This is a genomic window from Amycolatopsis sp. NPDC033938 (assembly GCF_055575975.1).
The window spans coordinates 1-55,416 of the sequence record NZ_JBVIRO010000028.1; the positions used below are offsets into that span (position 1 = coordinate 1).

Annotated in this window: 59 protein-coding genes and 2 pseudogenes (1 of these 61 only partly in view); 30 read left to right on the forward strand and 31 right to left on the reverse strand. The window is 66.3% G+C overall.

Going from position 1 to position 55,416, the window contains the following annotated elements:
- Positions 1–208 precede the first annotated feature (208 nt).
- From ACZ5ZX_RS38790 to ACZ5ZX_RS38840, 11 genes are all read right to left on the reverse strand, one after another.
- Complete coding sequence (locus ACZ5ZX_RS38790) at positions 209–1,822, reverse strand: DHA2 family efflux MFS transporter permease subunit (protein WP_465506981.1); 1,614 nt, start codon at positions 1,820–1,822, stop codon at positions 209–211.
- The gene (locus tag ACZ5ZX_RS38795; protein WP_465506982.1) at positions 1,803–2,429 is read right to left on the reverse strand and encodes a PadR family transcriptional regulator; all 627 of its coding nucleotides are present in this window, start codon (positions 2,427–2,429) and stop codon (positions 1,803–1,805) included. Before ACZ5ZX_RS38795 ends, ACZ5ZX_RS38790 begins: the two co-directional genes overlap by 20 nt.
- 206 nt (positions 2,430–2,635) lie before the next feature.
- Complete coding sequence (locus tag ACZ5ZX_RS38800) at positions 2,636–2,956, reverse strand: hypothetical protein (RefSeq protein WP_465506983.1); 321 nt, start codon at positions 2,954–2,956, stop codon at positions 2,636–2,638.
- The gene (locus ACZ5ZX_RS38805) at positions 2,953–3,159 is read right to left on the reverse strand and encodes a DUF397 domain-containing protein (RefSeq protein ID WP_465506984.1); all 207 of its coding nucleotides are present in this window, start codon (positions 3,157–3,159) and stop codon (positions 2,953–2,955) included. The genes ACZ5ZX_RS38800 and ACZ5ZX_RS38805 overlap by 4 nt, the downstream gene beginning before the upstream one ends.
- 220 nt (positions 3,160–3,379) lie before the next feature.
- Positions 3,380–4,201 (reverse strand): helix-turn-helix domain-containing protein, encoded by an 822-nt coding sequence (locus ACZ5ZX_RS38810; RefSeq protein ID WP_465506985.1) that lies wholly within the window; start codon positions 4,199–4,201, stop codon positions 3,380–3,382.
- An 85-nt stretch (positions 4,202–4,286) separates the two neighbouring features.
- On the reverse strand, positions 4,287–4,505 hold the full coding sequence (locus tag ACZ5ZX_RS38815; protein ID WP_465506986.1) for an acyl-CoA carboxylase subunit epsilon: 219 nt from the start codon (positions 4,503–4,505) through the stop codon (positions 4,287–4,289).
- Entirely contained in the window at positions 4,502–6,139 is a 1,638-nt protein-coding gene (locus ACZ5ZX_RS38820; protein ID WP_465506987.1) for an acyl-CoA carboxylase subunit beta, read from the reverse strand. Before ACZ5ZX_RS38820 ends, ACZ5ZX_RS38815 begins: the two co-directional genes overlap by 4 nt.
- A 59-nt stretch (positions 6,140–6,198) precedes the next feature.
- Complete coding sequence (locus ACZ5ZX_RS38825) at positions 6,199–6,861, reverse strand: response regulator (protein WP_465506988.1); 663 nt, start codon at positions 6,859–6,861, stop codon at positions 6,199–6,201.
- On the reverse strand, positions 6,858–8,009 hold the full coding sequence (locus ACZ5ZX_RS38830; RefSeq protein WP_465506989.1) for a sensor histidine kinase: 1,152 nt from the start codon (positions 8,007–8,009) through the stop codon (positions 6,858–6,860). The genes ACZ5ZX_RS38825 and ACZ5ZX_RS38830 overlap by 4 nt, the downstream gene beginning before the upstream one ends.
- Before the next feature lie 68 nt (positions 8,010–8,077).
- Positions 8,078–8,896, reverse strand: a complete 819-nt coding sequence (locus ACZ5ZX_RS38835) for an SRPBCC family protein (RefSeq protein ID WP_465506990.1) — start codon at positions 8,894–8,896, stop codon at positions 8,078–8,080.
- 52 nt (positions 8,897–8,948) lie between these two features.
- A complete protein-coding gene (locus tag ACZ5ZX_RS38840) occupies positions 8,949–9,365 on the reverse strand; it encodes a MarR family winged helix-turn-helix transcriptional regulator (protein ID WP_465506991.1) in 417 nt (138 codons plus the stop codon).
- A 97-nt stretch (positions 9,366–9,462) separates the two neighbouring features.
- On the opposite strand from ACZ5ZX_RS38840, the gene ACZ5ZX_RS38845 reads away from it, so the two are divergent.
- Complete coding sequence (locus ACZ5ZX_RS38845; protein ID WP_465506992.1) at positions 9,463–10,032, forward strand: flavodoxin family protein; 570 nt, start codon at positions 9,463–9,465, stop codon at positions 10,030–10,032.
- Between the two features lie 3 nt (positions 10,033–10,035).
- On the opposite strand, the gene ACZ5ZX_RS38850 is transcribed toward ACZ5ZX_RS38845, so the two are convergent.
- Positions 10,036–10,803, reverse strand: coding sequence for an NAD(P)H-dependent oxidoreductase (locus ACZ5ZX_RS38850; RefSeq protein WP_465506993.1), 768 nt, complete (start codon positions 10,801–10,803; stop codon positions 10,036–10,038).
- 43 nt (positions 10,804–10,846) lie between these two features.
- Here ACZ5ZX_RS38850 and ACZ5ZX_RS38855 point away from each other — a divergent pair, with 43 nt between their 5' ends.
- The 5 genes from ACZ5ZX_RS38855 (at position 10,847) to ACZ5ZX_RS38875 (ending at position 15,731) form a co-directional block, all read left to right on the forward strand.
- On the forward strand, positions 10,847–11,857 hold the full coding sequence (locus ACZ5ZX_RS38855) for a GlxA family transcriptional regulator (RefSeq protein ID WP_465506994.1): 1,011 nt from the start codon (positions 10,847–10,849) through the stop codon (positions 11,855–11,857).
- A gap of 553 nt (positions 11,858–12,410) precedes the next feature.
- Positions 12,411–13,118 (forward strand): lysoplasmalogenase family protein, encoded by a 708-nt coding sequence (locus tag ACZ5ZX_RS38860; RefSeq protein WP_465506995.1) that lies wholly within the window; start codon positions 12,411–12,413, stop codon positions 13,116–13,118.
- Between the two features lie 52 nt (positions 13,119–13,170).
- Complete coding sequence (locus ACZ5ZX_RS38865) at positions 13,171–13,503, forward strand: ArsR/SmtB family transcription factor (protein ID WP_465506996.1); 333 nt, start codon at positions 13,171–13,173, stop codon at positions 13,501–13,503.
- The gene (locus ACZ5ZX_RS38870) at positions 13,500–13,937 is read left to right on the forward strand and encodes an SRPBCC domain-containing protein (protein ID WP_465506997.1); all 438 of its coding nucleotides are present in this window, start codon (positions 13,500–13,502) and stop codon (positions 13,935–13,937) included. Before ACZ5ZX_RS38865 ends, ACZ5ZX_RS38870 begins: the two co-directional genes overlap by 4 nt.
- Positions 13,938–13,958: 21 nt before the next feature.
- Positions 13,959–15,731 carry a S9 family peptidase gene (locus ACZ5ZX_RS38875; protein ID WP_465506998.1) on the forward strand — a complete coding sequence of 591 codons (1,773 nt, stop codon included), beginning with the start codon at positions 13,959–13,961 and terminating at the stop codon, positions 15,729–15,731.
- Here the strand turns inward: ACZ5ZX_RS38875 and ACZ5ZX_RS38880 are convergent.
- The 5 genes from ACZ5ZX_RS38880 to ACZ5ZX_RS38900 all read right to left on the reverse strand — a co-directional run bounded on the left by ACZ5ZX_RS38880 (position 15,728) and on the right by ACZ5ZX_RS38900 (position 18,274).
- Positions 15,728–16,162, reverse strand: coding sequence for a VOC family protein (locus ACZ5ZX_RS38880; RefSeq protein WP_465506999.1), 435 nt, complete (start codon positions 16,160–16,162; stop codon positions 15,728–15,730). The two genes, ACZ5ZX_RS38875 and ACZ5ZX_RS38880, sit on opposite strands and share 4 nt — an antisense overlap.
- Positions 16,163–16,228: 66 nt before the next feature.
- Entirely contained in the window at positions 16,229–16,852 is a 624-nt protein-coding gene (locus tag ACZ5ZX_RS38885; protein WP_465507000.1) for a LysE family transporter, read from the reverse strand.
- A gap of 225 nt (positions 16,853–17,077) precedes the next feature.
- Positions 17,078–17,416 carry a thioredoxin gene (gene trxA / locus ACZ5ZX_RS38890; protein WP_465507001.1) on the reverse strand — a complete coding sequence of 113 codons (339 nt, stop codon included), beginning with the start codon at positions 17,414–17,416 and terminating at the stop codon, positions 17,078–17,080.
- Position 17,417: 1 nt separating this feature from the next.
- Complete coding sequence (locus tag ACZ5ZX_RS38895) at positions 17,418–17,813, reverse strand: MerR family transcriptional regulator (protein ID WP_465463370.1); 396 nt, start codon at positions 17,811–17,813, stop codon at positions 17,418–17,420.
- A 65-nt stretch (positions 17,814–17,878) separates the two neighbouring features.
- The gene (locus tag ACZ5ZX_RS38900; RefSeq protein ID WP_465507002.1) at positions 17,879–18,274 is read right to left on the reverse strand and encodes a nitroreductase/quinone reductase family protein; all 396 of its coding nucleotides are present in this window, start codon (positions 18,272–18,274) and stop codon (positions 17,879–17,881) included.
- 97 nt (positions 18,275–18,371) lie between these two features.
- Here ACZ5ZX_RS38900 and ACZ5ZX_RS38905 point away from each other — a divergent pair, with 97 nt between their 5' ends.
- Together ACZ5ZX_RS38905 and ACZ5ZX_RS38910 are read left to right on the forward strand one after the other, a co-directional pair.
- Positions 18,372–19,217: an alpha/beta fold hydrolase gene (locus tag ACZ5ZX_RS38905; protein ID WP_465507003.1), complete on the forward strand. Its 846-nt coding sequence runs from the start codon at positions 18,372–18,374 to the stop codon at positions 19,215–19,217.
- Positions 19,214–19,855, forward strand: coding sequence for a YdcF family protein (locus ACZ5ZX_RS38910; RefSeq protein ID WP_465507004.1), 642 nt, complete (start codon positions 19,214–19,216; stop codon positions 19,853–19,855). Before ACZ5ZX_RS38905 ends, ACZ5ZX_RS38910 begins: the two co-directional genes overlap by 4 nt.
- 498 nt (positions 19,856–20,353) lie before the next feature.
- On the opposite strand, the gene ACZ5ZX_RS38915 is transcribed toward ACZ5ZX_RS38910, so the two are convergent.
- Entirely contained in the window at positions 20,354–21,478 is a 1,125-nt protein-coding gene (locus ACZ5ZX_RS38915) for a C40 family peptidase (protein WP_465507005.1), read from the reverse strand.
- A gap of 80 nt (positions 21,479–21,558) precedes the next feature.
- On the opposite strand from ACZ5ZX_RS38915, the gene ACZ5ZX_RS38920 reads away from it, so the two are divergent.
- The 5 genes from ACZ5ZX_RS38920 (at position 21,559) to ACZ5ZX_RS38940 (ending at position 25,244) form a co-directional block, all read left to right on the forward strand.
- Positions 21,559–22,383 (forward strand): biotin--[acetyl-CoA-carboxylase] ligase, encoded by an 825-nt coding sequence (locus ACZ5ZX_RS38920; protein ID WP_465507006.1) that lies wholly within the window; start codon positions 21,559–21,561, stop codon positions 22,381–22,383.
- A gap of 108 nt (positions 22,384–22,491) precedes the next feature.
- Positions 22,492–23,067, forward strand: coding sequence for a PH domain-containing protein (locus ACZ5ZX_RS38925; RefSeq protein WP_465507007.1), 576 nt, complete (start codon positions 22,492–22,494; stop codon positions 23,065–23,067).
- A complete protein-coding gene (locus ACZ5ZX_RS38930; RefSeq protein WP_465507008.1) occupies positions 23,067–23,999 on the forward strand; it encodes a hydroxymethylglutaryl-CoA lyase in 933 nt (310 codons plus the stop codon). The genes ACZ5ZX_RS38925 and ACZ5ZX_RS38930 overlap by 1 nt, the downstream gene beginning before the upstream one ends.
- 130 nt (positions 24,000–24,129) lie before the next feature.
- Positions 24,130–24,972: a TNT domain-containing protein gene (locus ACZ5ZX_RS38935; RefSeq protein ID WP_465507009.1), complete on the forward strand. Its 843-nt coding sequence runs from the start codon at positions 24,130–24,132 to the stop codon at positions 24,970–24,972.
- Positions 24,969–25,244, forward strand: coding sequence for a hypothetical protein (locus ACZ5ZX_RS38940; RefSeq protein WP_465507010.1), 276 nt, complete (start codon positions 24,969–24,971; stop codon positions 25,242–25,244). Before ACZ5ZX_RS38935 ends, ACZ5ZX_RS38940 begins: the two co-directional genes overlap by 4 nt.
- 64 nt (positions 25,245–25,308) lie before the next feature.
- Here ACZ5ZX_RS38940 and hisN read toward each other — a convergent pair whose 3' ends face one another.
- The gene (gene hisN / locus ACZ5ZX_RS38945; RefSeq protein WP_465507011.1) at positions 25,309–26,094 is read right to left on the reverse strand and encodes a histidinol-phosphatase; all 786 of its coding nucleotides are present in this window, start codon (positions 26,092–26,094) and stop codon (positions 25,309–25,311) included.
- A 42-nt stretch (positions 26,095–26,136) separates the two neighbouring features.
- On the opposite strand from hisN, the gene ACZ5ZX_RS38950 reads away from it, so the two are divergent.
- The 3 genes from ACZ5ZX_RS38950 to ACZ5ZX_RS38960 all read left to right on the forward strand — a co-directional run bounded on the left by ACZ5ZX_RS38950 (position 26,137) and on the right by ACZ5ZX_RS38960 (position 28,702).
- Positions 26,137–26,841, forward strand: a complete 705-nt coding sequence (locus ACZ5ZX_RS38950) for a response regulator transcription factor (RefSeq protein WP_465507053.1) — start codon at positions 26,137–26,139, stop codon at positions 26,839–26,841.
- 1 nt (position 26,842) lies between these two features.
- Positions 26,843–28,126: an ATP-binding protein gene (locus ACZ5ZX_RS38955; RefSeq protein WP_465507012.1), complete on the forward strand. Its 1,284-nt coding sequence runs from the start codon at positions 26,843–26,845 to the stop codon at positions 28,124–28,126.
- 63 nt (positions 28,127–28,189) lie between these two features.
- Complete coding sequence (locus ACZ5ZX_RS38960; RefSeq protein WP_465507013.1) at positions 28,190–28,702, forward strand: hypothetical protein; 513 nt, start codon at positions 28,190–28,192, stop codon at positions 28,700–28,702.
- On the opposite strand, the gene ACZ5ZX_RS38965 is transcribed toward ACZ5ZX_RS38960, so the two are convergent.
- The 8 genes from ACZ5ZX_RS38965 to ACZ5ZX_RS39000 all read right to left on the reverse strand — a co-directional run bounded on the left by ACZ5ZX_RS38965 (position 28,680) and on the right by ACZ5ZX_RS39000 (position 36,956).
- The gene (locus ACZ5ZX_RS38965) at positions 28,680–29,093 is read right to left on the reverse strand and encodes a hypothetical protein (RefSeq protein ID WP_465507014.1); all 414 of its coding nucleotides are present in this window, start codon (positions 29,091–29,093) and stop codon (positions 28,680–28,682) included. The genes ACZ5ZX_RS38960 and ACZ5ZX_RS38965 overlap by 23 nt on opposite strands.
- A gap of 4 nt (positions 29,094–29,097) precedes the next feature.
- Positions 29,098–29,730, reverse strand: coding sequence for a helix-turn-helix transcriptional regulator (locus ACZ5ZX_RS38970; RefSeq protein WP_465507015.1), 633 nt, complete (start codon positions 29,728–29,730; stop codon positions 29,098–29,100).
- 487 nt (positions 29,731–30,217) lie between these two features.
- The gene (locus tag ACZ5ZX_RS38975; RefSeq protein WP_465507016.1) at positions 30,218–30,865 is read right to left on the reverse strand and encodes a response regulator; all 648 of its coding nucleotides are present in this window, start codon (positions 30,863–30,865) and stop codon (positions 30,218–30,220) included.
- A 236-nt stretch (positions 30,866–31,101) separates the two neighbouring features.
- Positions 31,102–31,938, reverse strand: coding sequence for an NAD(P)H-binding protein (locus ACZ5ZX_RS38980; RefSeq protein ID WP_465507017.1), 837 nt, complete (start codon positions 31,936–31,938; stop codon positions 31,102–31,104).
- A 10-nt stretch (positions 31,939–31,948) separates the two neighbouring features.
- Complete coding sequence (locus ACZ5ZX_RS38985) at positions 31,949–33,307, reverse strand: MFS transporter (protein WP_465507018.1); 1,359 nt, start codon at positions 33,305–33,307, stop codon at positions 31,949–31,951.
- Positions 33,308–33,557: 250 nt separating this feature from the next.
- Positions 33,558–34,097: a GtrA family protein gene (locus ACZ5ZX_RS38990; RefSeq protein WP_465507019.1), complete on the reverse strand. Its 540-nt coding sequence runs from the start codon at positions 34,095–34,097 to the stop codon at positions 33,558–33,560.
- A 126-nt stretch (positions 34,098–34,223) separates the two neighbouring features.
- Positions 34,224–34,724: a GtrA family protein gene (locus ACZ5ZX_RS38995; protein ID WP_465507020.1), complete on the reverse strand. Its 501-nt coding sequence runs from the start codon at positions 34,722–34,724 to the stop codon at positions 34,224–34,226.
- A gap of 12 nt (positions 34,725–34,736) precedes the next feature.
- Positions 34,737–36,956 (reverse strand): sigma-70 family RNA polymerase sigma factor, encoded by a 2,220-nt coding sequence (locus tag ACZ5ZX_RS39000; RefSeq protein ID WP_465507021.1) that lies wholly within the window; start codon positions 36,954–36,956, stop codon positions 34,737–34,739.
- A gap of 257 nt (positions 36,957–37,213) precedes the next feature.
- On the opposite strand from ACZ5ZX_RS39000, the gene ACZ5ZX_RS39005 reads away from it, so the two are divergent.
- The 11 genes from ACZ5ZX_RS39005 (at position 37,214) to ACZ5ZX_RS39055 (ending at position 45,500) form a co-directional block, all read left to right on the forward strand.
- Positions 37,214–38,086, forward strand: coding sequence for a GGDEF domain-containing protein (locus tag ACZ5ZX_RS39005; protein ID WP_465507022.1), 873 nt, complete (start codon positions 37,214–37,216; stop codon positions 38,084–38,086).
- Between the two features lie 79 nt (positions 38,087–38,165).
- Entirely contained in the window at positions 38,166–39,539 is a 1,374-nt protein-coding gene (locus ACZ5ZX_RS39010) for a glycosyltransferase 87 family protein (RefSeq protein WP_465507023.1), read from the forward strand.
- On the forward strand, positions 39,514–40,719 hold the full coding sequence (locus ACZ5ZX_RS39015; protein ID WP_465507024.1) for a glycosyltransferase 87 family protein: 1,206 nt from the start codon (positions 39,514–39,516) through the stop codon (positions 40,717–40,719). The genes ACZ5ZX_RS39010 and ACZ5ZX_RS39015 overlap by 26 nt, the downstream gene beginning before the upstream one ends.
- 47 nt (positions 40,720–40,766) lie before the next feature.
- Positions 40,767–41,951, forward strand: coding sequence for a 5-(carboxyamino)imidazole ribonucleotide synthase (locus tag ACZ5ZX_RS39020; RefSeq protein ID WP_465507025.1), 1,185 nt, complete (start codon positions 40,767–40,769; stop codon positions 41,949–41,951).
- A 10-nt stretch (positions 41,952–41,961) separates the two neighbouring features.
- Positions 41,962–42,459: a 5-(carboxyamino)imidazole ribonucleotide mutase gene (gene purE, locus ACZ5ZX_RS39025; protein WP_037316097.1), complete on the forward strand. Its 498-nt coding sequence runs from the start codon at positions 41,962–41,964 to the stop codon at positions 42,457–42,459.
- Positions 42,460–42,624: 165 nt separating this feature from the next.
- Complete coding sequence (locus ACZ5ZX_RS39030; RefSeq protein ID WP_465507026.1) at positions 42,625–43,095, forward strand: YbaB/EbfC family nucleoid-associated protein; 471 nt, start codon at positions 42,625–42,627, stop codon at positions 43,093–43,095.
- On the forward strand, positions 43,092–43,400 hold the full coding sequence (locus ACZ5ZX_RS39035; RefSeq protein ID WP_465507027.1) for a YbaB/EbfC family nucleoid-associated protein: 309 nt from the start codon (positions 43,092–43,094) through the stop codon (positions 43,398–43,400). Before ACZ5ZX_RS39030 ends, ACZ5ZX_RS39035 begins: the two co-directional genes overlap by 4 nt.
- On the forward strand, positions 43,397–43,753 hold the full coding sequence (locus tag ACZ5ZX_RS39040) for a hypothetical protein (RefSeq protein ID WP_465507028.1): 357 nt from the start codon (positions 43,397–43,399) through the stop codon (positions 43,751–43,753). Before ACZ5ZX_RS39035 ends, ACZ5ZX_RS39040 begins: the two co-directional genes overlap by 4 nt.
- Complete coding sequence (locus tag ACZ5ZX_RS39045; RefSeq protein ID WP_465507029.1) at positions 43,750–44,457, forward strand: WXG100 family type VII secretion target; 708 nt, start codon at positions 43,750–43,752, stop codon at positions 44,455–44,457. Before ACZ5ZX_RS39040 ends, ACZ5ZX_RS39045 begins: the two co-directional genes overlap by 4 nt.
- A gap of 31 nt (positions 44,458–44,488) precedes the next feature.
- On the forward strand, positions 44,489–45,061 hold the full coding sequence (locus ACZ5ZX_RS39050; RefSeq protein ID WP_465507030.1) for a DUF3558 domain-containing protein: 573 nt from the start codon (positions 44,489–44,491) through the stop codon (positions 45,059–45,061).
- Between the two features lie 52 nt (positions 45,062–45,113).
- Positions 45,114–45,500: a hypothetical protein gene (locus ACZ5ZX_RS39055; RefSeq protein ID WP_465507031.1), complete on the forward strand. Its 387-nt coding sequence runs from the start codon at positions 45,114–45,116 to the stop codon at positions 45,498–45,500.
- Positions 45,501–45,662: 162 nt separating this feature from the next.
- Here the strand turns inward: ACZ5ZX_RS39055 and ACZ5ZX_RS39060 are convergent, their stop codons facing one another.
- Positions 45,663–47,312: a class I adenylate-forming enzyme family protein gene (locus ACZ5ZX_RS39060; protein WP_465507032.1), complete on the reverse strand. Its 1,650-nt coding sequence runs from the start codon at positions 47,310–47,312 to the stop codon at positions 45,663–45,665.
- Positions 47,313–47,417: 105 nt separating this feature from the next.
- Here ACZ5ZX_RS39060 and ACZ5ZX_RS39065 point away from each other — a divergent pair, with 105 nt between their 5' ends.
- Entirely contained in the window at positions 47,418–48,590 is a 1,173-nt protein-coding gene (locus tag ACZ5ZX_RS39065; RefSeq protein WP_465507033.1) for an acyl-CoA dehydrogenase family protein, read from the forward strand.
- A 162-nt stretch (positions 48,591–48,752) separates the two neighbouring features.
- Here the strand turns inward: ACZ5ZX_RS39065 and ACZ5ZX_RS39070 are convergent.
- Positions 48,753–49,103: pseudogene (locus tag ACZ5ZX_RS39070) on the reverse strand (transposase domain-containing protein); the annotation flags it as partial.
- Between the two features lie 85 nt (positions 49,104–49,188).
- A pseudogene (locus tag ACZ5ZX_RS39075) lies at positions 49,189–49,546 on the reverse strand (helix-turn-helix domain-containing protein); the annotation flags it as partial.
- Positions 49,547–49,886: 340 nt separating this feature from the next.
- On the opposite strand from ACZ5ZX_RS39075, the gene ACZ5ZX_RS39080 reads away from it, so the two are divergent.
- Positions 49,887–54,134 carry an NACHT domain-containing protein gene (locus tag ACZ5ZX_RS39080; protein ID WP_465507034.1) on the forward strand — a complete coding sequence of 1,416 codons (4,248 nt, stop codon included), beginning with the start codon at positions 49,887–49,889 and terminating at the stop codon, positions 54,132–54,134.
- A 778-nt stretch (positions 54,135–54,912) separates the two neighbouring features.
- Here the strand turns inward: ACZ5ZX_RS39080 and ACZ5ZX_RS39085 are convergent.
- A complete protein-coding gene (locus ACZ5ZX_RS39085) occupies positions 54,913–55,200 on the reverse strand; it encodes a DUF3027 domain-containing protein (RefSeq protein WP_465507035.1) in 288 nt (95 codons plus the stop codon).
- Positions 55,201–55,318: 118 nt separating this feature from the next.
- On the opposite strand from ACZ5ZX_RS39085, the gene ACZ5ZX_RS39090 reads away from it, so the two are divergent.
- Positions 55,319–55,416, forward strand: the 5' portion of a protein-coding gene (locus ACZ5ZX_RS39090; protein ID WP_465507036.1) for a hypothetical protein. The gene runs 331 nt beyond the window's last position; the window shows 98 of its 429 coding nt (coding positions 1–98); it begins with the start codon at positions 55,319–55,321; its stop codon lies beyond the right edge, outside the window.

Here is a 55,416-nt window from a genome sequence, read left to right on the forward strand (position 1 = left end):
CGCGGGGGTGTCGTGTGTGGATAATAGGGTTAGAACCCTCATTGCCACTCACGACCCCCGCCCACAACCGCACATATAGGCATCAACCGGATGTCTAGTCGCTAGGCGGTGTCCCTTGTGGACACTCAGTATCGGTCGACACTCGCAGCCAGTCCGGAACAGCTGAGCTACGCCACATTTTGATGTAGCCCGCTAAATGCGGGGCCGGTCAGGCGGTGGCGGCGGCCTCGGGGACGACGGCCGGGCGAGGGGCTCGCGGGGCCGGGCGACGCATCGTGAGCGCGGCCAGCACGCCCAGCAGGAGGACGGCCGCCGGCAGCAGCAAGGTCACCCGCGCCGCGTCCGTAAGTCCATTGTGGACGGCCCCGAGAGCGAGCCGCTGAGCCTGCTCCGCCACATCGGCGGGAAGCCCGGGAATGGCCGCCTGCCCCGAAGAGCCGAACTCGCCGGTCGATTCCGCGGCCTTCGCGATGCCTTCCGCGAACGGGGCACGGTAGGGCTCCGGCAACGCTGTCGCGGCCGAAGCCGCCTCGTCGGCGATCGACACGCTGATCCGCGCCTGCAGCAGCACGCCGACGGCGGCACTGCCGAGTACGCCGCCGACCTGGCGGGCGGTGTTGAAGATGCCCGACGCGGTCCCGGTGAGCCGCGGTTCCACCGAACTCATCGCCAGGTTGCCCATGGGGGCGAAGATGAACCCGATCCCGGCACCCGCCACCAGCAGCGCCGGGGTGAGCGCCCACGCGTTCGCGTCGGCGTGGGCGAGCAGGGCGACGAGCGCCATTCCCGCGGCGAGCGCGCTGAGGCCGATGACGAGCAGGATCTTGCCGTTGACCTTGTCCGACGCCTTGCCGACGAACGGGCCGATCAGCCCCGCCAGCAACGACATCGGCGCGAACAGCAGACCGGTCATCGTCGGGGATTCGCCGAGCACGGCCTGGAGGTAGATCACCAGCGGCAGGAACATGCCCGTCATCGCGAAACCGACGGTGACCGAGGTCAGGGTGCCCGCCGAGAAGTTGCGGTTGGCGAAGACGGTCAGCGGCAACAACGGTTCCTTGCGATTGAAGCGTTGCCACACCACGAAAGCGATCAGCAGGGCGACGCCGGCGCCGATGATCTCGAACACGGTGATCGGCCCGAACGCGCGCCCCCAGTCGTACTGCTGTCCATTTTGGACGCCGTACACCAGGCAGAACAGGCCGGCGCCGGAGAGCAGGATGCCCGGCACGTCGAACGAATGCGAGTGCTTCGGCTGCCAGTCCGGCACCTTGAGCAGCGCCAGTGCGAGCGCGACCACGCCGATCGGCAGGTTGACGAAGAAGATCCATTCCCAGCCGAGGTGGTCGACGAGCACGCCGCCGAGCAACGGTCCGGTGATCGCCGCGATCCCGGCGACACCGCTCCAGAGTCCCATGGCCGGTCCGCGTTTCGACGGCGGGAACAGGTGGCTGATGAACGCCAGGGTCTGCGGCGTCATCAAAGCGGCCCCGAGCCCCTGCACCGCGCGGGCGGCGATGAGCATCTCGACCGAGCCGGAGAGGCCGCACCACAGCGAGGCCAGCGTGAACACCACGAGGCCCACCGCGTAGACCCGCTTCGGACCGAAGCGGTCGCCGAGGCGGCTGGCGAACAACATCGGTACGGCGTAGGCCAGCAGGTAGACGCTGATCACCCAGACGATGGCGTTCAGCCCGGCGCCGAGTTCGCGCAGCATCGCGGGAATCGCGGTCGAAACGATCGTGGTGTCCAGCAGGATCATGAAGAAACCCAGGCACAGCGCGGAAAGCGCCGCCCAGGGATTAGCTTGTCGCGCGTTCATCGGGTTCGTCCTCGGTGACCAGGTTCAGATGTGGGGTGCAGTGGCCCTGGAACCGGATGCGGCCGGATTCCAGGTCTTCGATGAGTTTCTGGGTCCACTCGAGCTCGAAGGCGCGGTGCGCGGTCGTGTAGGACCAGTCGAGCCAGTAGACCTCTGGAAGGTGCTTCTCGTTGACCAGGCTGTCGAGTACGACCTGGTCCGACGCGGTGGCCGCCTGCAGTTGAAGCACGCGGTTCTTGAGCTGGGCCACCGAGACCTCCGGGCCGAGTTCGTCGATGACGGCGAGTCCGCTGAGGAACTCGGGATACTCCTCGGCCGGGGTGCTGAGCATGCCCTTGGCCCGGTCGACGAACTCGTCGAGGCCGGCTTCGGTCATCGTGTAAACGGTCCGCTCGGGCCGTTTCCCGTCCCGCTGTGTTTCGACGACCTCGATAAAACCGTTCTGTACCAAGCGATCCACGGTGTGGTAGAGCGATCCGGCCTTCACCTTGACGCGCCTGCTGACGTAGCGGTCCCGCATCAGCTGCGCCATTTCGTACGGATGCATGGGCCGCTCGTGGAGGAGTTCCAGCACCGCGATGGCGAGCGGGGTGAGCTTCGCGGCCATGACTGATCCTCTCGGAAGATTCCGTACTGATTATTCCGAGTGGACTATATGGCATGAACCGCTCGATACTCAAGGAGCCTTCGCGTACGAAGATCGCCGACGCGTACAGCGTGCGCAAGCGAAGGCGAGGCACGCTCCAGGGGCGGGGAAGTGCAGGACGAACGCCGTGGTCTGGGGCGTTGTCAGGTCAAGCTGGACCGCTGCGCCTAGTTCAAGCGTCTCGGCCCGATTTCGCGGTCGAGGAAGCGGTGGTACTCGATGGCCGCCACCGAGTTCTCCAGCTGTTCGAACGTGGGCGCGGGGAGCGCGCCGTTGAAGACGATCGTCAGGCTCTTGCGCGGGATGTTGATGACGTACGGATCGACGCCGAGTTCTTCGCAGTGCTCGCGCAGCACGGCCGTCCAGTGATCCAGGTCCTCGTCTTCACCGAGATGCTCCCATCGCGCGACGATCCAGTTGCCGTTGATCAGCTGACCCGCCATCTCCCGCGGATCGTGGACCATGTACGGCTCGGCGATGTCGTTCATCGGTCCAAGTGCTCGATGAGCGCGGCGAAGGATTCGGCCGGGACCACCAGGATCGGCCGGATCTCGTCCGGCAGGGCCCCTTGTTTGGTGTCCCGGATGCCGACCAGGCCGGGCAGCCCGCCGACTTCGACGCAGGCGTTCTCCTCCCAGTGCGTGTAGGTCGACTTGTGCCAGCCGGTCATGCGTTCGTGCCAGTTGGTCATCGGAGTGCCTTTCCCCAGTGACTGTTTCGGCAAGTAGACGGGTTGCGCGGAGGCAAAGTTGTCAATTTCGGGTGATCTACCGCCGTGGTTCGGTGAACGGTCCGTGAAGGGCCCCGAAATCGCGCTCAGCGCAGGAAAAGGGACCTTCACCGACAACCGCTTTACAGACGATGCACTCTCGGGGTGCATAAAGCCAAGAGTCCTTGGTCACTGGAGCGGTTCAGTCGGCGAGAGCCCGGTAGTCGGCCGCGATCCGCGCCAGATGCGAGCACGCGACGTCGTCGTAGGTGGCGTAGCGCTCGACTTCGGCGAAGTTCTTCTCGTAGTCGGCGACTTCCCGTTCGTCCGTGACGAGCGCCGTGGCCGTCTGCGTCCCGAGGAGCACCGCGCGCGAGTCGTAGATGTCGAAACCGTGGAGAACGGCGACCGAAACCGGCGTCGTCCACGGGATCACGCCGAGCCGCACCCGCCGGTGGCAGGACAGGTCGATGAGGTGGTCGAGCTGAGCGACCATGGTCGCCGCCCCGCCCATGTTCCAGCGCAGGGCGCCTTCGGTCAGCACGAAGTGGAACTCACGCTTCGATTCGAGGATCCGCTGGCGCTCCAGCCGGGCTTCGATCGTCTGGTCGCGTTCGCCGTCCGGCAGCGAATCGCCGAACAGCGCGGTGATGTAGTCGCGGGTCTGGAGCAGGCCGAACACGATGGTCGGCTGAAAACTCCGGATCCGGGCCGACGCGGTCTCGATCTTGCCGATGCGCTGCTGCATCCGCCACGCGCCCCGTTGCAGCACGACGCGGGCGGAGGACGCCTCCTCGCGCAGGTCGCGGGTGATCGTGACCAAGGCCCGCCGAACCTTCGCCGAGGCGCGATAGGCGTGGCACAGCGCCACGACCTGGTCCTCGGTCGGCATGAACGCGCCGGTTTCGACCCGGGAGACCTTGGACTGGCTGAGGCCGGTGAGTCTCGCCGCCTCGGTGCCGGACAGACCGGCGGCTTTGCGCAGGCGGCGCAACTCGGTGGAGAGGTGGTCCTGGTTCGTCACGCACGGCTTTCTGGGGCGGATCCGGTCGACAGGAAACTGTCACTCTAGTCCGCGGTGACCGGATCCGTGCTCCTCCGATCGCGCGTCAGCGAGGGAGAGCCGAAGCCCGCCAGGCACCCTCGCCGGGGGCGAGCGGGGCGCGCACGAGCGAAGCCTTGTCCGCCCACCACGAGTCCCGTTTCGGTGCCGGTTCCGGTGCTCGCGCACTGGCCGCCGCCACGACGACGGCGGTCAGCGCGGCGAGTTCGGCGTCGCTCGGATTGCCGCGGACGACCCGCAGAAGCGGGGTTTCGGGCGCGCTCACAGCGGGATGTTCCCGTGCTTCTTGGGCGGCAGCGTCTCTCGTTTGCCCTGGAGCAGCGAAAGCGCCTTCGCGATGTGACCGCGGGTGTGCGCGGGCACGATCACCGAATCGACGTAACCGCGCTCGGCCGCCGCGTACGGGTTCAGGAGGGTGTCTTCGTACTCCTGGATGAGTTCGGCCCGCAACGCGTCGACGTCCTTGCCGTCGGCGGCGGCCGCGGCGAGGGTCTTGCGGTGGACGATGTTCGCCGCGCCCTGCGCGCCCATGACCGCGACCTGTGCGGTCGGCCAGGCGAGGTTGACGTCGGCGCCGAGGTGCTTCGACCCCATGACGTCGTACGCGCCGCCGTACGCCTTGCGGGTGATGACGGTGACGAGCGGCACGGTCGCTTCGGCGTAGGCGTAGATCAGCTTCGCGCCGCGCCGGATGATGCCGTTCCATTCCTGGTCGGTGCCGGGCAGGAAGCCGGGGACGTCGACGAAGGTCAGGACCGGGATGTTGAACGCGTCGCAGGTGCGCACGAACCGCGCGGCCTTCTCGGACGCGTCGATGTCGAGGCAGCCGGCGAACTGGGTCGGCTGGTTGGCCACGATGCCGACGCTGCGCCCGTCCACCCGGCCGAAACCGACCAGGATGTTCGGCGCGAACAGCTCGTGCACCTCGAGGAAGTCGCCGTCGTCGACGACACGGTTGATGACCTCGTGCATGTCGTACGGCTGGTTCGGCGAGTCCGGGATGAGCGTGTCGAGTTCGCGGTCGGACTCGGTGACGGCCTCGAAGAACCCGGGCTTCGGAGCGTCCGTCTCGAGATGCGGCGCTTCGGAGAGGTTGTTCGCCGGGAGGTAGGAGAGCAGTTCCTTGACGTAGGCGATCGCGTCCTCGTCGTCGGAACCGAGGTAGTGCGCGTTACCCGAACGGGTGTTGTGCGTACGCCCGCCGCCGAGCTCCTCGAACGAGACCTCTTCACCCGTCACGGTCTTCACGACGTCGGGACCGGTGATGAACATGTGGGAGGTCTTGTCGACCATCACCACGAAGTCGGTCAGCGCGGGGGAGTAGACGTGCCCGCCCGCGTTGGCGCCCATGATCAGCGAGATCTGCGGGATGACGCCGGAGGCCTTGACGTTGCGGTTGAAGATCTCGCCGTACAGCCCGAGCGAGACGACGCCTTCCTGGATCCGCGCGCCGCCGCCCTCGTTGATGCCGATGATCGGGCGGCCGGTCTTGATCGCCAGGTCCATCACCTTGACGATCTTTTCGCCGTACACCTCGCCGAGCGAACCGCCGAAGACGGTGACGTCCTGGCTGAAGACGCACACCGGACGGCCGTCGACGGTGCCGTAGCCGGTGACGACGCCGTCGCCGTAGGGCCGGTTCTTCTCCTGGCCGAAGGCCGTCGAACGGTGCTTCGCCAGCTCGTCGAGTTCGACGAACGATCCTTCGTCCAGCAGCAGATCGATCCGCTCGCGAGCGGTCTTCTTGCCCTTGGCGTGCTGTTTCTCCACCGCCCTCGCGGAACCCGCGTGCACCGCCTCGTCATACCGGCGGTACAGGTCGGCCAGCTTCCCGGCCGTGGTGTGGATGTCCGGTTCGTCCTCGGGCGGCGTCCCGAGCGGCTCCGTCGCACTGCTCATGAAACCGCAGCCTAGCTACTCGACGGTCACTTCGCGTGTGGCGTAGGCAACGTCCGTCGCTAGAGGGAAGCGCGCACCAGCCCCGACTCGTAGGCCGCGATCACCAGCTGCGCCCGGTCCCGTGCGGCGAGTTTGTGCAGGAGGTGGCCGATATGTGTCTTCACCGTCGCCAGTCCGAGGTGCAGTGTCCCGGCGATTTCGTCGTTCGACAGGCCGCGCGCGATCAGGCTCAGTACTTCGCGTTCGCGCGTGGTGATGTTGTCGAGCGCGGCCGAGACGCGCCGTCCCGGTTCGGGCAGCCGCGCGAACTCGGCGATGAGCCTGCGCGTGATCGAAGGCGCGAGCAGTCCTTCGCCTGCCGCGACGACCCGGATCGCGGTCAGCAGCTCGGCGGGCGGGGTGTCCTTCAGCAGGAACCCGCTCGCTCCCGCGCGCAGCGCCGAATAGACGTAGGCGTCGAGGTCGAAAGTCGTCAGCATCAGCACATGGACGCCTTCGCAGGCCGCCGACGCGCAGATCCGCCGGGTCGCTTCGATCCCGTCCAGCTCCGGCATCCGGACGTCCATCAGCACGACGTCGGGTCGTTCCCTCTCGGCCAGTTCCGCCGCCTCCACGCCGTCGCCCGCCTCGCCGACGACTTCGAAATCCGGCGCGCTGTCGACTAGCACGCGGAAACTGCCGCGCAGCAACGCCTGGTCGTCGGCGATCAGCACCCGGATCATCGTGTCCCCACTTCCTTGACGGCGTACGGCAGCCGCGCGAACACCCGGAATCCCCCAGCGGGCAATGGTCCCGCTTCGAAGTCACCACCGTAGACCGCGACGCGTTCACGCATGCCGACCAAGCCGTGCCCGCCGACGGTCGCGGGCGAGCCTTCGCCCCGCCCGTCGTCGACGATCTCGACGCTGATCTCGCCCGGGTCTTCGGTGATCGTGACCCGGCAGGTGGACGGCCCCGCGTGCTTCACGACGTTGGTCACCGCCTCCTGCGTGATGCGGTAGATCGAAAGCGCGACGCCTTCGGGCAGTTCGTCCACCACTTCGCCGGTCAGTTCGACGCGCACCCCGGCCTGCCCGGCGCGTTCGGCGAGGGTCCGGAGATCGGCGAGTTTCGGGGCGGGGCCGAGCGCGGCCTCGGGGGTACCGTCGCCCGAGCGAAGGACGCCGAGCATCCGCCGGAGTTCGACGAGGGTTTCGCGGCTGGTGAGTTCGATGACCCGCAACGCTTCGCGCGCTTCTTCAGGCTGCTCCTCCGCGACGTGGTTCCCCACGGCCGCCTTCACCGCGATCAGGCTCATGCTGTGCGCGACGACGTCGTGCATTTCGCGCGCGATGCGCAGCCGTTCGTCGGAAACCGCCTGATCGGCCTGGGTTTCGGCGAGCTGGGCCAGGTTCGCGCGCCGTTGCCGCGTCATCCAGCCCAGCGCCCACGAGCCCGCCACCCCGCCGCCCGCGAAGGCCGTCGACGCGATCGTGTTCGGCCCGAGCCGCAGGAGCTCGAAGACCATGACGACGACCAGGCCGAGACCCATCGCGGTCAGTGAGCGGGCCCGTGGGTGTTCCAGTGCCACGGTGTACAGGGCGCAAGCGGTGGCCAGGAGCGCGGCCGGGCCCAGCCCATTGCCGGCGAGCAGGGCCGGCACGAGGCTGCCGAGGCCGAGGCCGTAGGCGACCAGGGGCCGGTGGCGCCGCAGCACGATCGCGATCCCGCTGGCGGCGACCGTCGCCCAGGCGAGCCACATCGGGATGGCGATGAGGAAGGTCCAGGTCCTCGCGGCCAGGTTTCCGCCGACGGCCACCACGAGCACCAGCGCGAGGAGTGCGTCGATCGTGTACGCCACCCGCTGGGGGAGCGCCGACGGCTGTTTCATACGGCGAACTTAGCCGGACGAGTGGCGCGTGCGCGTCCGTCCGGTGGCGGTCATCCCCAGGGTGGAGATCAGCTTCCGTAGGCCGCCGCGAAGAACTCCTTCAGCTTTTCGCGCCAGCTTCGCAGCGCCCCGGGCACGACGTCGTCCTGCCCACGCGGGACCGTCTGGGTCACCTCGACCATGGTGCCGTCGAGTGCGGAGTGGGTGAACTCCCAGCGGACGACGCCGCCCCGCGGCAGGGAGAGCTCCAGTAACCGCGGCGGTTCTTCGCGGATGACCGTCCCCGACGCCCTTTCGGGGGCGAGAAGGGGCCAGACCTTGTCGAGCGGTTTCCAGATCAGGTCGCGGCGGAAGCGGATCACCAGCTCGGCGCCGGTTTCGAGGACTTCGCCATCGGCGAGCCCGAATTCCTCGGTGTAGGCCTCGATGAGGCCGGCCCAGTCCTGCGGCGGGTCTTGCTCTTCGCCGTCGAGCAACGCCGCGAGAGCGACGAGGCAGCTGTCCCAACCGGCGGCCGTGCGGCCTGCGGCGATCCGGGCGATGGCGGGTTCGCCCCGGCCGAACGTATGCGTGAACAGCAGACGGCAGCCGTCCTCCTCCGGGCTGATTTCCCAGCGGAGGACGTCGTCGTTCCAGCTGAACGCGAACACGCGCGGCGCGTCGGCTTCGAGGACCTTGCCCGCTGTCGGAGTCTCTTCGCCCTCGAAGGTGAACTCGATGGTGCCGCCTGGCCGCAAGTCCACGGTGACCGCCGCCGGGAACCACCGCGCGAGTTCCGACGGTTCGGTGATGGCCAGCCAGACGCGCTCGGGACTGTGCGCGAGCCGTCGTTCGAGGCGGAGTGCCGGGCGTTCCCCGACGGTTTCCAACCGGGCGCGATCGGTCACGGTTACCTCCTAATGTGCCACCGGGGGAATATAACCGTGAAGGAATACTGGGTCAAACGCCGCGCAGGGCGGTCACCGCGCTCTTCAGTTCGGGGTCGGCGTGGGCCTTGTCGAGAGCCGTCGCCAAGACCTCCTGGTAGGTCGGCTCGGTTTCGGTGTACCGCTTCCTTCCTGTTTTGGTGATGCAGGTGTAGACCCCGCGACGATCGTTCTCGCAGGGGTCGCGTTCGGTCAGGCCGGCGTCTTCGAGGCGGACGACCATCCGGCTCACGGAACTCTGGTTGAGCCCGATCGCCTCGGCGAGTTCCTGCATGCGCAGGACGCCCTTCTCGGTGGCGGCCAGCTTGCCGAGCGCGCGGAACTCGGAGAGGCCGAGTCCGTGACGCCGCTGCAGTGCCTTCGCCAGTTCTTGTTCGATGCGCCCGTGCAGCGCGAGTACGCGGTCCCACACCAGTTCATCGGCCGTCATGACGACCTCCCTCGATTCGCTTGACAACAGTTTACATGCAGTGACAGCATCTGTTTGCACATACATGTACTTTGAAATCACTTCGGAGGGGATCACGATGACCGAGGATCGAAGCTTCCTGTTCCTGCTGGGGAGTGCCCGTGCGGGCGGGAACACGGAGATGCTGGCGAGGCGGGCGGCGAAGGAGCTGCCCCGGAGTGTCAAGCAGCGGTGGATCCGGACGTCCGAGCTGCCGCTGGCGCCGTTCGTCGACCGGAAACACGACGGCGCGGACTTCGTCCCGCCGGCCGGAAACGAGCGATCGTTGTACGACGCGACCATGGCGGCCACGGATCTGGTGATCGCGTCACCGGTCTATTGGTACAGCGTGTCGGCGTCGGTGAAGCTGTACTTCGACCACTGGGCGGCCTGGCTGGACCAACCCGAACTCCGCTTCAAGGAGCAGATGCGCGGTAAGACCCTGTGGGGAGTGAGCGCGCTCGCCGAGCAACCGGAGCAGGCGGAACCGCTGATCGGTACCCTGCGCAAAACCGCCGGATATCTCGGGATGCACTGGGGTGGGCAGCTGCTCGGCAACGGGAGCCGCCCTGGCGACGTCTTGCTGGACGAGGATGCGCTCAAGGCGGCCGAGACCTTCTTCGCGGGGGCTGACCTCGTGCGCGCCTGAGCTTCAGGACGTGTGGACGCCGATTCCGCTCCGGCCGGGAGCGAGGTCGTCGCGCAGGACGAGCTCCTCGTCGTAGTCGCCGCCGTTCTGGGAACGGAACGGGATCGGGTCGCTTGTGGACAGTGTCCGCAAGCGGTCGCGCAGCGCTTCGGCGGCGACGTCGTACTGCTCGGGGCTGACGCGGTCGGCGCCGTGGACGGTCAGCGGCGGAAGGACGGACATTCCCGCGTACCACAGGGTTCCGTGCTGCAACGGGAACAGCAGATCGTTGATCTCGCCGTTCACGCCACGTGGTCCGATCGTGGCTTCCGGTGCGCCCGCGGTCAGCAGGACCATGGCGCGTTTTCCGGCCAGCTTTCCCTCGCCGTAGCGTGCCGTTTTGCCGTCAGGCCGTTGGACGCCGTAGGCGAAACCCTTGACGAAGACGCGGTCGAACCAGCCCTTGAGGATCGCGGGCATTCCGTACCACCACAAGGGAAACTGGATGATCACCGTGTCCGCCCAGGCCAGTTTCTCGTGCTCCGCCCGGATGTCCTCGCTCAGTGCGCCCGAGGCGAAGGCATCCTTCGAGGTCGCGCCGACGATCAGCCGGTCGCTGCCTGCCGCCGAGCCGAAGTCGTCGGCGTCGACGACGGGCTTCCACTTCATCGCGTACAGGTCGGATTCCCGGACGGTCGCGCCCTGTTCGCGGAGGGTGCGCACCCCTTCGTCGCGCAGTGAGCCGCTGAGGGAACGAGGTTCCGGGTGGGCGAAGATCCACAACACGTTCATGTCTTCAAGGTCTCTCGGTCGCCTCAGGGAAGCGAGTGGCCTGATGGCCAACATGTGCAAGAATCGAGCCATGGGCTTTTTCACGCGTCCGGGTCGTCATCGGGTCGCCGTGCTGGTCCGGCACGGCATGCTGGTGATGGAGCTGGGCATCGTCGTCCGGCTGTTCGGCACGGCCAAATCGGCCGACGGCGAGCCGCTGTACGAGGTCGTCACCTGCACGCCGGAGCCCGGGGAGATCCGGACCGACGCCGACGTCACCGTCTCGGTCCCGCGTGGGCCGGAAGTGCTGGCCGAAGCCGACACCGTCGTCATCCCGGCGTCGTCCACCGAGTACGAGCCGTCGGGGCACGACCTCACCGAACCGCTCGCACGTGCCTTGGCACTGATCCGGCCGGACGCCAGAATCGCGTCGATCTGCACGGGCGCCTTCGTGCTCGCCGCCGCCGGACTCCTCGACGGCCGGAAGGCGACCACGCACTGGCGCTCGGCACTGGACTTCCAGGCGACGTTCCCGAAGGTCGACCTCGATCCGAACGTGCTCTACACCGACGACGGCAACGTGCTGACCGCGGCGGGCGTCGCGTCCGGCATCGACCTCTGCCTGCACATGATCCGCTGCGATCACGGTGCCGCGGTCGCGAACGAGGTCGCGCGCGGCACGGTCGTCTCACCTCATCGGGAAGGCGGGCAGGCGCAGTTCATCCGCCGTCCGGTGCCGGAACCGCAGTCCTCGTCGACCTCGGCGGCGCGGGCCTGGGCGCTGGAAAACCTCGATCGGCCGCTGACGCTGCGCGAGCTCGCGGCGAAGGAGTCGATGAGCACACGGACGTTCACGCGGCGTTTTCGGGAAGAGGTCGGGATTTCGGCGTTGCAATGGCTCACCCAGCAGCGGGTCGAACGGGCTCGTCAGCTGCTCGAAGAGACCGACCTGCCGGTGGACCGGATCGCCACCGAGGCGGGTTTCGGCACCGCCGCGTCGCTGCGCCAGCATCTGCAGGCCGCGTTAGGGGTGTCGCCGAGCGCGTACCGGAACACCTTCCGCGAGGCGGTCTAAAAGAGGTAAGGCAAACGGGGCATGGCCGTGAAGGCCTCCTTCCCTGCTCTCAAGGTCAGGGTCCCGGCAAAGTGGAGGTAGGGCAGGCCTGATTCTGGACACCGCGGGGCTACAGGTGCGGTTTCGGAGGAATGGCGTGAGTGGCGATTCGGGTGAGGGCCACTGGTGTCTTAGGTACCTACCATCGGGCGACACGCGTGATCCGACGGAGAGCACGCGACGAAACCTGCCGCTCCCGCGTGTCATCCATCCAGCCACACGTGTCCTCCGTCTGATCACACGCGCCATCCATCCAGCCACGCGAAACCACCCACTCGGCCCGGGTCGTGAGTGGCGATTCGGGCTAGAACACGAAACGCCACTCACGACCGCCTCGCGAAACCGCTCAAGATGCCTGACGCTCAAGGTAGGAAAGGAGGCCTTCGCGGACTTCCTGGCTTTCGCGACATGAGCGAAAGCGGCCACGACAACTTTGCCGCACCCCTCACTAAGAGACGCCTTGAGATGCTGACCAGCTGGTAACTTACCCGGAGATAAGTTCCGGAGGTGGTCAGTGGCGACAGCGAAGGCCCTCAAGTTCGCCGAGCGGGTGCTGTTCGGTGCCGCCGCGATCGGCACGGTGTACTCCGCCAGGACCGGCAACCGGCGGCTGCAACTGGTGACCAAACCGGCCGCGGTCCCCGTGCTCGCCGCTCGCGTCGCGCGGGCGCAAACGCTTGCACCAGGGGAGAAGGGCTTGCTCGTCGCCGCCCTGATCGCGGCCGGGGCGGGTGACCACTTCATGGCCAGATCGCACGAGGATCGCGAACTGATCAAGGGCGCGACCTCGTTCGGCGTGATGCAGGTGCTGTACTCCGCGTTCTTGTGGCGGCGCGGCGCGCGGCCGCGGGTGGCCACGGCGTCACCCCGGCTCGGGGCGTGGGCGGCGGCCGCCGTCGCGATGACGCTCCCGAAGCCGTCCCCAGTGTCTTCAGTGCTCTCGGTCTACGGAGGGCTGCTGAGTACGACGTCGACCCTCGCGGCCGATCCGGCGCTCGCGCCGAAGGCTCGCGTGTCGGGTGGGATGGTCGTCCCGTCGGCTGACCGCCGGACCTGGCTCGCCGCGGGCGCCCTGCTGTTCTCCGCGTCGGATCTGGCGATCCTCATTCGCCGCAACTTCGTCACCAGTGAGCGGGTGCGGGCCAATCTCGAGACGTTCGTGCTGACCTCCTATCTCGCTTCCCAGTGGCTGCTGGTCGAAGGCATGACCGCGGAGCAGTAGAAAGTTAAGTACCTACTTGACTAATACTCGGCGCGGGCAGATAGTTAAGCATGTGCCTAACCAACGGATGGATCAGGTGTTCAAGGCGCTCTCCGATGGAACGCGCCGCGAAATGATCGAGCGCCTCACCCGGGGACCGGCCTCGGTGGGGGAGCTCGCGCAACCGTTGTCGATGTCGCTGCCCGCGGTGATGCAGCACCTTCAGGTGCTCGAAGCCTGTGGGCTGGTCCGCTCGGAGAAGGCAGGGCGTGTCCGCACCTGCCACCTCGAACCGGACGGGCTGCGGATGGCCGAGGACTGGCTCGGCAGGCAGCGCACCGGCTGGGAACACCGGCTCGATCGCCTTGGTGGCTTGCTGAACTCCGATGAAGGGAAGCGATCATGACCGTCAAACACGCCACTTTCACCCTCGAACGCGTCTACCCCGTTCCGCCGGAACGCGTCTTCGCAGCCTGGGCCGATCCCGCCGCGAAAGCGGGCTGGTTCACCGTGCCCGGCGGCGGGCATTCGCTGGACTTCCGCGTCGGCGGCCGCGAAGTCACCACCGGCCCTTCCGACGACGAGAAGCGGATGGTCTTCGACGCGCGCTATGAGGACATCGCCGAGAACGAGCGGATCGTCTACTCGGGGACGCTCTCCGCGAACGACGTTCTGGCGACGGTGTCCGTCACGACGATCCTGCTCGAGGCCGAGGACGAAGGCACCCGGCTGACGTTGATCGAACAGGGCACTTTCCTTGACGGGCACGAAGAGCCGAGCCGGCGGGAAGAGGGGACGGGCACCTGGCTCGACTCACTGGGAAAGGCGTTGTCGGCCTAGTTTTTCCGACAGTATGGGGACATGCTGACCGCTGAGCTGATCGTCGACAGCCATGTCCCCTCGGAACCCGCGCTGTCTCCGGACGGACGCCGGATCGCCTACCAGGTCACGACCGTCACGGCGGGCACCCCGGAAATCTGGCTCGCCGCCGTGGACGGTGGTGAAAAGCCGCGCAAGCTGGCCGAAGGCTCGTCGCCGAAATGGTCACCGGACTCCGCGACGCTCTATTTCCTTCGAGACGGTCGGCTTTACGCCGAGGGCGTGCCGGAGCCGCTGATCGCTTGGGGAAGCGCGATCACCGAGTTCCTTCCGATGCGTGAACGGATCGTGTTCATCGCCGAGGACGAGTCACCGGCCCTGGACCCGTGGGTCTGGAGCGAAAGCCTTCATCCAGCCCGGCTGCGGAGTTTCGATCCGCGGACCGGCGAGGTCAGGACGCTCACCGAAGACCACGTGGTCGACCTCGCCCGCCGCCCCGACGACGGTGCGCTCGCCATCCTCACCTGGTCGACCCCCGAACTCGACCCCGGCGGCCTCGAACCCCGGCTTTCCTCGCTGGACCTGGAAACGGGGGCGTGGCGAGATCTCGGCAAGACCGCGGTCGAAGCCACCAGCCCCGTTTGGTGGCGGGATCACGACGGCTGGCACGTCGCGTATCTCGCGACGCCGGAAATGGTCGGCGGCTTGGCGGTGTTCGATGTTCCGGTGGAAACGGGGGAACACCGGAACCTGACACCGGAATCGACCTGCCCGATCAGGCTCGCGCAGGTCGATTCCGGCGCTCCGCTGGTACTTGTCGCCGACGGTCTCGACACGGCGCTCCACCGGCTCGGATCCGGCGAAGTGTCGTTCTGGCGTGGGCAAGCGGACGCGGTGACCTCGAACGGCGAGATGGTGGCCATCGTGCTGAGCACCGCGTACCGGCCGAAGGATGTCCATTGTGGACCAGTGGGCGGGTCGCTGACGCGAGTGAGCGATACCGCGCCGGAGTTCGCCGTCTTTTCGTGGGGAACGCAGGAACGCTTGTCCTACAAGGCATCCGACGGGCTGGTATTGGACGGCCTGCTGGTCCTTCCGCCGGGAAAGAGCCGAGACGACGGTCCCTTCTCCCTGATAGTGGCGCCACACGGTGGACCGTACGACCGGTACGCGGACCGGTTCATGCTCAACTGGTATCCGTCCGCGCAATGGCTGGCCTTGGCCGGGCACGCCGTCTTCCTGCCGAATCCCCGCGGCGGACAAGGTCATGGACACGCATTCGCCACCGCCGTCGCCGGACGGCTCGGCCAGGAGGAGTGGAGCGATCTCGAGACCGGGATCGACCTCCTCGTCGCCGAGGGGGTGGCCGATCCGGAGCGGCTGGGGATCGTGGGCTGGAGCCACGGCGGTTTCATGACGGCGTGGGCCGTCGGGCAGACCAACCGGTTCAAGGCGGCCTTGATGGGTGCCGGGATCTGTGACTGGGGGATGCTCGCCGCCACCGGCGAACTCGGTCCCCTCGAAGCGGCGCTCGGCGGGAGTTTCGGCTGGGAAGGGGAAGGACCGCACCGGCACGATCAGCACAGCCCGATCTCCCACGCGTCTAAGATCGAGACCCCCGTGCTGATCGTGCACGGCGCGGACGACACGAACGTCCCGTTGTCCCAGGCGGAGTTCTTCCACCGCGCGCTACGCCACTTCGGCGTCGAACACGACCTTGTCGTTTATCCGGGCGAAGGGCACCAAATCCGTGGACGGGAGCATCAGCTGGATCTGCTCCGCCGCACACGCGAGTGGTTCAGCCGCCTGCTTTAGCTCCAGTCGGCCTGCGGCAGCCCGGGAACGTACGTGCCGAAAGTCCACTCGTACCCTTCGAGATCGTCGACGCGGAAGCGATAGTTCCCCCATTCGGTATCCGTCGGCTCCCAGACGGTGGTCGCGCCGGCTTCGATGGCGGAGGCGAAGACGGCGTTCACGGCCTCTTGCGTCGGAAGGCTGATGTAGAGCCCGTGGCCGACGGTCTCGCCCTTGCGTGCCGGGCGGTCGTAGTCCTCCTCCGCGCTGAACACGATGATGCCGACCCCGCCGAGCCGCAGTTCGGCATGCAGAATCAGGCCCTTGTCGTCGGCGTACTCCGTGACGGTCTCGAAACCGAAGGCGCTTTCGAGCCAGCGAAGTGCCTTCGGAGCGTCGCGGTAGGCGAGGTAGGAGTGGAGGGCGGCGGCGCGTTCCGTGGTTTCGGTCATGGGCACAGACTGGCAACCGATGCGGACAGCCGCGGTCCTCGATTCCCGGCGGTTTTCGCGGGCGATTCACCACAGCAGGCGGATGCCGAGCACGGCGATCAGCGTGCTGGAGGCGAGCGCGGTGACCAGCCGTCCACGACGTCCGGTCAACGCCTTGCCGAGGACCGCGCCGCCGCCCGCGAGGAACAGTTGCCAGCTGGCCGAGGCCACGAACGCCGCGACCACGAAGACCACGTGCTCCGCGCCGGTCGCCGCCGCCATGTCCTCGCTGCCGAGCACGAGCGCCGCGAAATAGACCACCGTGGCCGGGTTCAGCAGCGTGATCCCGAGCAGACTCACGAAGGCCTTCAGCGGTCCGATCGCCACCGGCTGGGTCACCTCGGATTTCGTGGCGGCGCGGAAATTCCGGATCCCGGTCAGTCCGATGTGGACGGCCAGCCCGAGCAACACCGCCACCGAAAGCCAGCGCAACGGGACGGCGATCGGTTGGATGACCGGGATGAGCCGTCCGCCGCCGAGTACCGCGATGAAGGCGTAGAGGCCGTCGGCTGTCGCGACCCCGAGCGCGGCGTACGCGCCGATCTTGAGTCCTGTCCGGGCCGTCAGCACCACCAGATAGGTCCCGACCGCGCCCACCGGGATGGCGATGCCATAGCCGGCGAGCAGGCCCGCGACGAGCGCGGCGCTCACGGTCGGGCTGGTGTCGGCCTCCGACCGGGACCGGCCTGCTGCTGCACCCGCACCCGTCGGACGACGGAGGGCGAGGACAGGAAGGCGATGGTCGAAGTCATGTGCTGAAGGATGCGAACCCGCGGGCCCGCGCGCAACACATTTACGGACCGGGAAGTCGCGTGAAGGCCCCCTTCCCTCGGCTCAGCCGAGGGAAGGGGGCCTTCACGCGCACAGCCGCTTCGGTCAGACGCGGGTCGTCTGCAGAACGGCGTCCAGATCGCTCAGCAGTCGAGCCTTCGGCCGAGCGCCGACGGTCGTCCACACCGGACCGCCGTCGCGGAAGAGAATCAGCGTCGGCAGGGACATCACCTGGTAATTCCTTGCCGTCAGCGGGTTTTCGTCGGAGTTGAGCTTGCGGATGAGCAGCACGTCGGCGCGCTCGTCGGCGATCTCGGCGAGTACCGGCGCGATCATGTGGCAAGGCGGGCACCACTGCGCCCAGAAGTCCACCAGGACGGGCTTGTCCTGGTCCAGGACGAGTTCTTGGAAGGTTTCATCGGTGACGACGGACAGGGACGACATTTCAGGACTCCTTGTTCTCGGGCATGACGACGCACGGCCCCGGCGGTGTTTTCAACGCGCCCGCCAATTTGGCCAGCAGGCTGTCCCGGACGTCGTTCAGCCTGGCCAGGCAGGCGTCCACCTCGGCGAGTTTGCGTTGGTAGACCTCGATCGAATCGGCGCACGAGTCGCCGGTTTCGTGACCGGCGCGCAGACACTCGACGAACGGCCTGGTGTCTTCGAGGCTCAGCCCGACCGCTTGCAGGGTCAGGATCTCGTTGACCAGGCGGTAGTCGTCTTCGTCGTACTCCCGGTAGCCGTTCGACGCGCGCCGTGCGTCGAGAAGCCCCTGTGACTCATAGAAACGCAGCGCGCGGGTGGTGGTTCCGGTACGCGCGGCGAGTTCGCCGATCCGCATGGTTCCGAGCGTAAACCTTGCCCTTGGCGTCAAGGCAAAGATGAAATCCGGCTGCCCGGTTCCGGTCAGTCGTCGAGATCGACCCGAATGGTGAGGAGCTGGGTGCCGATCGCCTGCACGGCGGCGCTGTTGAGCTTGGGCAGAGCCTTCAGCCGGGCGCGCGGGTCGTCGTCCGGGAGCAGGTGCGCCGTGCCGGTGTGCCACTGGCCTTTGAGCCGGAGCCGGACCCGCGGATCGGCTTGGATGTTGCGGACGTACTGCGACTTCTCGCCGAATTCCGAGACGATCCAGAACTCGCGGCCCACCCGGCGCCCGCCGATCGGTGTCTGCCGGGGCACCCCGGATTTGCGGCCGGTGGTCTCGAGGACCGGCTGGTTCGGCAGCCGTCGGAGAAGCGGGTTGCCCACGTGCCGCTGGAAGGTCGTGGCCACCCGGTGCTTGATCTCGTGAAAGCGCGACATACGGCTCCTGGTGCTCGGAGAAGCGGGCAAGGTCAAGGGTGCCCGACCGCGGTTCGGCGCACCAGCGGCACGCGGTTCGCGTCAGTACGGTCGGCATATGGTGAACGAGTTCGACGTGGACCTGGGGGACGGGACCACCCTGCACGCGTACGACACCGGCGGCACAGGCTCGGCGGTCTTCTGGCACCACGGAACCCCCAACATCGGTGCTCCACCCGTGCCGCTGCTCGCGGCAGCCGAGAAGCTCGGGCTGAGGTGGGTCTCCCACGACCGGCCCGGCTACGGTGGTTCGGCGCCTCGGCCCGGTCGAGATGTCGCGTCGGCGGCGTCGGATGTCGCGAAGGTCGCCGACGTCCTGGAGATCGAGAGCTTCGCGGTCTTCGGGCACTCCGGCGGTGGTCCGCACGCGCTCGCGTGCGCGGCGCTGCTGCCGGACCGGGTCTCGGCGGTGGTCGGTGTCGCGAGTATGGCGCCGTACGGCGTCGAGGGGCTGGACTGGTTCGCGGGCATGGGGGCGGCGGGAGCCGGGTCGCTGACGGCCGCCTTGGCCGGACGAGCGGAAAAGTCGCGATACGAGGCGTCGGCCGAGTACGACGCCGAGATGTTCACCGCGTCGGATCACGCGGCTTTGAAGGGCGATTGGGCCTGGTTCCTCCAGGTCGTCGGTCCCGCTGTCGAGGGCGGCCCGGGTGGGCTGATCGACGACGATCTCGCGTACGTCGCGCCATGGGGATTCCAGCCGTCCGACGTCGAAGCGCCGGTTCTGCTCCTGCACGGTGGCGCGGACCGGATCGCCCCGTTCGCGCACGGGGAGTGGCTCGCTCGGCAGTGCGCCACGGCCGAGCTGCGCAGTTTTCCCGAGGACGGTCACATCTCGGTCCTGCGCCACGGGGAGGCCGCGCTCGAATGGCTGGCCGGTCACCGGAAAGATCGCGCGTCATGAAACGGAAGACGGCGGTGGCTCTCGGCCTTTTCTGCTTGACCGCGTGGGGTGAGTTCGTGCACTGGCGGGCCAGCCGGGCTCTGGCGCACGAACGCCTGCCTGCTCGTACGGAGGCTGTCGTCGTACTCGGGTACCGGAACACCCGCGGCGACCGCGCCAACGCGCTGAACCGCTGGCGGGTCCGAGCGGCACTGCGGTCCATCGATCCCACGATGGACGGCTCGACGCTGGTCTGCTCCGGCGGGAGCGGCGCCGCGTCGGTGTCCGAAGCGGCTCTGCTGGCGAATTACGCGGTGGCCGAATGTGGCTTCACCGGGCAGGTGCGGTTGGAAGACCAGTCGCGAAGCACCTGGCAGAACGTCGAAAACGTGATTCCTTTGCTCGAAAACGTGGACCAGATCAAGATCGTGTCGAATCCCCTGCACGGGCAGAAGGCACGCCTCTACCTGCGTCACCTACGTCCCGATCTCGCCGAACGTCTGGTTCGCGCCGCCGATTACCGGCTCGGGGAGGCCTGGCCGCTCAAACCCTTGTTCGCGCTGTACGGCCTTCGGGACCTCGCGCGCAGTAAGCGGAGCATGACCGGTACCGGGTCGGTCCAGGTGGTCGTGGGTTGGGGTTTGGGGGGTATAGCGTAATTGCGCGGCAGCCCCCGACCCCGCGGGGGGGGTGGTGGGGGGGGGGGGGTGTTTTGGGGGGGGGATTGGGGGCTGAGGTTGGTGGGCTCTGGGCTGCTTGTCATAACCACCCCACCCCACCACCACGACCCACCCGACCCAGTGGCCTTGCTGGCGTGAGGTGCATGATGGCCTCCTTCCTTGCGCTAGGCGCGGGGAAGGGGGCCTTCATGTGCTGGGGAAGGTGTGAAGGTCGAGTTTCCTCGGCTGAGCCGAGGGAAGGGGGCCTTCACTACCTTCAGGGTAGGGAAGGAGGCCTTCACGGACTTTGTGATCGCCTCATGCGGCCCGCGAGCATCAGCAGTCACGCCAGTTGCGCGTGAAGGGGGCCTGCATGCGCAGCCGTTGCGGCGGGTGGTGCTACTGAGGCTCGTGATGGTCGTCCGCGACCGCCGTAGGTACCTAAGACACCCTTGGCCAGAACCCGAATCGCCGCTCACGACCCAGCGCAGCGAAGCCCTAAGCCGCCGGGCGTCCGGCACCGGTGTAGTCGTCGCCCTTCGAGTGATACGTGTGGATTTGGATCGCCTGGCCTTCGGTGGGCGCGTTGATCATCAGGCCGTTCCCGAGGTAGAGCCCGACGTGATGGATCCGCGTGGCCGGATTCCCGTAGAACACGAGATCGCCGAGTTTCGGCTCCTGACCGGCGGGCACCTGCGGCAGCGCCCGGAACTGGCTGTCCGCGGTCCGCGGCAGCCCGACGCCGGCTTCGTCGTAGGACGCCTTCGTCAGCCCGGAGCAGTCGAAGCCCGCCGCGCCCGCTTCCGGCCCGTTGCCGCCCCACACGTACGGGAGGCCCAGTTGGCCGAGGGCGAACCGGGTCGCCTTCACCGCGGGGCTGGCGGCACGCGCCGGGTCGAGCGAAAGGGTCGCGTACAGCTGAGCGTTGCCCAGGACGCGCTGGCGGAACAGCTCGGTCTCGGTGCCTTTGCCACCCTGATAGCCGGCGATCGCCTTCCACCAGCCGCTGCCGCCACCGAGATCGGCTCCGGAAGCGCACAGCGCGCGACCGGCTGCGACCGACGCGGAGTCGGGGTCGCCGAGCGCGGGTTTCGCGATCCCGGGGATCGACGCCCCGTGCTTCTTCCACTGCTGTGCCGACAGGCCCATGGGGTTGTCGCCGCCGCGCCCGTGGTTCGAACTCGCCGCGCCGACCCCCGCCAGGGTGACCCAGGAAAGGTGACAGTTCGGCTGCTCGGCGCGCAACGCCAGCTCGCCGTTCGCGTACCCCATCAGCGACTTCGCCGGGATGTCGAGCGGTCCGGCGAGCTTGGTGGCCCACTCTTCGAGCGGTCGGGCGCCCTTCGGCGTCTCCTGCGCCTTGACCGGCGCGCTGACTTCGAGGACGGAGGGACCCGCGCCGCCGCCGACGGTGGCCGGGTCCTGGTTGGCGGCCGGGACGGGGACCGGCTGGGTCCCGTCGGCGGGCGCCGGGTCGTTGCCGCCCGCGAGCAGCCAGCCCGCCGTCGCGAGCCCCGCGACCAGGGGGAGGGCGACCAGGCTGCGCATCGCCACACCGTGCGCCCACGACTTGTTCTTCGGGCTGGTTTCGGGCGCGCTTTCGGCGGGCTCGGGCTCAGTCACGCCGTCCAGGCTATTGGAGACCACCTCTGCGTAACGAGCGAACGCCTTGCACGTTAGGGGGACTCTCATATTCTGGACAAATGAGTGAGACGGGAGCGCTCGACGCCGAGCGTCTGAGTGCCGCGCTGTCCGGCCGGTACGCCGCGATCCAGGTCGTGGCGAGCACCGGGTCCACCAACGCCGACCTGCGGGAAGCCGCCGCGAAGGGGGCTGAGGACCGCACCGTGCTGATCGCCGAAGAGCAGACGGCCGGTGTCGGCCGCCGCGCCCGGCACTGGTCCTCGCCGAAGGGATCCGGCCTCTACGTCAGTGTCCTGCTGCGTCCGCGCGAGGTTCCGTTCGCCAATCTGGGTTCACTTTCCGTGGTCGCGGGACTCGCGGTGCGGGAGGTCGCCGCGAGCCTGGGCGTCGACGCCGTCCTCAAGTGGCCGAACGACGTCCTGGCCGGTCCGGACCGCGCCAAATGCGCGGGCATCCTGGCCGAGGCCGTCTCCGGTGACGAGACCACCGTGGTCCTCGGCATCGGCCTGAACGTGCTGCCGCTGGGCGAGAACGTCCCGGCCGGGCCCGGCGGTCTCCCGGCGACGTCGCTGTCCGAGCAGGGCGCGAACGAGACCGATCGCACCGAAATCGCCACTCGGCTGCTCACCCGATTCGACGAACTCGAACACCGCTGGCGGCTCGCCGGTGGGTCGCTGGCCGAGGCGGGCCTGCTCACCGACTACCGGCGGCATTGCGCCACGCTGGGCCAGGACGTCGAGGTCCAGCTGCCCGACGGCTCGGCACTGACCGGCCGTGCCGCCGACATCGATCCCGCCGGCCAGCTCCAGGTCGACGTTCCCGGTGGTGAGCGGTACACGGTGTTCGCCGGAGACGTCGTCCACGTGCGGCCCGCCGGGGCCTGACCCGGCGGGTGGCGGCGCGCGGCGATTTGCGGCGCCTCCTCTTCCGCCGGGACCGTTCGCCGGTACGGTGAGCTCACCAGCGCCGAACACACTTTGGGAGCGTCCGTCGTGGCCTATCCGGACGATTTGCTCAGCGAAAACGAGCACGTCGTGGTGCACAGTCACCCGCATTTCAAGATGCTGATCTTCCCCTTCCTCGCGCTGATCGTCACGCTCGGCGTGGGTATCTGGCTGGGCATCATGGCGAAGGACGCGACGGCCCCCTGGGACATGATCTCGCTGATCGCCGTCGGCGTCGTCGGGCTCGGTCTCGTCGTGTGGCTGTTCCTGGCGCCGTTCGTCCGCTGGCGCACGACGCACTTCATCGTGACCACGGACCGGCTGATCGCCCGCGAGGGCGTGCTCAAGCGGACCGGGATCGACATCCCGCTGTCGCGGATCAACAGCGTCCAGTTCGAGCACGGGCTGCTGGACCGCGTGTTCGGCTGCGGCACGCTGGTGATCGAGTCCGCGTCGGACGAACCGCTGAAATTCGACGACATCCCCAAGGTCGAGCGGGTGCACACGGTCATCTACCGCGAAGTCAACGACAACCCGTACGACGACTACGCGCCGGGCGCCCCGCAACAGACCGAACCCTTGCCACCGCAGGGGCGTCCGCCGCGCGGAAACCGGCGGCGTTGATGGGCACGCGAGAGCTGGGGCTGCCCGATCGCGTCCCGTCCGCCGCGGCGTTGCCGGAGCGGGTGACGATCTGGGAGGTCGGCCCCCGTGACGGCCTGCAGAACGAGAAGTCGATCGTCCCGGTCGAAGTGAAGATCGAGTTCCTGGACCGGCTCGCCGACGCCGGGCTGACCACGCTCGAAGCGACCAGTTTCGTGAGCCCGAAATGGGTGCCGCAGCTGGCCGACGCCGAGCAGCTCCTGTCGGGGCTCGACCGCCGCGAAGGGGTCCGCTACCCGGTGCTCGTCCCGAACGAGCGCGGACTGGACCGGGCACTGGAGGCCGGTGTCTCGCATATCGCGATCTTCGCCAGCGCCACCGAGACCTTCGCCAAGAAGAACCTCAATTCGACGGTGGACGAGCAGTTCGCGATGTTCGAGCCGGTCGTCAGCCGGGCACGAGCCGAAGGTCTCGATGTGCGCGGCTACGTGTCGATGTGCTTCGGCGACCCGTGGGAGGGCGCCGTCCCGGCCACGCAGGTCGCCGGCGTCGGCAAACGCCTGCTGGACCTCGGGTGTTCGCAGCTTTCGCTCGGGGACACCATCGGCGTCGCCACCGCGGGTCAGGTCGAGGCGCTGATCGGGCAGTTCTCCGACGTCACCGCCCTCGCCGTGCATTTCCACGACACCTACGGGCAGGCGCTCGCGAACACGCTGGCCGCCCTCCGCTGCGGGGTATCCACTGTGGACTCGTCCGCCGGTGGGCTGGGTGGCTGCCCGTACGCCGAATCGGCCACCGGAAACCTCGCGACCGAGGATCTGGTGTGGATGCTCGACGGCCTCGGCGTCGAAACCGGTGTCGATCTCGACGCGCTGGTGTCGACGAGCAAGTGGATGGCCGGGCAGCTGGGCAGGCCGAGTCCGTCCCGGGTGGTCAACGCGCTCGCGGGATGAGGCCGGAAGCCGCCCTCGACGCGCTTCCGGGTATCCGCCGACGAGAACGCCGGTCGGCGATAAGGTCTTGACGCGTCCTGTCCGCTGCCTCCCCCTTGACCGGTGGGATCGATTCCTTGGGGGAGGTGCGGTGACCGATCCGAGCGAGGCCGGAACTGGCCCGATCCGGTTGCCTGTGCAGTACGAAGGCGCCGACGCGCCGACGCCGCCGCAGGGCCTACGGGCTCCGTACGCGCCTTCGCCGTGGCCACCCGCCGTCGCGCCGTTGCGGGTGCCGTTCCCGCCGCCCGCGCCGCCGTTGCCCCCCGCTCCGCCGCCGATGGGTGCCTTGCGGACCGAACGGGAGAGCGTGATCGCGCTGTTCCTGGTGCATATGTTCCCCATCGGGCATCTCCCGGTCGCGATGGCCAAACCCGCGCGCCAGCTGCCGCTGCCCGAGGGCGGCTCCGGTCCGCTGGATCACCCGGAAGCGGGAGTGCTGGACGATCTGGACGCGTTGACGCATGTCAGCGGCGGTTTCCGGCGTTCGCCGACGACTCCGGCCGCCGTACCGCCACCGGCGTTGACGAGGGGCCACGACCCGTGGGGCGGAGAGTCCCCAGAGGACTGGGCGCGCCGGTTCACCGACGAAACCGGGTACTCGTGGCCTCCCGGCGAACTCTTCCCGGAGGGCGGTATCGACCAGCCGACCCCGGTGATGCTCGAGGTCGGTACCCACATCGACCGGTTCGGGGATCAGCACGGCCGGGTGTTCGCCGAGGACGCGACCTTGTATTCGATGCGCTCGTTGCCGCCCGACCGGGTCGCCGCCTATCGGCGTTACCGTGTCGTCCGGCCGTTGCCGGTCTGGCGATCGGTGAACGCCGAATGGTTCGGCCAGCCCGGCGGCGGGGTGCGCTTTCGCGCGGTACTGGGCGCGGATGAACTCGTCACGCTGGGCTTCCTGGCGGACGTCACGGGGGAGGTTCGGTGAACACGGGGACGATCCTGCGGTGGCTGGCCGCGTTGGGCGTGCCGCCCGAAGTGGTCTCGGTCGGCGCGGAGACGGACAACGCCTGGTGTCTCATGCGTGTCGAGGAAGAGGGCGCCGAGCCCGCCTGGGAAGTCTTCTGGCGCGAGCAAGGCGACCGGTACGACTGGGCGCGCTTCACCACCGAACAGGTCGCCTGTCACTACCTTTTCGGCCGCCTGGCCTGGTCGCAGGTCGCGCGCGGCGCGGTCGGCCTGCTGCCCGGCGCGCACTGACCTCGAAGCGCGTGAAGGCCCCCTTCCCTCGGCTCAGCCGAGGGAAGGGGGCCTTCACGCGACATCAGCGTTTCAGGATGGCGAGTACTTCGTCGTGGAGCAGGCCGTTCGTCGACAGGGCCGAGCCGTTGTCGTAGCGCGCCTCGCCGGAGAGGTCGGTGAACCGCCCGCCCGCCTCGGTGATCAGCACCTGGGCGGCGGCGACGTCCCACGGGTTCACGATGCATTCCGCGGTGACGTCGAGCGCGCCCTCGGCGACCAGGCAGTGGTGCCAGAAGTCGCCGAAAGCGCGGCTTTCCCAGCAAGCGTCGACGAGGTCGAGGTACTTCTCCCGTGAGTGGTACTCGACCCACGAGTTCAAGTCCGTTGTGGACAGATAGGCGTCTTCGAGCGAGGCCACCTTCGACACCGACAGGCGCCGTTCGCCGCCGGAGTCGCGCATCCAGGCGCCGTCCCCGGTGGCCGCCCACCAGCGACGGCCGAGCAACGGCGCGCTGATCAGGCCCACCACCGGCATGCCGTCTTCGACCAGCGCGATCAGCGTCGCCCAGACCGGGACGCCGCGCAGGAAGTTCTTGGTCCCGTCGATCGGATCGAGCACCCAGGCCCGGCCGGTCGCGGCCGAACCGCCGCGTTCTTCACCGAGAACGGTGTCGTCCGGACGTTCTGTGGCGAGGATCGCGCGGATGGCGTCTTCGACGGCCGTGTCCGCGTCGGTGACCGGTGTGCGGTCGGGTTTGCGTTCCACGGCCAGGTCCAGCGCGCGGAACCGGTCGGTCGTGATGGCGTCGGCGGCGTCGGCCAGCCGGGTGGCGAGTTCCAGATCATTCTCGTAGCCGGGCACGGTCACGATGCTTTCACGCCGGGCAGCCGTAGAGTTGACCAGGTGAGCATGGTGCTACTCGCCGAGGACGACCCGGCCATCGCCGATCCGCTTTCCCGCGCACTCCAGCGGGAGGGATACGACGTGCGTGTCGTCGGTGACGGGCCCGCCGCCCTCGACGCGACCGAGAGCGACAGGGTCGATCTTCTGGTGCTCGATCTCGGCCTGCCGGGGATGGACGGTCTCGAGGTGTGCCGCCGCCTGCGCGCCAGCGGCACCGAAGTGCCGGTGCTGATGCTCACCGCGCGCACGGACGAGGTCGACTTCGTGGTCGGGCTCGACGCCGGCGCCGACGACTACGTCGCGAAGCCGTTCCGTCTCGCCGAACTGCTGGCCCGCATCCGGGCGCTGCTCCGGCGCCGGGCACCCGAGGTGCTCGAAGCCGGGGGAGTGCGGATGGACCTCGGTGCCCGGATGGTCACCGTGGACCTGCACGAGGTGCAGCTGGCGAACAAGGAGTTCGAGCTGCTGCGGGTCCTGATGAGCCGGGCCGGTCAGGTCGTCAGCCGCGACGAGATCCTCGCCGAGGTGTGGAACGACCTCGAATCGAAGACGTCGAAGACGCTCGACATGCACATGTCGTGGCTCCGGCGGAAACTCGCGATCGCCGCGGACGAGGCGGCCGGACGGATGGGCAAGCCCGGCGGGAACGGTGACGGCGAACGGCGGATCGCCACCGTCCGCGGCGTCGGCTTCCGCTTCAACGCGGAATAGCATGCGCCGCCGCATTCTCCTGGCGATCCTGCTCGCCGTCGCGGTGACCGCGGCGGTGCTGGGCATCCCGCTCGGAATCACCGCCTGGCAGCTGGTCGAGAACCTCAACCGGGAGAACCTCGCGTCCGCGGCGCGCGGGATCGCGGCCACCCTCGACAACGAGATCGCCAACGGCCAGCCGATCGACCTCGACCAGGTCCGGGTGGCCGTCCCGCAGGGCGGACTGCTGACCGTCCGCGCGGAGGGGCAGATCGAGAAGCGCTACGGCTCCGACCCCGGTGGCGACGTGGTTTCCGAAAAGGTGCCGATCGCGCTGCACGGCGAGGTCGAGCTGTCCGTGCCCGCCGGGCCGATGCGCACCCGGCAGACCCAGGTGACCCTGCTCGTGGTGCTGCTGGTCGTCTTGTCGGTGGGCACCGGGACGGTGGTCGCGACCGTGACGGCACGACGGCTCGCGAAACCGCTGAGGCATGTCGCCGATCGCGCGGTCAAACTCGGTGGCGGCGATTTCCGGCCGGATCCGAAACGCTACGGCGTCGGCGAACTCGACATGGTCGCCGAAGCCCTCGACGCGTCCGGCTCGGCGCTGGCGCAGCTCGTCCAGCGAGAACGCCAGCTCGTCGGCGACGTCTCCCACCAGCTGCGGAGCCGGTTGACCGCGTTGCAGCTGCGGCTCGAACCGCTCACCGTCCATCCCGATCAGGACGTCGTCGACGAGGCGAAGGCGGCGCAGGAACAGGCCGACAGGCTGGCCGACGCACTCGACGAACTGCTGGCGGCGGCGCGTGCCGCCAGCGAGGTCGGCGCGGAACCGGTGAATCTGCCGGAAGTGCTGCCCGAGGTTTCCGAGGAATGGCGACAGTTGCTTCGCGCCGAAGGCAGGCATCTGCGGCTTCGCGTCACCGACGGGCTGAGGGCCAGGGCCACTCCTGGCCGGTTGCGTGAGGTCGTCGGTGTCCTGCTGGACAACGCCCTGCGCCACGGGGCGGGAACGGTCACGCTCGCCGCCCGCCGCGGTGACACGGACGGCACGGTGGTGATCGAGGTCGCCGACACCGGCTCCGGGGTGCCCGACGAGCTGGCTCCGCACATCTTCGAACGCGGGTTCTCCGGCGGCGGCTCGACCGGGGTCGGCCTCGCCCTCGCCCGTGCGCTGGTCGAGGCCGACGGCGGGCGGCTGGAACTGTCGAGCAAACAGCCCGTGGTGTTCAGCCTCTTCCTGAAAGTCCCCCGCCCCGGCGATGTGGCCGAAGTGCGTTGGCCCGCTGAGCGGGTCCCTCGGTAAGACCACCCGAAGGACCTCCCGATCGGGCAATGCCGTGGAGGCGCGCCGACTTAACGTCGGGGAGTGCATGCGACGGCGTTCCGCTACCGCCCACCGGTGAATCCGGTGGCCGCGGCGACCGTGGAGATCGGCAAAGTGACGGTCTCCGTGCGGTTGTCCTTCGACGGCGACCTGTACGCCTGCCGCCGTCCGCCCGGTGTGGTGGAGCGGGTGGAGGCCGAAGCCCTGGACCTGCTCTCGAAGGGGCTGTTCGTCAGCGGAATCGACACCCAGGTCGCGACCGTGACCGGAACGGCGGGACACCGGTTCGTCCAGGAGACGGCCGTGTTCCAGCCGACGGACCGCTGGATCTACCGCGGCACGTGCGGGGTCGGCGCCAGCCGGAACGGGCTGACCTTGACCGGGATGCTCGGCTACCGCCTCGAAGTCCGGGCCGGCTGGGCGCGCCGGGCCGGTGAGTGCGGCCCGCCCGCGACCGCCGCCGAATGGTGCGAGTTCTTCGGAGCACAGCTGGCTTCCATCGGCGGAGTGGTCCTGCGGCGGGCGTCGGTGCTCAATCCCGGTACTCCGCCGTGACCGTGACGACGAACCCCGCCCGCGCGGGCAGGCCGAGGCTGACCCACAGTCCGGTGGGATCGGTTGCCCCGAGCGCCAGCCGCATCGGCCGCGCGTCGACCATCAGGAACTCGGTTTCGAGCAGGACCAGCAACGACCGGTCGAGCAGGTCGTGCTCGTGGCGGACCTTGCCCGCCCGCGCGGTGACCAGATACGACAGTTCACACCGCTTCGCCCGCACGGCGCCGTTTCCGGGACCGGCGCCGTGCAGGGCGAAGAGGAACAGGTCGACGCTCGATACCTCCGTCTCCGTCTGCCAGGTGGGTTTCGGCGGATCCAGCCGGACCACCGTCCCCTCCGGCAGATGAGGTGCGATGAGCAGGCACAAGGCCTCGTCGACCTGGGTGATCACGGCGTCAGATCAATCCCTCACGCAGTGCGTAAGCCACCGCGTGCGAACGGTTCCGGAGCTGGAACCGGTTGGTCACGTCGTGCAGGATGCTCTTCACCGTGCGCTGCGAGTAGCAGAGCTGGTCCGCGATCTCCTGCGTCGAGAACCCCGACGCGACCAGCTTGAGCACCTCGGTCTCCCGGTTGCTCATGCCGCCGAAGTGCAGGCCGCGCGGCTGCAGCACCTGACGTTGCAGCCGGGAGACCCGGTGCAGGAGCCTGCCGAGCAGGTCGGGCGGAAGCGCGCCTTCCCCGGCGGCGGCCGCCTTGATCAGCCGGACCAGCATGTCGGCGCCGGCTTCCGAGCGGCGGGCGACCGCGCAGACACCGTGCTCGATGGCGCCGAGGATCTCGTTGTCGTCGACTTCACCCGCGATGAGCACGATGCGGGTGAACCCCTGGTGGTGCAGCGCGGACAGCAGTTGCGTCATCGCCTCGTCGAGGCGGTCGGTGACCAGGAGGGCCACCATGCTCGGGTCGGCGGTCTCCCCGTCCACCAGCCAGACGTCGTCACGGGAGCGCAGCGTCATGCAGACGCCGTTGTGCAGGATCGGATCGGTGGCGCGGACGACCACCGGTGTCCTGTTCGGTTCGAACATGTGATTCCCATTCCCCTCGAGCGGTGCGAGGGCCCCACCCCTCGCACCACTCACCCTGCCGGGTGAGGTGTCCCGGGCGCATGGGACTCCGGTCCCGACATTGCCCGAAAAGCCGCCCTTATCGGGGTTGCCCGGGGGAGGGAGGTCTTCGGCTCGCGAAAGCCCGTGAAGGCCTCCGTCCCTACCTTGATAGTCAGGGTCGCGGCAGGTCGAGATCTTGCAGGTCAGGCGACTTGTTCCTGGCTGTTGAACAAGGATGAGTCGAGGTGGGGCGGGCCTGGTTGTGGATGTCAGCGGGGGGTCGTGAGTGGCGATTCGGGTTAGAACCCTCATCGCCACTCACGACTCCCTCGCGAAACCGTGCAACTTGCCCAAATCGGGCACATTTGTCTCGTGAAGTGTCCCTTGTGGACAGTCGGTCACGGATGGCCGCGCTCCGGGCGCTGGGCGGGCCGCATTTCAAAGCCCGGCTCAGCGATTCAACGGCTCAGCGGCCCAGGCCGGCTTCGCGGGCGCGCACGATCGCTTCGGCGCGGTCCGTGACGTGGAGTTTGCTGAACACGTTGGAAATGTGGTTCCGCACGGTTTTCGGGCTGAGGCACAGGGTGCTGGCGATGGCGGTGTTGCTGTGGCCACCGGCGATGAGCGAGAGGACCTCTCGTTCGCGGACGGTCAGTTCCGGGAACACCGTGTCCGCGCTCGGCTGGGAGTGGTTGAAGAAGCCGAGGACTCGCGTCGCGATATCCGGCCCGAAGATCGCTTCGCGCCTTGCGACCGCGTGAACGGCGCGGATGATTTCGTCGGGTTCGGCGTCTTTCAGCAGATATCCGCGGGCTCCGGCTCGCATCGCGGAGAAAACGGATTCGCTTTCGTCCGCCATCGTCAACATGAGGACGCCGATGTCGGGCTGCTCGGCCACGATGTGCCGGGTCGCTTCGGCGCCGCTGAGGTCGGGCAGGTGCAGGTCCATGACCACGACGTCCGGCGCGAGGGCACTGGCCGCGCTGATCGCGTGTGCCCCGCTCGCGGCCTCGCCGACCACGTCGATCTGTGGTTCGTTGGCGAGCAGTGTGCACACCCCGAATCGGAACAATGGATGGTCGTCGACCACGAGCACGCGAAGGCGTTCGTTCATCCGGCTCTCCCCCTGTCTCCCCGACGCGGCACGCTAACGAGAGGGCCGGTCGCGGACAACGCGTGGTCCGGACAGCGGACCGGCGAGAATCAAACGCCCGATGAGTGTCGCCTATCGCGGCGTTCCGCCCAAGTCATTAACCCTTTCGGCCGAGGCGGGGGAGCAAGGGACCTTTGCTCGCGTTCGTTAGCACACTAACTAACGGGAGCAAAGGTCCCTTGCTCTCTTTCCGCAGGTCAGGCGAAGGCGGCGGCGTGCTCGCGAGCCCAGTCGGCGAACGTCAGCGGCGCCCGGCCGAGGAGTTCGCGGACGGTGCCGAACACGATCTCCTCGTTCCCGGCGGACTGCCGTTTGAGCTCGAAGAGTCCCTCGATCGTCGGAGCGGGCCAGCCGTACCCGAGCATCCGGGCGCGGGCGTCGGCTTCGGGCTCTTCGACGTAGGTCAGCCGCCGTCCGAGGACGTCGCCCAGGATCTCGACCTGCCGCCGCGTCGTGAGGGCCTCGCCGCCGGTGATCGGATACGTCTTGCCCGCGTGCCCGTCGGTGGTCAGCACGGTCGCGGCGACTTCGGCGATGTCGCGGACGTGCACCAGCGCGGACGCCGGATCGCCTTCGGGGACCCGGATGACGCCGTCGCCGCGTACGGCGTGCAGCCAGGCGAACCGGTTGTCCATGAAGGTGCCGGGACGCAGGATCGTCCAGTCCGGCCCCGCCTCGCGCACGGCTTCCTCGGCGGCGGCGTGCACCGAGGAGATCGGGTCCGTCTGTCCGAAATGGACACCGGTGGTGGAGAGCTTGACGAGCCGGTCGACGCCGGTGGCCGCCTTGACCACCGCGCGTTCCTGGGCGAGGCCGTCCGAGCCGTGCCCGGAAGTGAGGATGAAGACGCGATCGACGCCGTCGAGCAGCGCGGGATCGAAGGCGTCGAGATCGCCGGCGGCGACTTCGGCACGCGGATCGAGGCGGGCACGAGCGGGATCACGGGTCAGCGCGCGTACGCGAGCGCCCTTGTCCAGCAGCATGGGAACGAGTTCGCGGCCGATTTTGCCGGTGGAACCGAGAACGAGAATCATCGAAAACTCCTCAGTGGTGGCGCCGCAGCGGGACGCGCGGCAGGAAAAGGGCGGCGGCGAGGCCGATCGCGAGGGCGGGGACCATCACCCAGAACACGCCGTTGAGCGCGGAGGCGTACCCGGCGGGACTGTCGGTGCCGAAAGCGGTCGTGAACACCGCGCCGAAAACGGTCAGCCCGGCCGTGGTGCCGAGAGAACGCAGGAAGCCGACGGTCGCCGAAACGGCGCCGAGGTCGGTACGGGGGACGTTCTGCTGTGCGGCCATGGAGAGCACCTGCATGTTGAGTCCGGCGGCGGAGCCGAACACGACGAGGTAGGAGACGACGAGCGGCAACGGCGTCGACTCGTCCATTGTGGACATCGCGAGGGCGGCGGCGAGGCCGAGTGTCATGCTGAGGATCGGCGCCCAGCGGTAGGCGCCGGTCTTGGCGATGATCCGGCCGGCGACCATCGACGACGCGGCGACCGCGAGCGTCATCGGCAGCAGCAGGAGCCCGGCTTCCGCGGGTCCGGCGCCACCCGCGGTCTGCAGGAAGAGCGCCAGGTAGTTGACCGAACCCAGGAAGACGAACCCGGCCGCGGCACTGGCGAGCACGCTCAGGCTGAACATCCTGGCGCGGAACAGCCGGAGCGGGATGACCGGTTCGGCCGCTCGGCGCTCGATGACCAGGAAGGCGACGAGCAGTACGGCGCCGATCGACGCGGACAGCGGTGTCGCCAGGGTCAGGCCGACGATCGCGCCGGACAGGGCGACGATCCCGGCGAAGTCGAACGGTGCGGTCGTCCGGCGTCGTTCGAGCCGGAGAAAGCGCGCGACGGCGACGAGGGCGACCAGCCCGATCGGCACGTTGACCAGGAAGATCGACCGCCAGCCCGCGAGGTCGGTCAGCACCCCGCCGACGACCGGGCCCGCCAGCGAAGACCCGGCGAAACAGAGCGAGAACCAGGCGAAATAGCGGGCGCCTTCGCGACCGGGGAACAGTTCGCCGATGATCGCGGCGACCGTGACGAACAGGCCGCCGGAGCCGATGCCTTGCAGGACGCGGCCGGCGATCAGCAGCGGCATCGTCGGCGCGAGCGCGCAGGCGAGGGAGCCGAGGACGAACAGTGCGATCGCGGCGAGAACGACGCGTTTACGGCCGAAGAGGTCGCCGAGTTTCCCGTAGACGGGCGCGCTGACGCTGCCGGCCAGCAGGTAGGCGGTGGTGACCCAGGCGAACGACGCGGCGCCGCCGAGTTCACCGACCATGCGCGGCAGGGCGGTCGCGACGACCTGGGCGTCGAGCATCGCCAGGAACACGGCGGCGAAGAGCCCGACGAGGGCAAGGGTGTGGTGGGCGCGCGGAGGCGCGCCGAGAGCGGTGCTCAAGAAAGAGATCCATTCACTGGGAGAAACGAGGGAACGCGAGGGACGCAGAGCGCTGCTTTCGAAAGCAGCCCCTGGATCCCCGCCAAGACGGGAAAAGGCTCAACCGTCATCCGAACCGGATGCGGTCCTCTTCGCGCTTGGCGATCACCTCGAATTCGTCCCGCTCGACCGTACGAACCCGGCCGGCGTCAGCAGTGAAGGAACGTTGACATGGATGACCTTAAACAATCACATGTCGTTTGACAAGTACTTAAGGGAGCGGGATGACGTCTTCGTCCGGCTCGTCGCTGTCACGACGGCGTTTGCCCAGCTCATCCGGGAAGACCCACTTCTTGAAACCCCAGAAGCGGAAGAACATCGCCAGGAGCATGCCGATGATCGACCCACTCGTGAAGTCCGCGAACTCCTGGACGAACCGCGTCACGTGCGGTACTTCGAGATCGAAGATGTACCGGGACGTGTACAGCGGGATCAGGTTGACCACCACGGCGATCCCGCTTATCACGAAGAAGAGCGCCGCCTCGTGATGCCGCTCGCGGCCGCCGCGGGTCCGGAAGGACCATTCGCGGTTGAGGATGTACGAAACGATGGTCGCGACGATGATCGCGATCGCCTTCGCGGTGGTCGGCTTCGACTCCAGCACGCTGAGCTTCAGCAGGTACCAGACGCCGTTGTCGACGAGGAACGTCGTGCCGCCGACGATCCCGAACTTCAGCAGTTCACGGTGCTTGATCAGCACGGATCGGAACGGCTCCGGCGTCCGGGAAAGGACGGATTCGACCACGGTCACCCGGCCAGTCTAATTCGCGCGGGCCATCGAACGGGCTGGTAGGGGCATAGCCGGAGCGTTATATGACGCTTTGGGCGATTCTTCGGGCAGCGGGGGAGCAAGGGACCTTTGCTATCACTCCGCAGGTCAGGCCGCCTTGTCGGCCGGCTCGTCCGGAGTGTGCCGCCCGCCGCCTCGCAGCAGCCGCGGCCGCGCGTCGGCTTCCGGGAACACCCACTTCTTGAACGACCACCAGCGGAACGCCGTGCCGAGCAGCGTCCCGATGACCACGCCGCTGACGAAGTCCGCGATCTCCTGGGTCAGCAACCCGACGTGCGGCTGCTCCAGTCCGAGCACGTACCGCGAAACCAGCTGCGGAAGCGCGTTGAGCCCGAGCGCGATCGCGCTGAGCAGGAAGAAGAGCGCGGCCTCGTGTGCCCGCTCACGCCCGCCCCGGGTGCGAAAGGACCATTCGCGATTCGCCACGTAGGAGAAAATGGTCGCCACCAGGACACCGATGATCAGCGCGGTCACCGGTTTGTCGGTCAGCACGGTGAACTTCAGCCCGTAGGTGATCGTCATCGTGATGACGAAACTCGCACCCCCGACCATGGCGAAACGCAGCAGTTCCCGATGTTTCGCCAGCATGAGGGCACGCTACTAAAAGAGACCCCCGACGATCCCCTCGGGCTCCACGGTCGGCTTCGACTTACCCGGCCGCGGCGGCGCGCTCGTGGTCGTGGGCGGCGGAGCAGGCTCCTGTTTCGCCGGTTCCGAAGGTGTCGCGGACGGCGAAGGCTTCTTCGACGGAGCAGGCCATCCAGGTCGCCCTGGCTTCGTCGTCTCCGACGTCGCCGGAGGTTTCGAAGTGACCGACGGCAGCGAAGGCGGAGTGGTCGGCGGAAGCAGCGCCGAGTCGTCACACCAGTGGTGCCAGCAGCCGAAGTAGACCTCCACCGGCTTCGCCTTCGCGACACCGAGGGTGGCGTTCACCGTCACTGGGAGGTTGTCCGCCGGACGGCCCTTCAAACGGACCCACAGGCTGACCTGACGCCCCGGAGTCAGCGAGCCGCGCGAAGTGCACGACGCGCCTTCGCCGGTCGGCCGGCACGGGATGCCGTACACGCTCCATGAAGTGAGCACCGGGTGGTCGAGGGTGATCGTCACCGGCTTCGTCGACTTGCCCGTGTTCTTCACGCGGACCAGCACCAGCGGGTTCCGGTTCCAGGGGAACGCCGACAGCCCGTCGCTCTCGGCCCGCAGGACGACGTCGTCCGGCGGTTCCGGCGGCTTCGGCGCCGGTGGCACCTTGACCTGCACCTCGATCTTCACCTGGATCTGCGCGCCCGCCGTCACCGACCCCTTCACCACGCTGCCGTCCTTGGCCGTGGCGTCGGCCAGCAGCCGGAAGGTCAGCACCGCGGACTGTCCCGGTTCGAGACCGGTACCGGTCCGGCAGGTCACCGTGCCGGTGCCTCCCGGGCAGCTCACCGCGATCGTGGCGGGCGCCTGTTGCCGGAAGCCGCTCACGCCCACCGCGCCGCCGCCGGCGGCGGGAACGGCTTTCACCCCTTGCGGCAGGGTCAGCGAGACCGCCACGGGTTCGGACTTGGAACCACCGTCGTTGCGCACGGTTATCGGCAGGTTGGCTTCTTCGCCGGGCTTGAGCTGGACACCATCGGCCGGGCCCGACGCGGTCATTTCCGGCGGTGACGGGATCGCCGGCGACGACGGCGGCGGTTGCGGCGCGGGCGGCGGCTGCTGGGCAGGCGGTTGCTGCGCGGGCGGCGGTTGCTGAGCCGGCGGTTGTTGCGCGGGCGGCGGTTGCTGTGCGGGCGGAGGCTGCTGCGCGGGTGCCGCGGCGGGCGGGGGGACGGACGCCGCCGCGGGGATCTCCTGGGTTCCGCCACCGGCGGCGAGTGCCACCGCGACGGCGGCGATGATGGCCGCACTCGATCCGGCCACTCCGGCGAACTGGCGCGGTCCGGCAGCGGCGGCGCCCGCCGCCCCGCCCGAAGTCGAACCCGCGGCGGCGGCCGTCGCGGCCGCGGTGACCGCGCCCGCCTTGCCCGCCCCGGCGGTGGCCAGGTAGCCGAGCGCCGCGCCACCGAGCACGATCGGCGCGATGATCCCGCGCAGACCGCCGTTGATATCGGCCAGTTCCGCGGCCAGCGCGCGGCATTTCTCGCATTCGTCCAGGTGGTTCTCCACCTGGGCCCGTTCTCGTTTGGACAGGCCGTCGCGGGTCCACGCGCCGAGCTTGTCCGCGCTCGCGCGGCAGCGTTCACCGGCGTTCTCGGCCAGGTGGACCTGCAGATACGCCTGCCGGAGGCCTTCACGGGCCCGGTAGGCCAGTGCGGAGACGCCGTTCGCGGTCAGCCCCAGCAGCGGCGCGACCTCGGCGGGGCTCTGTCCCTCGATCTCGGTGTGCCACAGCACCGCCTGCCACCGTTCGGGCAGCCGGGCGAACGCCTTCGCGGCGAGCGTGCGCTCGAGCCCGGCGACGGCGGTGTCGGAGAAGGGGACCGTCAGCGCTTCGCCGACGGCACCGCCGACGTCGGACATGTCCTCGTTCAGGTCGACGCGCTTTTCCTTGCGCGTCTTGTCGTAGGCGGTGTGCCGCAGCGCTGTCAGCAGGTACGCGCGGAACGCCGTTTCGGGGCCTTTGCCGCCACGCAGCGTGTCCAGGACCTTCGCGAAGGCTTCCGAAACGAGGTCGTCGGCTTCCGAACTCGACCGGGCGAGCTGGCGGGCGAGATTGTGCGCCGCGCCGGCGTGACGTTCGTAAAGCGTTCCGTAAGACGCGATCTTCCCGTCACGCACCTCGGCGATCAGCTCGGCGTCACTCTTACCGGAGAGATCGGCGGGAACGATGGACACGGGACTCCTTCAGCTGCTGGTTGGGCGGGTTCTACTCGTCTTGACGCCCGAACAGGCCCAGTGTGACGGACCGGGCGACGTACGTCACCTCGCGGTCCCGCCGATGACCCGGAGGGCGCAACAGCTTCACCCTCGGCGGGTTACCGAAGAGTTCGGAAAGATCCTTGGAAAACGCCGTCACGCCCGCCCCGCACCGGCGTCCCCACCGTGAAGCGATCGCAAGATCGAAAAGATCAGGACGGAAGGGGCGGTGGCCTGTGGACGTACCGGCGACCGGTGCGCCGTCCGGGGGAACCGACGGGCAAGCCGCCTGGAACCGGTTCGAACGAGATCGCTCTCTCCGCGCCCTGCGGGCTCGCTGGCGGACCGCCAGCCTGGCCTCGGGCTGGCGTTTCCCCAGTGACTGGGGCCTCCCCGAGGTCGACGCCGTCTGCGCGGCGGTGATCAAGAACGGCCGGGCGGTCACCGCCGAGGTGGCGGAGACCGCGCTCGCGGGACTGGGCAGGGCACGCGCCGCGGCGGGTGCCGGACTGGCCGAGACGCTCGCGGATCTCGCGGCGTTGCACGCGGTGCTCGCCGACCCGGACGCGGTGGACGGTTTCGTCGCACCGGATGTCGACTCCACCCCGTCCCGGTTACTCCGGGTGACGGCGTTGGCGTGGGCGGACGTCGCGACCGATCAGCTCGTGAACACCGAAGTCACCGAACCGCTCACCGGCTTGCCCACCGCCGCGTACCTGAGGACGCGGTTGAGTGAGCTGTACCGCCAGGCCCGCCGCGACGAGCGGCCGGTCTCGGAGGCGCACACGCTGCTGGTGGTCTCGATGGACTTCAGCTCCGTCGCGGGCTGGCCACGGCTGACCGCGATGATCCTGGTGGCGGACGCGCTGAAGCAGGTGTTCGACGGCGGGGAGAGCGTCGCCTCGCTCGGACCGTCGGTCGCGGGTGCGCTGGTGTCGAAGGACATGAGGCTCGCCTCGTCCGGCGTCGCGCTCCGGCGGGCGCTCAACGAGCGGCTTTCGGTGGACGCGCAGCTACGCGACACCGGCCGTCCGCGGATCTCGGCGGTCCGGCTTCCGCCGTCCTACGACGCGGCCTGCGATCTGCTCACCTCGCTCGCCCGTTCCTGAGGGGTTAGCGCAAGACGTTCTCCAGGTCACGGGCGACCCGGTCGACCAGCGACGACCCGGTTCATGATTTCCTGTTTCCGTGACCCGGACTGTTCCCGCCGATCCGAACGGCGACGTTTCGGCGAGCCGACCGCAGCATCGCCTTTCGTTGCGCAAGTCGCTCGCCCGTTTGTCGGTCCGGCCGAGGTCGATCCTGATCCTCTCGGTGATCCCGCTGGTCGCGATCGGTTTCGGTATCTGGGGCTGGCAGCACGAATGGGTGCTGGGCGTGGACAGCGCGGTGTACCGCGCCGGCGCCGAGACGTTGCTCAACGGCGATCCGCTGTACGACGCCAACACCCTTCCGGTGGAGCCGTGGTGGGCGTTGCTGCCGTTCACCTATCCGCCGACGGCCGCGCTGCTGTTCATCCCGCTCGCGCTGGTTCCGACACAGGTCGCCTGGGGGCTGCTGACCGCCGTCTCGCTGCTCGCGATGGCCCTGTGCGTCCGGATCGCCATCGGCGCGCTGCCGAAGCCGCCTGCCGACGGTCCCCGCTGGTGGGCCTCGCCCGCCCGCTCCACGATCGCGTTCTTCCTGGTCTTCCTCGGCCTCGAACCGGTCTGGCGCACGATCTTCCTCGGTCAGATCAACCTGATCCTGATGGCGCTGGTGATGCTCGACATCCTGGTCATCGGCGCCCGAGGCAGCCGCTGGGGCGGGGTGCTCGTCGGCGTCGCGGCCGCGGTGAAACTCACCCCGATCGTCTTCCTCGGGCATCTGTTCATCACCGGCCGCCGGATGGACGCCGTCCGCGGGCTCGTCACGTTCGTCGTGATGCAGGGCTTGATGTTCCTGATCATCCCGCACGACGCGGCCCGGTACTGGACCTACACCCTGCCCGACACCGGCCGCATCGGCCCGGTGCACTGGGCGGGGAACCAGTCGCTGAACGCGTTGATGAACCGCTTCACCGAACTCGCGCCCTGGGCGTCGAAGGCGGCGATGGGGATCGGCGCGCTGCTCGCGATCCCGGCGATCTGGCTGGTGCTGCGCTTCCACCGCAAGGGCCAGGCGCTCGCGGCGATGCTGGTGACGGCGTTCTGGATCCTGCTGGTCTCGCCGATCTCCTGGACCCATCACTGGGTCTGGGTCGTGCCGCTGGTCGTCCTGCTGGTCTCGCGCCTGCCGCAGACCACGCCCGCCACCGCGTGGAAACGCTGGCTCGGCACCTTCGCGGTGTTCTTCGTCTTCATCAGCTGCGTGCTGCTGATCCTGCCGAACGGCCGCAACGTCGAGCTGCACTGGAAGGTGTGGCAGAACATCCTCGGCAGCGCGTACATCTTCATGCCGCTGGTGCTGGCACTCGCGCTCGCCGGGCGGTGGTGGTACCTGCGCCGGAAGCGGCTCACGGCGGCCGGGCGTGACGCTGCGGGGGACGACGGCGAGCATGCTGAAGTCACGACCGGCGGCTGAGCCCCGGGTCGTCGGGGCCGCGCTGGCGGGTGCGCTCGCCCTGGCGATGCTCGTGGTGGGCATCGTGGCCTGGCTCGGTGAATGGCACCTCGGCGCGGACAGCGCCGTCTACCGCGCCGGCGCGCTCACCCTGCTGAAGGGTGAACCGCTCTACACGCGCGAGGCGCTGACGACACTGCCGCCGTGGGTGCTGTTGCCCTTCACCTACACCCCGGCCGCGGCGCCGCTGTTCCTGCCGCTCGCGATCGTCCCGGCGGGGTTGACCTGGGGTGTGGTCGGCGCGCTCTCCCTGGTCTGCCTCAGCGTCGTGATCTCCGCCGTCGCCCGCGCCTGCGGTGCCCCGATCACCCGGTGGTGGGTCCTGCCGCTGGCCACGGCGGGCGCGCTGGCCCTGGAGCCGGTCTGGAAGACGATCTTCCTCGGGCAGATCAACATCGTCCTGATGGCGCTGATCGTCCTCGACGTCCTGGTGCTTTCGGCGCGTGGTTCGCGGTGGGCCGGGGTGCTGATCGGCATCTCGGCCGCGATCAAGCTGACGCCGTTGATCTTCGTGCCGCATCTGCTGTTCACCGGTCGCTGGAAGGACGCGGTGCGGGCACTAGGCACCTTCGTCGCGCTCGAAGCGGTGATGTTCGCGGTGATCCCCGGCGACGCCTTCCGGTTCTGGACCGAGGCGGCCACCGATCCCAGCCGGGTCGGCTCCGTGCACTGGATCTTCAACCAGTCACTCAACGGGCTGGTGAACCGCGCTTCGGAACTCGCGCCGTGGTCGCTCACGGTGGCCATCGCGATCGCCGCCGTCCTGGCCGTCCCCGCCGTCTGGCTGGTCGTGCGCCTGCACCGCGGCGGTGATCCGGTCGGCGCGCTGCTGGTGACGGCGTTCTACGGGCTGCTGCTCTCGCCGGTGTCCTGGTCACACCACTGGGTGTGGACGGTGCCGCTGCTGGTCCTGCTCGTCGTCCGCCGATCGTGGGTTCCGGCCGCGGGGGTCGCGGTACTGTTCGTGAGCGGCGTGATCATGTTCGTGCCCAACGGCGGGGACACCGAGTTCGGCTGGGGGCTGGGCTGGTCGCTGCTCGGCAACGTCTACGTCCTCGCGGCTGCGACGGCCATCACAGGACTGGCCGTCCGGGAGCTGCGGCGCGGGTCCGCCCAGGTCGCGGCGGTGGCGGCCAAGTAATCTCATCCGCGGCATCGGCTTTTTCGGAGCGGGAGAGTGCGGCAGTAGTGGACAAGCGAACCGGTCTTCCGATCGTCGGCATGGTGGGCGGCGGGCAGCTGGCCAGGATGACCCACCAGGCGGCGATCTCCCTCGGCCAGTCCCTGCGCGTGCTGGCGGCGGGGGAGAACGACTCCGCGGGCCTCGTCGCGGGCGAGGTCGTGCAAGGGCACCACACGGACCTCGAAGCGCTGCGCTCGTTCGCCGCCGGGGTCGACGTGCTGACCTTCGACCACGAGCACGTTCCCGGCGAGCACCTGCTGACGCTCGCGATGGAAGGCGTCACCATCCGGCCCGATCCGGCCGCGCTGTCGATGGCGCAGAACAAACTCGTCATGCGCGAGATGATGGCCGGACTCGAGATCCCCGGCCCCGATTTCGCCGAAGTGTCCTCTGTGGACGACGTGATCTCCTTCGGCGACAAGCACTCCTGGCCTGTCGTGCTCAAAGCGGCGCAGGGCGGCTACGACGGCCGCGGCGTCTGGATGCTCGACACCGCGCAGCACGCGCGCGAAACCGTCCCCGAACTGCTCGACGCCGGAACCCCGTTGCTGGTCGAGGAAAAGGTCGTCATGCGGCGCGAACTCTCCGCGCTGGTGGCCAGGTCCCCGTTCGGACAGGGCGCGGCGTGGCCGGTGGTGGAGACCGTGCAGTCCGGCGGGATCAACACCGAGGTGCTCGCGCCCGCGCCGGGGCTGAGTTCCGAGCGCACGCAGGAGGCGCAGGATCTCGCGCTGCGGATCGCCGCGACGCTGAACGTGACCGGCCTGCTCGCCGTCGAGCTGTTCGAGACCGACGAAGGCCTGCTGGTCAACGAACTCGCCATGCGCCCGCACAACTCGGGACACTGGACGCAGGACGGCTCGAAGACGTCGCAGTTCGAGCAGCATCTGCGTGCCGTGCTCGATTATCCGCTCGGGGTGACCGATCTGATCGCCCCCGCCTGCGTGATGGCGAACGTCCTCGGCGCCCCCGAGGCACCCGAAATGGGACCGGACGAGCGGCTGCATCACCTGTTCGCGCGGTACCCGGACGTCCGCGTTCACCTGTACGGCAAGGGAGAACGCCCCGGCCGCAAACTCGGCCACGTCAATTTCGTGGGCGAACGCATGGAGGAGTTGCGCGACCGCGCGCTGCTCTCCGCGCATTGGCTTTCCCACGCCGTCTGGCTCGACGGCTACGAGATTCACTAGGAGTGTGAGCATGGCGCCGCAGGTGGGCGTGATCATGGGCAGCGATTCGGACTGGCCGACGATGGAGGCGGCCGGGCAGGCGCTGGCCGAGTTCGGCGTCGAATACGAGGTCGGTGTCTACTCGGCACACCGCACTCCGCAGCGGATGCTCGACTACGCGACGTCGGCGGCTTCGCGCGGCGTACGCGTGATCATCGCGGGTGCCGGCGGTGCCGCGCACCTGCCGGGCATGGTCGCGTCGGCGACGGTGCTGCCGGTGATCGGCGTGCCGGTGCCGCTGAAGTACCTCGACGGCATGGACTCGCTGCTCTCGATCGTGCAGATGCCGGCCGGGGTCCCGGTCGCGACGGTTTCCGTTGGCGGGGCACGGAACGCGGGCTTGCTCGCGGTGCGGATCCTCGCCGCGTCCGACGAGGGGCTGCAGGCGAAGATGGCCCGGTTCCAGGCCGATCTGGAGCAGCTGGTGCTCGACAAGGACGCGGCCCTGCGCAAACGCGTCGAAGGCTGACCGCGTTTCGTCCTCTGGATGTGGTAGTTCGGCGACGAACTACCTGGTTCGGTGGAACCTCCTTGCGTCTGTAGTCCGTCACAGTAGGGTGTCAGACGGGCACTGCCGGTCAGAATCGCCGGCGGTGGAGGAGGGGGTACGAATGCTTTGCTTGGTGATGCGCTCATGACGGCGCCACGGGATCCGCGAGAGTTCCGGGATCAAGCGCGAGCCATGGAGGCTCGGCTCGACCAGGCCACCCACACCGCACGGTCCGCGGATCACTTGGTCGCCGCGACGGTGACCGGGCGAGGCAGGCTTGTCGATCTGCGGATTTCGGCCGGTGCGCTGGATCGCGCGCACCCGCGACTGCTGGGGAGCAGCATCGTGCAGGCCGTCCACGCCGCGCGGGGCGTCGCGCACTCGGCGGCGGTGCCGGAGCTGGCGGCCTTGGTCGGCAAAGAGCCGACTCCGCACTCCACGCCGGCTGCAGCGGATCAAGGGGTGGAGCGTCCTAGTCGACCGTCATCGGTGAAACCCGCCACGGCAGGTCGGGGAGTTCGGACGCCAAGAGGTGAAGCTCCCTATGAAGAGAGCTTCGACCAGGTCGACTTTCTCTCCGATGAGGACCCCGACGACCAGGGCGGCCACCGGTGAACACCCACGACAGGCTTTACCACCTGGCCAAGGAAATCGATGCCAGGGTCGCCGCGATCGAGCAGGCCGCGGAAAGTGGCCGGACGGCGATGCTGACTTGGCACATCCCAGCGGGGCTCGGCACGATTGTGGTGGACGGTATGGGGTCGTTGGTCTCGGTCGAACTGAACCCCGATGCCCTTGAGACGCAGACGGAGGCGAGTCTGGCCCGGCACGTCCTGCAGGCGATCAATGCCGCGGAAAGCACCGCGCGTACGAGGCGTGACTCGGTGATCGAGGAAGCAGAGAAGGGAAGCCTTCGATGAGTGGCCCGTTCGATCCGCTCGGCTCCAGCGGCTCAGGCTATGAGGTCTACCCCGAATCCCTTCGCAGGGCGACCGAGGATGTCTTTCATGCCGCGGGGCGCCTTCGTGATTTCGCCACTGTCGATATTGAAGGATTGCGGCTCGGGGTCCACGACGTCGGCATGCTCGGCGAGGAAGCGCGCATCATCGAAGCTTTCAACGAGATGATCGCCGACTTACAGGCGAAAAGTAATCGCGGTTTTGATCGCCTGTATAAACTGGGTGACGCCATGGACAAAGCCGCCGACTACTACGACGCACAGGACGAGGAGTACTACAAGCGCCTCCGAGAACTCGAAAAGGACGGTGGATGACCATGGGTGAACTGCCGCCGTATCCGGTCGCCGCAGACCAGAAAATTCGTGATTTCGCCGCGCTTCCGCTTGTCGGCCGTCCTGACATTTTCCGGATGCTCGACGATATCCGGACACGGCTTCTCGGAAACGCCGTAGGAATCCAGGAGATCGCGTTCCGGTTCGCGAGCAACGCCACCATCCAGGAGGCGCACGACGACATCGGCGCCGCCGTCCAGGCGTTGGCGGGAACCTGGACCGGCAGGGCCGCGGACCAGTTCGTCGCCCATGCCGCCAACGTCACCAATGCGCTCAAGTCGGAGCAGGAGGCGGTGGCGGGTATTTCCGGGGTGATGGCCGGAATCGCGAACGAGGTGATCAAGACCTATGGTTCGGCCATCACATTCTTGGGGGAGTGCGCCGGAGAGCTTGCCAAGATTGACTTGAAAGCGCTGGTGGCCGCACTCACCGCTGTCATTCCAGGAGTGAACTTGCTTACCCTCGCCGATGTCATCGATTCGGTTATCGAGGCGCTCGGTGAACTGGTGAAGAAGATCAGCGCGTTGTTCGACGAGGCGATCGAGGCCATCGGAAATTTCACGACCAGCGCTATCGGCCTCCTGCAGATTCGGACGAACTTCGTCGAAGTACCCGATCTTCGAGCAGGTTCCGGACTGGACGAGCAGAAGCAATGGAAGGTTGAGCCGGATGCTGTTCCGGAATAACGTGAGGTCTGCGTCTGTCGTCTTGTTCGCGGTGGTCACGCTGATCGCCGGATGTGGCCTGGGAAAGCCGGACACTTTACTCGAGGAGCGGCCGGCGCCGGCCCAAGTGGGCGGCGAGATAGCGATCACTCCAGTTGTGCGGCCAGTTGATCTTGCGCCTTTTCGAGTGAATCCATGTGGCTCGTTGAAGCGTGAGGACATAGCGGCACTGATCATTGACCCGCCGGAACGGGTCGAACCCCGTCCCGCCCCTTTGGCGCCGACAGGGTGCGCGTGGGTTATCTGGGACGGGCCCAAGTTGCGCGTGCAACTTCCCGCCGGTAAAGAACAAACACTCGCCGAACTGACAGAGCTCACTGAACGTGACCCTGGGCTCTATCCCGGCTGGCGAAAGTTGTCGATCGGCGGATTGCCTGCCGCTCAGTACCATTTGTTCGGCGACATGAAGTCCTGTGGTCTGACGGTCGGCGTATCGGACGAAGCGGCACTCGAATTCCACTACCAGCTCCCTGCTGAATACGATTCTCAGTACTGGGGTACCGACACATGTGCGGCCGCGTTCAAGGCGGCGGAGCTTGTGATCGGTAATCTCCGCGGCCGCTGACCGCCTTCAATTTCGGGGATAGATGATCAGAGGAAGTGGAAGATTGAGTCTGATGCTGTTCCTGAGCGAGCCGCCGGCTGCCGCGCAAGTCGAGCCTGCGATTCCGATCACTCCCGTCGAACGCCCCTTGGAGAGTGCTCGTTTTTCCCGCTTCCCGTGTGGAATATCGAAGACCGACCAGGTTGCCGCGCTTATTGTCGACCCGCCGGAGAAAGTGACAAGGGGCGGCGGTAGGGAGGGTATGCTCGGATGTGCGTGGAGTGATCCAAATAAGCCGATTCTCGGGATATATCACGCCGTAGTCAAGCCGAACAACCTGGCCGAACTGATTGAGGTCAGAAACGACAATCCCCAGCGGTATTCGGGATGGCGTGAGTTGTCCATCGACGGAATACCCCAGGTCGAGTACGTGCCGCAGTGCATCCCCGGGGGCTTGTGACCTGTATCTGGGGATCACCGATACGGAAATGCTGCTTGTCGAGTACGCGGTAAACGGCCCGAGTGGTTCTCAGTATTGGGGAATGATTCGTGCGCCGGGACGCGTAAGGCTGCGGAGTTCTTGATCGCCAATCTGCGGAGAACATGAGCGACTGACCATCGCTCATTCGGCGAGCTGCTTCCGCAGTTCCCGCTTGAGCACCTTCCCGGCGGCGGACACCGGGATCTGGTCGACGAAGTGGATCGCCCGTAGTCGTTTGTACGGCAGCACCCGGGCGCCCACCGCCTCCATGAGCTGCTCCGCCGTGACGTTCTCGTCGTTGCGGACCACGAACGCGACCGGCAGTTCGCCGACCTCGGTGTCCGGTTTGCCGACGACGGCCGCCGCCGCGACGCCGGGCAGGGTGATCAGCAGCTCTTCGAGTTCGCGGGGGAAGACGTTGTAGCCCTTGTACAGCAGCATGTCCTTCTTGCGGTCCACTATGGACAAATAGCCGTCCTCGTCGAGGATGCCGATGTCGCCGGTGTGCAGCCAGCCGTCGACGAGCGCGGCCGCGGTCTCCTCCGGGCGGTTGCGATAGCCGGTCATCACCTGTGGCCCGCGTATGCACACCTCGCCGCGTTCTCCGGCAGGTAAGGGGTCTTCGCCGCCTTCGGCAGGGACGATCTTGATTTCGGTGTCCGGCAACGGCAGCCCGACCGAGCCGACCTTCCGCGTGGCGGAACGGTAGGACGGCGCGATGACCGCGCCCATGGTGACCTCGGTGAGGCCGTAGCCCTCGGTGATGATCACGCCGGGGAACCGGTTCTGCAGGGCGCGGATCATCTCGTGGTTCATCGGAGCCGCGCCGGAGCCGATGGTCAGCACGGACGACAGGTCGGCCGTGTGGAAGGCCGGGCAGGCGAGCAGTGCCGCGAACAGCGCGGGCGCGCCGCCGATGGTGGTGACCCGCAGCATCTCGGCGTCGGCCACGTAGGCGGCCGGGTCGAAACGGTCGTGCAGGACGACAGTGCCGCCGTCGAGCAGCGGGACGTTGAGAGCGGCGATGGTGCCCATCGCGTGGAACCACGGCGTCAGATTGAGTGCGATCCCGGTGCCGATCCGGGACGGCCACTCGTCCGGTTCACCGAGCTGGTCGACGGTCACCTCGCCGGCGTCGTCGAGCGCGGGGACCGCGCCCAGCCGCCAGCAGGAACTCTGCAGGCTGTTGACCACGACGTTCCGGTGCGGCAGGCAGACGCCTTTCGAACGACCGGTCGTGCCGCCGGTGTACGCCAGATGGGCGAGATCGCGATAGATGTCGATCTCCACGTCCGGTCGCTCGTCGGAGTGATCGGCGTAGAACTTCGTGAACTCGACCTCGTCGTCGCCCACTGCTTCGGGCGGGTGAACGACGATGCTCAGCCGTACCGACGTCCGGTCCCGGATAGAAGCGAGCACTCGCGCGACAGGACCGACGGTGACGACCGCGACCGCGCCGGCGTCGGCGAGCTGGGCGGCGAGGTCGTCCGGCGGGAGCAGGGGGTTCGCCGGGCTGAAGGTGGCACCCGCGAGCAGCGTGCCGTAGTACGCGACCGGGTACGCCAGGCAGTTCGGCAGGTGGAGCGCGACGACGTCGCCGCGCTCGATGCCCTCCGCGCGCAGCGCGTTCGCGAACCTGCAGGCCGCGCTGTACGTTTCGGCGAAGGTGAGGCTCTGGTCTCCGTGGGCGAAGGCCGTGCGGGAGCCCCAGCGAGCAGCGGCGCCGGCCAGAATCGAGCCGACCGGGACCTCGGGATAGTCGAGCGACCTGGGAAGCTGAGTGAGCTGCATCACCCGAACGTACGGACTTTGCGGCCAAAGACACAAGCGCTCGCGATGTCGCACAATGTGAACGAGCGCTAACATCGGTCGAACTTCCATTCGCGTTATGAAGAGGTGACGAAGGTGTCTGACGGCCCGGGTCTGTACCAGCTTGCCGAGGAGCACGAAGAGCTGCGGGCCGCGGTCCGTGCCCTGGCTGAGAAGGAGATCGAGCCGTACGCGGCCGAGGTCGACGAGAACGAGCGGTACCCGATCGAGGCGTACAACGCGCTGGTCAAGTCGGGTTTCAACGCCGTCCACATCGCCGAGGCCTACGACGGCCAGGGTGCGGACGCCATCGGCGCCTGCATCGTGATCGAAGAGGTCGCGCGCGTCGACGCGTCGGCGTCGCTCATCCCGGCGGTCAACAAGCTGGGCACCCAGCCGATCATTCTTTCGGCGTCGGAAGACCTCAAGAAGCTGGTGCTGCCGTCGATCGCCTCCGGTGAGACTTCGGCGTCGTACGCCCTTTCGGAGCGCGAAGCCGGCTCGGACACCGCGTCGATGCGCACCCGTGCGAAGCTCGACGGCGACCACTGGGTGCTGAACGGCACCAAGTGCTGGATCACCAACGCGGGTGAATCGTCCTGGTACACCGTGATGGCGGTGACCGACCCCAACGCGGAGAAGAAGGCCAACGGCATCTCCGCGTTCGTCGTGCACAAGGACGACCCCGGCTTCACCGTCGGCTCGAAGGAGCGGAAGCTCGGCATCAAGGGCTCGCCGACCCGCGAGATCCATTTCGAGAACTGCACCATCCCGGCCGACCGCATCATCGGCGAGCCTGGCACCGGCCTGAAGACCGCGCTGCGCACCCTCGACCACACGCGCCCGACCATCGGCGCGCAGGCGCTGGGCATCGCGCAGGGCGCCCTCGACGCGTCGATCGCGTACGTCAAGGAGCGCAAGCAGTTCGGCAAGTCGATCTCGGAGTTCCAGGGCGTCCAGTTCATGCTGGCCGACATGGGCATCAAGATCGAGGCCGCGCGAAACCTCGTCTACGCCTCCGCCGCGGCGACCGAACGCGGCGACAAGCGCGGCGGCTACATGGCCGCGGCCGCGAAGGCGTACGCGTCGGACATCGCGATGTCGGTGACGACGGACGCCGTGCAGCTCTTCGGCGGCGCGGGCTACACGCGCGACTTCCCGGTGGAGCGCATGATGCGCGACGCGAAGATCACGCAGATCTACGAAGGCACCAACCAGATCCAGCGCATGGTCATGGCGCGCGCCCTGCTCAAGGGCTGATTTGATCTTGATCCGGTAGTTCGGGCGGCGCTGGCTGCTCATGATCAGGCCGCCTCCAGGCCGTCATGGGTGCCAGGCCGCCCGAACACCGCGTCGATGGCCTGCCGAGCCCGCTCGTGACTTGGCTGGCAAGTTGTCGTGCGGACTAATTTGCTCATCAGTTACAGCCGCACGGAAGAACAACTCACGCAGCGGACCGGGGCCTAGTCGCGTCCGGGCTTGCGAAAGCGCGGACGGTGTCGGAACACGCCAGTCGTCGCGCCACGCGCGCCCGAATCTGAGTCCATTGACGAGCTTCCTCATGACCTCGTCGTATGAATCAGCGAAGAATAAAGCCAAGGCGAGCACGTAGTACACGACAACCCTCGCCGGCAGTAGACGCTGTCGCTGTTCCAGGCTACCCGTTGAAATGAGAACCTCGTCCACCAGGTCACGATGAAATACCCGCGTCAGAACGCCAATTCCAATTCGGTCGACGATCCGTTCACCTGAGGCCAGAGGCGAATTTCTCATGCAGCCATTAAATCACCATCAAGCATTTCCTCTACTGCGACACGCATCAAATTCAGAGTCAGATACAGGAATCGGCAAACGGTAACTTAACGGCATTGGGGTCGATGTACTCCGGCGACATGGCCGAGGAGAACAGAGCGCGGGATAGCCGTCGCGGGGCCATCAGAGCGTCACGGATGGCCGGAACGTCGTCGTTCTTGTCCACGTCCTCCGTCAGCACAGGTTCGCCGAGGAGGTCTCCCAGGGTCACCCGCAGGCCCCGCGCGACGTCAGCCAGCACGTCCAGGCGCCGGATCTCGCGGTCACCGCGCTCGACCTTGCTCAGCCAGCCCTCAGCGCGACCCGCCAAGTCAGCAAGAACCGCCTCCGACAGACCACGCCGCTGCCGGTAGAAGGCGATACGCATCCCCGATGCTGAGCTGCTCACCCGCACCACCACGCATACCTCCACGTTAACAGCGTAGAGATCGTCTCATCGGCAATGTGTGCGGCATGACTGGAGGCGCACGTGTCCTGGAAGCGGCCTGCCTCGTCACCTATCTGGACGTTGACTTGCCATCCAGATGTGTGTCATAGGTCTCGCAGGAGAAGTGGTCGTGTAGGACCATCGACATCCTTGTTTCTAGTCGAAGCAATGCGCCACTGCGTTTGCGGAAATACACCAACAGTGATTAACAATTGGACGTTAGTCGGAAACTTGAAACATCTAAGTTCGATGCAACGACAAACAAACGTTATTGGTGTAGCGTAGCTGGCCACTTGCAAGCGGCGGGAGGGTGCTTAGTGCCGACCTATAATCTAAATCGACTTGGAAGCAATGAGTTCGAAAAGCTCATACAGGCACTATTGAAAAAGATAATCGGTTCTGGGACAATCACATTTGGTGCCGGGCGGGATGGTGCGAGAGAGGCAACCTACGTAGGAGAGGCGCCTTATCCGTCGGCGTCTAACCGATTCTCGGGAAAGTGGATCTTCCAGGCTAAGTTCCATGATCTTGAGCAGATCGGGCCAGATAAAGCTCGTAAAGAAATTCTTGCGGACTTAGATTCTGAGCTAGATAAGATAGTCAACAAATATGGCTACGATTGCGATAACTACATTCTAGCTACCAATGTTCCCTTAACTGGCGTAGCGCGAGCGGGTACTATTGACGCGATTAACAACAAAATTGCACCGAGATACCTAGACCGCATCAAGAATATTCATGTATGGGGCGCGGATGATATTAGCCGATACCTAGAAAATTATTCGTCAATTCGCACGGCATACCTGCATTTTATTGTCGCCGGTGATGTTCTTCATCAACTCATTCAGCTTCATGATCGAGAATTGGACGAAACAGCTACCACTATCAAGCAGTATGCACAGGTCTTATACATGCGTGATCAAAACGCCCAGCTTGATCAGGCGGGCGATGTGTCAGACGAACCGGTACGAATTCAACAGGTCTTCTTCGATCTGCTAGCTTCTGACCAGTTCGTTGCAAACAGTGCAAGAAATCGAAAAGCGATTGTCGCCCTGGACAGGTTCAGTCGCCAAAATGGCCAAATTTTAGCACGCACTGGTGAGGTTGCTGTATCACCTTTACAGTTGCTGACGACCGACACTCTCGACAGTCTGGTTCTGGTGGGCGGGCCTGGTGAAGGTAAGTCGACTGTGGGACAGTACTTGGCACAGCTTCACAGGGCCGGCATGGTCGGAAAGACAGACGAAATACTGATAGACGATAAGTTCACGCCGCTGGTACCGCGTATTCCCTTTAGGGTTGTTCTTCGAGAGTTTGCTCAATGGCTCGCGCGAACAGATGAGGGCAGCAGTCGCGATACGCCACTATCATTAGATGAGTATATAGTGCAGCACGTAAAGCAGGCAACTTCGCGTGAAATATCTGTTAGAGACTTGCATGGCGTAATTAGAAATAACCCGACACTTCTCATCTTTGACGGTCTCGACGAAGTCAGCGGAGAAGAAATCAGGCGGACTCTTCTTGAGTGTCTGGCTGAATTCACTGAAAAGTGTCGTGAAACGTTAGAGGCAGACGTCCAGATCCTCGCTGCTACGAGACCTACTGGATACTCTAACCAGTTCGACCCGAAGATCTACATGCACCTAAGGCTTGTGCGGCTATCTGCTGAACAGGTGAGGCATTACGTGCGAAGATGGATCGAAGCGCGCGCAATTGAGCCTGGTAAAGCTGATCGACTAATTTCTAACATCGACGAATGCCTCATGGATCCACAGATTAGCTTGCTAACAAATACTCCGCTTCAAGTCACGATTCTCGTGCTCATTATTTCAGCTGGCGGAACGCCGCCGCGGCAACGCGAAGCGCTGTTCAATGAGTACCTCGAGGTGATCTACAAACGCGAGACTGCGAAAGGTAGAAATGTAATCAGTTCGGAGAAGGAAAAGCTTGTCGGTCTACACAAGTATATTGCCTATATCCTGCATGAGCAAGCAACGTATGCTACTGCTGCCGGAGCGGCGCTTGTTCGAAACGACTATGAATTAGAAGTAGTAAGGTATCTTGGTCATTGTGACCCGTTCTCGTCGATCGAACGGATAAGAATGGTCCAGCACGCAATAACGCGGGAAGCTGGAGAGCGCCTGGTTCTGCTTGTTGAGCCCAGATCGGACTTCTTTGGGTTTGAACTTAGATCTATTCAAGAGTTCTTTGCGGCTAGTCACTTGACTGACACATCTACTGACACTGAAATGCGCTATCGGCGCTTTGACGCGATCGCTCGACTCGATCACTGGCGGAACGTTGCCCTATTCTTTGCTGGAAGAGTCGGTAGAAATTACTCCGGCGAGAGCAGTAATATTGTTGATGTTTGCCATAATCTCAACCGGGAAAGACTCTCATCGATTGCTAAGCGCGGGAGCATGCTGGCGCTTGAGCTTGCTGCGGACAGGGCATTTGGTCACAATAGAAGACAGCAACGGAGACTTCTCGAAATAGGCCTCGAAGCCTTCGATGGTAGACTTACCGAACAGCGGGTAGCAATGATAACTGAGCTACTCCAAAAATTGCCGCGCGAAGATATTGAAGATCACGTTAGTCCGCTACTTGAACATAAGATCGAGCTGCTAGACGCAAATCATATTGTCCATATACCACACTTGCTGAAGCACTGCGATATTGACTCGCGACTGCAGGTGATGGCGGTAGGTAAGCTCGCCCGCGGAGATCAAACTTCACGATTTGCGCTACGCGCGATTTTGAGATTGCAGCTTTCGGTGGACGAAACTGGTGTCGGGGTAGCGCAGAAGCTTATCGACATGATTGACGAGTCCGAGGTTGTCGATGCGATCGCCGACCTAGGACCTGAGGGCGTACTGAACGCAGTAGATCGCTTGCTGCTTGATGGAGTTCGCAAGGAAAACTTGTGGAGAATTCTGGCGTTATTGATCCGGCGGTGGGGTTTCACTCCGACAAATATATTGCACTCCCACCGGAGTGGACCGCATAGTTTGGTTGATGCTCCGTGGAGTGAGGACTTGACGAAGCAAATTGTCCACTCCGTGCTTTTGCTGGGCGCTGTTACTCAAGTAGAGCAAGATTACTTCGAGATGAACTACCGGGATTCCGAAAGGGCGCAGATTACCGCTATTCTTGATCAGCTAAGAAAAGAGGTTCCAGAGTATATTATTGACGGCAATATCGAAGAAAAGCTGTCGGAAGTAGCTGGCGATGAAGCGCGTTGCATTCTCGTGCTTCCGTGGCTTTTGCACCTGCTGGTTGGTGTTGTTTCCCGTGTCAGTGCTGAGCGCTGTATGCGCTTTATCGATGAGCACGCCCGGCATGGATGCCTGTCCAAGTTGAGCGGCAGTAGCCATATCTATTGGCGACCCGCTATCAGGCTATTAATGGAAAAGCTGCGCCGTAGTGAAGATCTTGATCACGCAGGTCACTGTGATGTGTTGATACAATTTGCGGGAAATGCTGGGCTTGAGAAATGGACTATGTTCGAACGAGTTATCAATCGACGGATCCTGGAATCAGAGGAAGCGGGTTCGTTGCGTGCATCTAATTTGAATGCACGTAGTATAAGCGCGAACGAGCTGTCCAGCTTTAGCTCAACAGGGAGTCCTGTGTCTGTTCTATGGGAGCTCGCGGATGAGGTGGTAGCTGGTGGGCGGGTAAAAGATCCGACAATATCGGATGAGGATATTGTGAGCTATGGCAACCTTGTCGTTGAAAATTTGAGGCAGCAGAGTCTGCTTCCGGATCGAAGTCGGCGCGTCTTCATGACGTTGATAAATAATCGTTTGCGCGGAAGTGTGGAGATCGAAGAGTTCGTTGTAAGTTCGCTAGTCACGTTAGCTAGGAGCAATTTCAAGGCTGATTCTAATAGTTTCGGCGTGATCTTTGATCTAATGTATAGCTTGTATTATTCGCGACAGGTAACCAATGAGCTGGCCGAAAAGATATTCTATATGCTGTCGTTCTCAAATAGTCCTGGCAATATGTCTATATATGCGTGGAGAACTAAGATGCCGATCGCGGGAATTTTGCGGGATGCATTGACTGTGATCATTGAATCGGAAGATCCACGCGTTGCTGATGGTGCAAGAAAAGTAATCGACGGCGTCTTGTATATTAATCGCATCTGGGTTGGAAATGATCCTGATGTGGGTGATATGTATTCTTTTGCGGGGTTTGGACTACTTCATCGAAATTTCGCAAAAATTGCTGCTAGCGAGCAAGATATTTCAACTGCCTTGCAGGTATTCCTGTTGAGGAGATTTAGTTCAAAGGCTGACTGGGATTGCTTGAAAGACTTAATGGGGCGCGCATCGGAACCTGCGGTTGAACTGTTCTTTAACTCGCTCCGAAACGGGAGGCTTCGGGACCCGAAGAGTCGAGCTAAGTGGATAGATGTGCTGGAATTTTTGGCGCCAGGTACTCTGACCGGTAAGGCGAGTGCTGTGGTAGTAGAGGCTATGTCTGTGCTTTTGGCAGAGGTTGATCAAAGTTTGGCTGAGCACGAGAGAGACCTAGGACTTCCTCTCGTGATAGAAGCATAAGTAGCTGCCGAACTTGGCTCTAAAGGATCAAGGCGCCGCCGTCGGCGGCGCGCACGTCACCACCCGTACGGCGGGCTCCGCCCACGCGACACGGACGGCCTGCCGCTCCGGTCGCGGCGGGCCCGCCGACGAGCGGCACCGCGCAGCGGGCCGCCGACGAAGATCCAGGGTGCACTTTAACTCAATCTCCTGGCTCACTCGATCGACGCGCAGCGGTCATCAGGAGGTCCCTCGCTTCTCAGCGTCCAACACCGGCCCGCCCGCATCAAGGCGGGAAACCGTGCCTTGACGCGATCGATCCGGCGCTAGAGATGGCGGGGCGAGGGAAGCGGAGAGAAGAGGCACGGACAGGTCGGTACCGCTGAAACCTGTCAGAGGTCAGCGGGTAGTGCGCCGTACTCCAGGCAGTCCCCTCGACAGGCGCACGGGGCGCCCGTGGCGAAAGGCGAACCGGTGAGGGTAAGCAGCGAGGTGGGGGAATCTCGCATGCGTGGTGCGCGGTCGGCACCTGCGAATCCCTGCCGAACCCGTGATCGTCGGCTGTCATGCCAAAGTCCCGAAGTGAGCCAGGCCGTCAGACGCCGGGTAGGGCCAAGATCCACCGAGAACTGGCGAGAGACGTTAAGCAGGTCAGAGGCCGTTTTCAGGCAAGATTGCCAGCACAGCCGAAACCGGCCGAGAGATCACCCAGGTCTACGAAAGGCACCAACCAGATCGAGCGCATGGTCATGGCGCACGCCCTGCACAAGGGCTGACGCCCACGTACTTCCGGCGCGGGTCAGCCGAACGAACCGTCACCGCGTTCGGTGAAAGCGGTGCAGCCGTCGTGTTCGAAGCGAACCATCCCGTCGAAAATCGAGTGCGCATTGGCACAGACGCCGTAGTCGTCGCCGAGCCGGCCGTGCAAGGGGACCCACATGGCACATCCGCCACATTGTTCGCCGTGCCAGTCGTCGAGGTAAGGCTCTCCGGGTGCTCCTCGGTTGAGTCGCTCGCGCCAGCGCGCGTGGCAGGTGCGGTTGAATTTCTCGTCGTTGCCCGACCAGGGCTGGTTCGCGTCAGGCACGACCTCAGGTTAGAGGCGTCACTGGGGGTGGGCGATCGGTTAAACAAGTGGATCGAGCCTCGGTGAGATGGTTCACGGAGGGGCGGCGATCAAGCGCGGACCCTGTCACTCTCGAAGGATGTTCTGGTCCGCTCCGGTGTCGTGGACACCGCATGACGAGGCCGAGCTGATCGCCGGTTGGCGGTTGTGGCTCGAGCTCGGGGATCGCACGTGGCC

Excerpts from the sequence above, each read along its gene's own strand:
- ACZ5ZX_RS38820 (WP_465506987.1), bottom strand. The coding sequence starts at position 6,139 with ATGAGCAGTGCGACGGAGCCGCTCGGGACGCCGCCCGAGGACGAACCG.
- ACZ5ZX_RS39060 (WP_465507032.1), bottom strand. The coding sequence starts at position 47,312 with ATGCAGCTCACTCAGCTTCCCAGGTCGCTCGACTATCCCGAGGTCCCG.
- ACZ5ZX_RS38845 (WP_465506992.1), top strand. The coding sequence starts at position 9,463 with ATGACCGAGGATCGAAGCTTCCTGTTCCTGCTGGGGAGTGCCCGTGCG.
- ACZ5ZX_RS38875 (WP_465506998.1), top strand. The coding sequence starts at position 13,959 with ATGCTGACCGCTGAGCTGATCGTCGACAGCCATGTCCCCTCGGAACCC.
- ACZ5ZX_RS38790 (WP_465506981.1), bottom strand. The coding sequence starts at position 1,822 with ATGAACGCGCGACAAGCTAATCCCTGGGCGGCGCTTTCCGCGCTGTGC.
- ACZ5ZX_RS38930 (WP_465507008.1), top strand. The coding sequence starts at position 23,067 with ATGGGCACGCGAGAGCTGGGGCTGCCCGATCGCGTCCCGTCCGCCGCG.
- ACZ5ZX_RS38855 (WP_465506994.1), top strand. The coding sequence starts at position 10,847 with ATGGCCAACATGTGCAAGAATCGAGCCATGGGCTTTTTCACGCGTCCG.
- ACZ5ZX_RS38900 (WP_465507002.1), bottom strand. The coding sequence starts at position 18,274 with ATGTCGCGCTTTCACGAGATCAAGCACCGGGTGGCCACGACCTTCCAG.
- ACZ5ZX_RS38840 (WP_465506991.1), bottom strand. The coding sequence starts at position 9,365 with ATGACGGCCGATGAACTGGTGTGGGACCGCGTACTCGCGCTGCACGGG.
- ACZ5ZX_RS38950 (WP_465507053.1), top strand. The coding sequence starts at position 26,137 with ATGGTGCTACTCGCCGAGGACGACCCGGCCATCGCCGATCCGCTTTCC.
- ACZ5ZX_RS38825 (WP_465506988.1), bottom strand. The coding sequence starts at position 6,861 with ATGATCCGGGTGCTGATCGCCGACGACCAGGCGTTGCTGCGCGGCAGT.
- ACZ5ZX_RS39040 (WP_465507028.1), top strand. The coding sequence starts at position 43,397 with ATGAGTGGCCCGTTCGATCCGCTCGGCTCCAGCGGCTCAGGCTATGAG.
- ACZ5ZX_RS39015 (WP_465507024.1), top strand. The coding sequence starts at position 39,514 with ATGCTGAAGTCACGACCGGCGGCTGAGCCCCGGGTCGTCGGGGCCGCG.
- ACZ5ZX_RS38905 (WP_465507003.1), top strand. The coding sequence starts at position 18,372 with ATGGTGAACGAGTTCGACGTGGACCTGGGGGACGGGACCACCCTGCAC.
- trxA (WP_465507001.1), bottom strand. The coding sequence starts at position 17,416 with ATGTCGTCCCTGTCCGTCGTCACCGATGAAACCTTCCAAGAACTCGTC.
- ACZ5ZX_RS38805 (WP_465506984.1), bottom strand. The coding sequence starts at position 3,159 with ATGACCAACTGGCACGAACGCATGACCGGCTGGCACAAGTCGACCTAC.
- ACZ5ZX_RS39030 (WP_465507026.1), top strand. The coding sequence starts at position 42,625 with ATGACGGCGCCACGGGATCCGCGAGAGTTCCGGGATCAAGCGCGAGCC.
- ACZ5ZX_RS38830 (WP_465506989.1), bottom strand. The coding sequence starts at position 8,009 with ATGAAACAGCCGTCGGCGCTCCCCCAGCGGGTGGCGTACACGATCGAC.
- ACZ5ZX_RS38880 (WP_465506999.1), bottom strand. The coding sequence starts at position 16,162 with ATGACCGAAACCACGGAACGCGCCGCCGCCCTCCACTCCTACCTCGCC.
- ACZ5ZX_RS38850 (WP_465506993.1), bottom strand. The coding sequence starts at position 10,803 with ATGAACGTGTTGTGGATCTTCGCCCACCCGGAACCTCGTTCCCTCAGC.
- ACZ5ZX_RS38800 (WP_465506983.1), bottom strand. The coding sequence starts at position 2,956 with ATGAACGACATCGCCGAGCCGTACATGGTCCACGATCCGCGGGAGATG.
- ACZ5ZX_RS38980 (WP_465507017.1), bottom strand. The coding sequence starts at position 31,938 with ATGATTCTCGTTCTCGGTTCCACCGGCAAAATCGGCCGCGAACTCGTT.
- ACZ5ZX_RS38955 (WP_465507012.1), top strand. The coding sequence starts at position 26,843 with ATGCGCCGCCGCATTCTCCTGGCGATCCTGCTCGCCGTCGCGGTGACC.
- ACZ5ZX_RS38870 (WP_465506997.1), top strand. The coding sequence starts at position 13,500 with ATGACCGTCAAACACGCCACTTTCACCCTCGAACGCGTCTACCCCGTT.
- ACZ5ZX_RS38895 (WP_465463370.1), bottom strand. The coding sequence starts at position 17,813 with ATGCGGATCGGCGAACTCGCCGCGCGTACCGGAACCACCACCCGCGCG.
- ACZ5ZX_RS38970 (WP_465507015.1), bottom strand. The coding sequence starts at position 29,730 with ATGTTCGAACCGAACAGGACACCGGTGGTCGTCCGCGCCACCGATCCG.
- purE (WP_037316097.1), top strand. The coding sequence starts at position 41,962 with ATGGCGCCGCAGGTGGGCGTGATCATGGGCAGCGATTCGGACTGGCCG.
- ACZ5ZX_RS38795 (WP_465506982.1), bottom strand. The coding sequence starts at position 2,429 with ATGGCCGCGAAGCTCACCCCGCTCGCCATCGCGGTGCTGGAACTCCTC.
- ACZ5ZX_RS38920 (WP_465507006.1), top strand. The coding sequence starts at position 21,559 with ATGAGTGAGACGGGAGCGCTCGACGCCGAGCGTCTGAGTGCCGCGCTG.
- ACZ5ZX_RS39055 (WP_465507031.1), top strand. The coding sequence starts at position 45,114 with ATGCTGTTCCTGAGCGAGCCGCCGGCTGCCGCGCAAGTCGAGCCTGCG.
- ACZ5ZX_RS38975 (WP_465507016.1), bottom strand. The coding sequence starts at position 30,865 with ATGAACGAACGCCTTCGCGTGCTCGTGGTCGACGACCATCCATTGTTC.
- ACZ5ZX_RS39045 (WP_465507029.1), top strand. The coding sequence starts at position 43,750 with ATGACCATGGGTGAACTGCCGCCGTATCCGGTCGCCGCAGACCAGAAA.
- ACZ5ZX_RS38995 (WP_465507020.1), bottom strand. The coding sequence starts at position 34,724 with ATGCTGGCGAAACATCGGGAACTGCTGCGTTTCGCCATGGTCGGGGGT.
- ACZ5ZX_RS38910 (WP_465507004.1), top strand. The coding sequence starts at position 19,214 with ATGAAACGGAAGACGGCGGTGGCTCTCGGCCTTTTCTGCTTGACCGCG.